This window comes from Pseudomonas sp. GM80, from assembly GCF_000282515.1.
Taxonomy (GTDB): Bacteria; Pseudomonadota; Gammaproteobacteria; order Pseudomonadales; family Pseudomonadaceae; genus Aquipseudomonas.
Window position 1 is genome coordinate 1 of sequence record NZ_AKJD01000038.1, and the last position, 57,671, is coordinate 57,671.

Below are 57,671 nucleotides of genomic sequence, written 5' to 3' on the forward strand. Positions count from 1 at the left end.
GATCTTTTGATCTTGCTGTTGAGGATCAAAAGATCGCAGCCTCGTTTCACTCGGCAGCTCCTACAGGGGAATGCATTTCAGGTGTTCCAGATTCGGGGTGGCTGGGCTTCGCGGTCCAGTAGCACCGGGCGTAGCAAGCGCCATAAATCGATGAGCCAGGCGCGTGCCAACAGCGCTTCGCCTGCCAGGCAACGAGCAACCAACAGGCCGGGCAACTGGGTCAAATCCCCGCGCACGTCATGGCCCAGTGAGCGGCAGCGCTCGAGCAATTCAGCCTCAACCTCACCGGTGACCAACAACGTCGCAAACACCGGATGGCCATCCAGCCCGATCGGCGAATCAAGCAAACCATCACCGCCGACAATGCGCTGGCGCTCATGCCAGAGCAATCGGCCGTCGCGGCGAATATCCAGATGCGCCTGAAAATGTCCGCGATCAAAGCGCTCGCCACTGGCCGGGCGACCCAACGCCACCACGTCCCAGTAAAACAGCCGCGCATCACCTTCAAGATCAATCGACGTGCTCAGCTCAGCCTGGGCGGCGCTGTAGACGATGGTTTCCTGTGGCAGCCATTCGAGCGTCGCCCCGGCAGCCACTTTCAAATCGAGCTTCTGGTAGGCCGGCCCGCCTGCGCGATACCACTTGGCCGCGCCGGGGCTGGTGATCTGTGCCCAGGCGCCTGGTTCGACGCGGGCGCTGATATCGAGACGATCACCGCCGGCAATCCCGCCCGGCGGGTGGACGATGATGTGCTGGCAGACTTCGGGGCCTTCGGCGTACAGGTGCTTTTGCACCCGCAGCGGGCCGAGGTGCCGACGCATGACCGGACGTGTGCAGTCGCCGAAACGGGCGTAGGCGAGTTCCAGCTCGGCGTGCCAGCTCGGGGTAAACAGGGCAGGTGCAACAGTCGAATTCATGGTGTGTAATTATCGTTAGGAAGCTACAGATTAGTTCGTTGTACTAGATCGTTACCAGCCCGCGCACACCCTCGGCTTCCATATTTTCACCGCGACCCTGCTGCACGATTTCTCCCCGGGACATCACCAGGTACTGATCGGCCAGCTCCGCGGCGAAATCGTAGAACTGCTCGACCAGCAGAATCGCCATGTCGCCGCGTTCCGCGAGTTTCTTGATCACCGCGCCGATCTCCTTGATCACGGAGGGTTGAATGCCTTCGGTGGGCTCATCGAGGATCAATAAACGCGGACGGCTGGCCAGTGCGCGGCCAATTGCCAGTTGCTGTTGCTGACCGCCGGAGAGGTCACCGCCGCGACGCTGCTTCATTTGTAGCAGCACCGGGAACAATTCATAAATGAAACTTGGCACTTCTTTGGCTTCACTGCCGGGAAAGCGCGACAGGCCCATCAACAGGTTTTCTTCCACGGTCAGGCGCCCGAAGATTTCCCGGCCCTGCGGTACGTAGGCAATTCCGGCGTGAACACGCTGGTGCGGCTTGAAGGTGGTGATCGGTTTGCCTTCCCAGTTCACCGCGCCTTCTTTGGCCGGCAGCAAGCCCATCAGGCATTTGAGCAGGGTGGTCTTGCCGACGCCGTTACGGCCGAGCAGGCAGGTGACTTCGCCGACTTTTACCTCGAACGAAAGACCGCGCAGGATGTGGCTACCGCCGTAATACTGGTGCAGCTTGTCGACTTGCAGCATGTCCAAAATCTCCCCCGGTGATCGTTTCCACGCTCTGCGTGGGAACGCATCCCGTGACGCTCCGCGTCACATAACGGCGGACGCAGAGCGTCCATGGCGGCATTCCCACGCAGAGCGTGGGAACGATCTATTCGCAAACCTTAGCGGCCGAGGTAGACCTCGATCACGCGCTCGTTTTCCTGCACTTGCTCAAGCGAGCCTTCGGCCAGCACGCTGCCCTGGTGCAGCACGGTCACGTGGTCGGCAATCGAGCCGACAAAACCCATGTCATGCTCCACCACCATCAGCGAATGCTTGCCCGCCAGGCTCTTGAACAACTCGGCGGTGAACTCGGTTTCTGCATCGGTCATCCCCGCCACCGGCTCATCGAGCAGCAACAGTTGCGGGTCTTGCATCAGCAACATGCCGATCTCGAGAAACTGCTTCTGCCCGTGGGACAACAACCCTGCCGGGCGATTGACCGAGGTGGTCAGGCGAATCGTCTCCAGCACTTCGCTGATGCGATCCTTCTGCTCACCACTCAACCGCGCACGCAAACTGGCCCAGACCGACTTGTCGGTTTTCTGCGCCAGCTCCAGGTTTTCAAACACGCTCAAAGCCTCGAACACAGTCGGCTTTTGAAACTTGCGACCGATGCCGGCCTGAGCAATTTGCACTTCGCTCATCTGCGTCAGGTCGAGGGTTTCACCGAACCACGCCTTGCCGTGACTCGGACGAGTCTTGCCGGTGATCACGTCCATCAGCGTGGTCTTGCCCGCACCGTTGGGGCCGATGATGCAGCGCAATTCGCCGACGCCGATGTACAGATTCAGATTGTTCAGCGCGCGGAAGCCATCGAAGCTGACGCTGATGTCTTCCAGGGTGAGGATCGTGCCGTGACGGGTATCCAGCCCCGGTCCGACCCGCTGGCCAAGGCCGATCGAGTCGCGGCTGGTGCCGGCGTCCTTGTTCGGTTCGACGGGAAAAAAGGCTGGTTCCAACATGAATTCAGCGCTCGCTGTGACTCTCATTGTTCACCTCGTTTCTTCAGCAGGCCGATCACGCCTTTGGGCAGGTACAGCGTCACAACGATGAACAGCGCGCCGAGGAAGAACAGCCAGTATTCCGGGAACGCCACGGTGAACCAGCTCTTCATGCCGTTGACCACACCGGCACCGAGCAACGGGCCGATCAACGTGCCGCGCCCGCCAAGGGCAACCCAGACCGCCGCTTCAATCGAGTTGGTCGGCGACATTTCGCTCGGGTTGATGATGCCCACTTGCGGCACATACAAGGCGCCGGCCAGACCACACAACACCGCGCTCAACACCCACACGAACAGCTTGAAACCGCGCGGATCGTAGCCGCAGAACATCAAGCGGTTTTCCGCATCGCGCAACGCGGTCAGCACGCGACCGAACTTGCTCTGCGCCAAACGCCAACCGATGAACAGGCTCGCTACCAGCAACAACACCGTCGCCAGAAACAGCACCGCACGGGTGCCCGGTTCAGTGATGCCGAAACCGAGAATCGTGCGGAAATTGGTGAAACCATTGTTGCCACCAAACCCGGTCTCGTTGCGGAAAAACAGGAGCATGCCGGCGAAGGTCAGGGCCTGGGTCATGATCGAGAAATACACGCCTTTGATCCGCGAGCGGAAGGCGAAGAAACCGAACACCAGCGCCAGCAAACCCGGGGCCAACACCACCAGACACATCGCCCAGAGGAAGCTGCTGGTGCCGGTCCAGTACCACGGCAATTCGCTCCACGACAGGAAGGTCATGAACGCCGGCAGACCATCGCCGGCAGCCTGACGCATCAGGTACATGCCCATCGCATAACCGCCGAGGGCGAAGAACAGACCGTGGCCTAGCGAGAGCAAACCGGCGTAACCCCAGACCAGATCCAGTGCCAGCGCGACGATGGCGTAACAGAGGATTTTGCCGACCAGCGTCAGCGTGTACGCCGAGATGTGCAGCGCATTGTCGGGCGACAACAACGACAGCAGCGGCAAGGCGATCAGCAGGGCGAGGATTACCGCACCGATGGCAATGGTGACTTTCGGCCCGGCCTTTTGCGTGGCCGTGACTAACAGAGGCTGGTTCATCAGTCGATCACCCGTCCTTTCAGTGCGAAGAGGCCTTGCGGACGTTTCTGGATAAACAGAATGATCAGCGCGAGGATCAGGATCTTGCCGAGCACCGCACCGATCTGCGGTTCGAGAATCTTGTTGGCGATGCCGAGGCCGAATGCTGCGAGCACGCTACCGGCCAACTGGCCGACGCCGCCGAGTACCACCACCAGGAATGAATCGATGATGTAGCTCTGGCCGAGGTCCGGGCCGACGTTGCCGATCTGGCTCAGCGCCACACCGCCGAGGCCGGCGATGCCCGAGCCGAGACCGAAGGCGAGCATGTCGACGCGACCGGTCGGCACACCGCAGCAAGCCGCCATGTTGCGGTTTTGAGTGACGGCGCGAACGTTGAGACCGAGGCGGGTTTTGTTCAGCAGCAGCCATGTCAGCACCACCACGAACAGTGCGAAAGCGATGATGACGATGCGGTTGTACGGCAGCACCAGATTCGGCAGCACTTGAATACCGCCGGACAGCCACGCCGGGTTGGCGACTTCAACGTTCTGCGCGCCGAACAACAGGCGCACCAGTTGAATCAGCATCAGGCTGATGCCCCACGTGGCGAGCAGGGTTTCCAGTGGTCGGCCATAGAGGTGACGAATCACCGTGCGCTCCAGTGCCATGCCGATTGCCGCCGTGACGAAGAACGCCACCGGCAGCGCGATCAACGGGTAGAACTCAATCGCTTGCGGTGCGTAGCGCTGGAACATCAGTTGCACCACATACGTCGAGTAGGCGCCGAGCATCAGCATCTCGCCGTGGGCCATGTTGATCACGCCGAGCAGACCGAAGGTGATGGCCAAACCGAGCGCTGCCAACAGCAGAATCGAACCGAGGGACATGCCGCTGAAGGCCTGACCGAGGATCTCGCCGATCAGCAGTTTGCGTTTGACTTGAGCAAGGCTGGTTTCGGCGGCGGTGCGCACGTTGGCATCGGCTTCGACGCCGGGTTCGAGCAAACCCTCGAGGCGAGTGCGGGCGAGTGGATCGCCGGTTTCGCCGAGCAACCTCACCGCCGCTAGGCGCACGGCGGGGTCAGTGTCGACCAGTTGCAGGTTGGCCAGCGCCAGGCTCAGGGCGGCGTGGACGCTTTCATCTCTTTCGCCCGCGAGTTGCTGGTCGAGGAATTTCAGCTGCGCGGGTTTCGCGCTTTTCTGCAATTGCTGCGCGGCAGTCAGACGGATTTTGGCGTCGGCGGCGAGCAATTGATGGCTGGCCATGGCGGTGTCGATCAGACCCCGCAGGCGATTGTTCAGGCGCAGGGTTTTCGGTTGGCCGTCGATGGTCAACTCGCCTTGTTGCAGGGCGTTGATCAACTCGATACGCGCCGGGTCGGGCTGCGCGGCCCAGGTTTCCAGCAGTTTGGCCTGTTGCACGGGATTGGCCGCGACAAAGTCTTCGGCATCGCCGGCGTGGGCGAGCATCGGCAGCAACAGCGTGATGGCACAGATAAAGCGGTAGAGAGCAGTGGGCATAGTCAGTCGCCTTGACGCGGACATTGTCGGATCGAGCTTTTGTGGCGAGGGGATTTATCCCCGATGGGTTGCGAAGCAGCCCCTAATCCAGCAGTCGCGGTGTATCAGAATGATCGCGTCGACTGATTTCGCGACTGCTTCGCAGCCGATCGGGGATAAATCCCCTCACCACAAAAACTCACTCCTACAGGGGGATTGTGTCGGGCCGATAATCCTCGTCAGCCCGACATCCAGTGACTCAGTTGCTCTTCACCGCATAATCCGGCTTCTTGTCGTTGCCCTGAATGAACGGGCTCCACGGTTGCGCACGGATCGGCCCTTCGGTCTGCCACACGACGTTGAACTGACCATCGGCCTGAATCTCGCCGATCATCACCGGTTTGTGCAGGTGGTGGTTGGTCTTGTCCATGGTCAGCGTGTAGCCCGACGGCGCCGCAAACGTCTGCCCGGCCAGCGCTTCACGCACCTTGTCGACGTCAGTGGATTTGGCTTTTTCAACTGCCTGCGCCCACATGTGGATGCCGACGTAAGTGGCTTCCATCGGGTCGTTGGTCACGGCTTTGTCCGCGCCCGGCAGGTTGTGTTTCTTCGCGTAGGCTTTCCAGTCAGCGACGAATTTCTTGTTCTGCGGGTTCTCGACGGATTCGAAGTAGTTCCATGCCGCGAGGTTGCCCACCAGCGGTTTGGTGTCGATGCCGCGCAGTTCTTCTTCGCCGACCGAGAACGCCACCACCGGTACGTCGGTGGCTTTCAGGCCTTGGTTGGCCAGTTCTTTGTAGAACGGCACGTTGGAGTCGCCGTTGACCGTCGAGATGACCGCAGTCTTGCCGCCGGCCGAGAATTTTTTGATGTTGGCGACGATGGTTTGATAGTCGCTGTGACCGAACGGCGTGTAGACCTCTTCGATGTCCTTGTCGGCGACGCCTTTGGAATGCAGGAACGAACGCAGGATTTTGTTGGTGGTGCGCGGGTAGACGTAGTCGGTGCCGAGCAGGAAGTAGCGTTTGGCGCTCCCGCCTTCTTCGCTCATCAAATATTCCACCGCCGGGATCGCTTGCTGGTTCGGCGCGGCGCCGGTGTAGAAGACGTTCGGCGACATCTCTTCGCCTTCGTATTGCACCGGGTAGAACAGCAGGCCGTTGAGCTCTTCGAACACCGGCAACACCGATTTACGCGACACCGAGGTCCAGCAGCCGAACACCACGGCAACCTTGTCCTGAGTCAGCAACTGCCGGCCCTTTTCGGCGAACAGCGGCCAGTTCGATGCCGGGTCAACCACCACCGGCTCAAGCATCTTGCCGTTGACGCCGCCCTTGGCGTTGATCTCGTCGATGGTCATCAGCGCCATATCTTTGAGCGACGTTTCGGAGATCGCCATGGTGCCGGACAACGAATGCAGAATCCCGACCTTGATGGTCTCGGCGGCCTGGACAGTCCAGGTCATGCCCATCGCGGCAATCGATGCCGTGAGTGTGAAAGCCTTGATCAAACTGCGACGCTTCATTGTGCGATCTCCATGAACGTTAAAGTTTTTTATGGTTGGCAGATGCGGACGACTGAAGGTGTGTTTTGCAAGGGCTGTGCCCGGTCGGGTTCGGGCAGGAAAATGTCGTGTTAGAGCGCTTGCGCGGTTTTGCGCTGCACCACGAAGGGACGTGCAGGGCGCGTTGGTGCATGCGGTCGCGCCACTTTGGGGCGCGAAAAATCATGTGTAGGAGCTGCCGAAGGCTGCGATCTTTTGATCTTGCTCTTAAAACAAGATCAAAAGATCGCAGCCTTCGGCAGCTCCTGCATGGGGTGGATCAGGATGGGGTCGAGGCGGACTCGGTTTGCCTGCTCAGGCGCGACAGCAGCAGGCGATCCAGCAACCACACCACCACCAGCGAAGCCCCCACCAGCGGGAAAATCACCGCCAGCGCGAGCATGATCAGCACGCCGGTTTTCCACTTCGGCAGGTCATGGCGCAGCGGCGGCACGCCGACTTTGCCCTGTGGCCGGCGCTTCCACCAGATCACCACGCCGCTGACGGCACTGAGCAGAATCATCAGGCAGATCAGCAGCACAACGATCTGATTGAAGGTGCCGAACATTTTGCCTTCGTGAAGCATCACGCCAATTTCCGTGGCACGCGCTACTGCGCCGTACTGCTCGAAACGCACATCGGCGAGGACTTTGCCGGTGTATTGATCGACGTGCAGGGTGGCGTCGTTGCGTGGGTCATCGGCGAACAGGGCGATGGTGAACACGCCGGTGGCGGTGGTCGGCAACGTGATGCTGTAGCCGGGTTCGACGTTGCGTCCGGTGGCGATGTTCTGCACGTTTTGCAGGCTGATGGTCGGTGCCGCCGGGCCTGCGTTGGCGCCACCGTGGGCCATGTGTTCGGCGTGGTCGCCGGACATCGGCATCGGCGTGTTTTCCATTGCCCAAGGCACGGTCTGACGCGTGGCGCTGTTAAGGGTTCGCGCTTCAACATCGGAGGTCGGCACGTTGTCCCACATCGCTGCCGGGAAGACGTTCCACACTTGCGCGTATTGCTTGCCCCAGAAACCGGTCCAGGTCATGCCACTGAGCAGCATCACCAGCAGCAATGTCGCGCCCCAGAAACCGGTGACCGCGTGCAGATCCCGCCACAACACACGACCGCGACTGTTCAGCCGTGGCCACAAAATGCCTGCGGCCTGACCGCGCGGCCACCACAGGAACAGCCCGGACACCACCAGCACCACGCCCCAACCGGCGGCCATTTCGATGAGCCGATCACCGACAGTGCCGATCATCAATTCACCGTGGATGGCGCGGGCGATGGCTTGCAGGTTCTGCTTGGCATCCTGTTCGCCAAGGATGTCGCCGTGGTATGGATCGACGAATACGTTGAGTTCGTGGCCAGCGTTATTCACCACAAACTGTGCGCTGCGTTCGGCGTTGACCGGCGGCAGGTATTGGGTGACCTGGCCTTGTGGATAAGCGCTCTTCACCCGTTGCAGCAGGTCATCGGCCGAGACGGTGTGATGGCCGGCCGGGACGTTGAGCAGGCTGCTGTACATCAGTGAATCGAGCTGCGGTTTGAACAGGTAGATGATGCCGGTCAGGGCCAGCATCACCATGAAGGGGGCAACGAAGAGACCGGCGTAAAAATGCCAACGCCAGGCCAGGTTGTAGAAATTCGGTTTGGGCTGTTTCATCACGTGTGCTCCGCTGGGCGAATTTTTTTAGATCAAGAGATCGCAGCCTTCGGCAGCTCCTACAGGGGGACATGCGGGCTGCGATCTTTTGACTTTTCTTGTTAGAAACTCATGTCGACCTTGGTCCAGAGCGTGCGCCCCGGCTCATTGATCGCTTGCGGGTCGTTGGCCGGGTAGCCGAAGCCGGCGTTGCCCGCCAGGTTCAGATGTTCGGCGTAAGCCTTGCCGAACAGGTTGTCGACGCCGCTGCTGACCTTCCAGTGTTTGTTGATCCGATAGGCACCGTTGAGTGAGAACACGCCGAAGCCCGAACTCTTGTCGTAATCCTTGCCGACCACGTTGCCCTTGTTCTGGTCGATGCGGTTTTGTGCGGCAACCACCCTCCACAGTGCGCCGGCGCTCCAGTTGTCTTCGGTATAGGTCAGACCGAAGCGTGCATCCAGCGGCGGCATCTGCGGCAGGGCTTTGCCATCGCTGCTGTTTTTGCCCCAGGCGTATGCCAGGGTCGCATCGGCTTTCCAGTGATCGGTGAGTTTGTACGCGGCACCGAGTTCACCGCCCATGATTCGCGCGTCGATGTTCTCGGCGCGCGAGGTGCTCATGCCCATCATCCCGGGCGTGTAGTCGAAGAGGATGTAGTCGCGGACCACACCGACGTAGCCCGACGCCCAGGCTTCGAGTTCGGCGCTCTTGTAGTTCACGCCGAAATCCAGCTGCGTGGTTTTTTCCGGATTGATCGAATCGAACGCGTTGACCGATCCCGCCGGGCCGGACTTGGGCGAAAACAGCTCCCAGTAATCCGGGAAGCGCTGCGCGTGGCCTAACCCTGCATAAAGCGTGGTCGGGCTGTCGGCGAGGTCATGCTCGTAGCGGACGAAACCGCTGGGCAGGGTGTCGGCGCGGGTATTGTCGGCGGTCGGATTCGGTCGGCTCATCATTCCCGAGCCAGAGGTCTGCCGATAATCCTTGGCCGAAGCGCGGTCGACGCGGGCGCCAGTGATCAGGCGATCACGGTCGGCGGCGTACCAGGTCATCTCGCTGAACACGCCATAGTTATGGAAGTCGGCGTCCTTGGTGTACGGCTGATTCTTGTAAGTATCGATGCCCATGCCGCTGCGTTGACGGTGTTCGTTGGTCTGCGCATCGAGGCCGGTGATCAGTTGAATATCAGCCCAGCGCCAGGTCGCCTTGATCCGCGCGCCGAGGGTGCGGCGGTCGACGTTGGAGGCCATCGGTCCGGCCATCATGCCGGTGCCGGACGGTGTGCGCAGGGTGTAGTTGTCCATCACGTGGTCGGCGTAGTTGTAGTAGACCTGCGCTTCGAGTTTCTCCAGCACGTCAGTGATGTTGGATTTCTCGAAACGCAGGCCGAGGCTTTCGCGCAGGAACTGCGAACCGTCCATGCCGCGCCCGGCGTAGCGTGCTTCACCGTCGCCCTTGCCGGCGGTGAGTTCGATCAGGGTGTCGGCGTCCGGGGTCCAGCCGACGGCGACGTCGCCGTTCCACTTGTCGTAACGCGAGGCGACGATGTCGTTGTTGCCGTCGCGGTAGTCGTCGGAATGCGCGGTGTTGCCGATTACTCGCACGTAGCCCAACGGCCCGCCGGCAGCAGCATCGACGACTTTGTCGAAGCGTCCGTGAGAACCAGCCAGTACGCTGGCGTTCACTCGAGTACCGAGTTCGCCGAAGCTTTCCGGCTCGCGATCAAACAGCACCGTGCCCGCTGATGCGCCCGGACCCCAAAGCACGGTTTGCGGGCCTTTGATCACGGTGAGTTGGTCGTAGGTCTCCGGCGAGATGTACGAGGTCGGTGCGTCCATCCGACCCGGGCAGGCACCGAGCATCATGCTGCCGTTGGTAAGGATGTTCAGACGTGAGCCGAACATGCCGCGCAGTACCGGATCGCCGTTGGTGCCGCCATTGCGCACCAGCGCGAAGCCCGGAATGGTCTTCAGATAATCACCGCCGTCACTGGCCGGCACCGGTTGGCGCGGGTCCTTGGGATTGGTGACGATGGTCAGTGGTGAGCTCGGCGCGATCGCGGTGATCACCGTCGGGCTCAGTTCTTCGTTGTGGCCGGCGTGGTCGTCGGCCAGCACCAGCGGGGACAGCAGGACGCCGCAAAGGACGGCGGTAGCGTGCCTGAAACGAATCCGCGATTCGTTCAAAGCGAAGGACGCCGGGGCAGAACCCGAGCGTGGAACAGCAGCAAACCTGGACATGACAATTTCCATCAAACAGTCGTAAACGACACGGCCGGCAGCCTGAAGCTGTCTTCTCAACCGTGTGCAATCAAAGGTGCGTGTTTACGCGGCGATGGGCGGGGCGCGGGTGCGGGCGCCGGGGAAGAAGGTCTGCCGGGCGTGGCCCAGGCGGGGGGAGGGTGGGGTGAAGGTGTTCAGCGGCGCAATATTGAAGGCAACGAAATCGCCGCCACCGGTCAGCGCCGGGCAGTTGAACAGCAGGCTGCAATAGCCGCACTTTTCCCACAGCACGTGGTGCGAGGATTGCGGCGGGCAGTGTTCGGCATTTGGTTTCGCGTCATGGCCACTGTGATCCATGCCCGGCATGGCCATCGACATGTCCATGCTCATCGGCATGGAGGTCGAGGCGTGCCGATCCATCGGCATCGACTGAGAAATCAGTGGGCCGATGAAGATCATCAACATGGCGAACAGGGCGATCCAGCTGCCGCGAGTCAGCGTTTCAGTCTGACAGCGTTGCAGTGGCGGCCTGGCGCTCAGCGGGCGCATGGGCGGAGTCTGCCGGAGGGCTTACTGAGCGTGCGCGTGAGCCTGCGTGGTTTCCGGCGGTTTCTTCTGCACCGAGACTTCGACGGTGACGTCACCGGCCTTCTCGAAGTGCAGGGTCAGCGGGAAGCGTTTGCCGTCGCTGAGCAGGCTGCGATCGGTCGGGTTGAGCAGCATCACGTGATAGGCCATCGGCGCAAACGTCACGTTGCCGCCGGCCGGGATTTCCACGCTCGGCACTTGCTGCATCTTCATCAGATCGCCCTGCATCACGTGTTCGTGCAGTTGCGCCTCTGCAGCGATGGGCGAGTCGACGCTGAGCAGGCGGTCGTTCGTCTTGCCGGCGTTGTGAATGATGAAATAGGCAGCAACGGTTGGCGCGTTCGGCGGCAACTCTTGCGACCACGGGTGGGCGATCTCAAGTTCGCCGGCCTTGTATTCGTGAGCATGGGCAAAGCACGCCGGCAGCAGCAGCGCAGCGATTACGATGAATTTGTTCAACATGGCAGTTCTCCAGAACGATTTGAAACGCAGGTCAATTGCGCGAACAAATCAAACCAGAGGGGAGGCGCGGGGATTGAGGCTCGGCCATTGCTGGCGCGGCGTGGGTGTTTGCAGCAAGGCGGGCGCGACGCTGCGATTGCTTTCGTAGCGGGCGAAATACAGCTGCGGCGAATGCCCCGGCAGCGCCACCAATGGCGCCGAGCCCGAGCAGCACCAGCAATGCTGCATGTTCGAATGCGTGTCGTTGCCCGGGGCTTTTTGCTCGGTGGTGCCGATGTTGATCGCCACCATCTTCGTCCCGCTGCCGGTGCAGAAACTGCTCCAGAGCAATTGCTCGGCCGGTGAACTGGCCGCCTGCGCCATCGCCCCGGTCATCGGCATGGCGAGCATGTTGAACAGCACTGCAAAGCAGGCGATCCAGGCAATTGCTAGCCGGTGTCGGTTCATGGGACAGATCCATTGGGTGGGCGATCAGGCGCGGGCTATTTAGCCTGATCAGGGCCGATAAGTAAAAAAGCGTCGTGCGGTTTGGTGTCGCAGCGAACTCGTCAATTACTCACTCAATTCGCGGGTACGGCATGAACTTGCATATCTACACCAAGCGTAGCGCGGATTACCGAAAATATTTTGGCCAAGTTATCCATGCTCGGATTGCCTTTGGCTGAAAGCATTCGATGCAAGCTTTTACTCGGTTTTTCGGTCTCCCTTGCGAGCTCCTCGAAGCCGACAGTCGCATTGACGAGATCGCGCAGAATTATTCTGGCCATTTCTGGCTCGCCATTCAGGAACAGAGTCGCGGCCTCATCCAGTAATGCTTGAGCAAACTCCGGATCACGTTGGGCGCGTTCTGCGATTGAATGTTTGTAGCTACGAGTGAGAACCATCAATTACCTCCGGTTCTGTTCAGCTTTTTTTCGAATTCGGAATTCGGCTATCAAGGCTTTCGCCTGTTTGATGTCTTTCTTTTGAGTCGATTTGTCGCCGCCACCAAACAAAATGATCAGACGTTTTCCTTCTTGTATGAGGTAGATCCGGTACCCTGGCCCCCAATTGATTTTGTATTCACCCAAGCCATCGAACCATTTGATATTGGAAGTATTGCCCAATTCCAACCTGACCATGGCATTTGAGACCTTCAGTGCAGCCTGCACGCTCAAAGTGGAGATCCACCGACCAAATGGGCTTGATTCGTCTTCTTGTAGATATTCTTCGAGTGTGATCACGGCTAGCCCTGAAGGTAACAAATAGGTTACTTATCATGCAAGCAGTGGATCTTGCCCTATGAGTTGAACTCCGCCAACGCAGCAACTGTTTCTTGAAGCGACAGAAACTCCCGATCAACCCCCGGCAACTCCGGCCGCTTCAACACAATCACCGGCACCCCACGTTCGCGCGCCACTTCCAGCTTCGGCTCGGTCGCGGTGCTGCCGCTGTTCTTGCTGATCAACACATCGATCTGCCGCCGCTCGAACAGCGCTCGCTCATCCTCAAGCAGAAACGGCCCACGCGCGCCGATGACTTCGCAGCGTTGGTTGCCGGGGTAGACGTCGAGGGCGCGCAGGGTCCAGAACTGGTCTGCAGGGATTTCGTCGAGGTGTTGCAGCGGTTCGCGGCCAAGGGTGAAAAGCGGCCGGCGGAAAGGTGTGAGGGCCGTGATCAGTTCGGCCCAGTCGCTGACTTCGCGCCAGTCATCACCGGGCTGCGGCTGCCAGGCCGGACGGCGCAGGGCCCAGCAAGGGATGCCAGTCAGTTGTGCGGCGCTCGCAGCGTTCTGGCTGATTTGCGCGGCATAGGGATGTGTGGCATCGAGCAGCAGGTCGATGCCTTCGTCACGAATGAACTGCGCCAGACCTTCGGCGCCACCGTAGCCACCGACGCGCACCTGACAGGTCAGATCCGTCGGTACCCGGCCAACGCCCGCCAAGCTATAGATATGTTCCGGCCCGAGCGTGCGAGCAATCGCCAGCGCTTCCGTGACGCCGCCCAGCAGCAGAATCCGCTTCATGCAAAACCTCCGGCATGCCCGACAATGCCGCCCTGACGATCAATCGCAAACACCTCGACCTGCACCTGCGCCGGCACCACGCTGCGGGCGAAATTCAACGCATGGCGACAGACCTCATCGCCGAGCGCGATCCCCGCCGCACTGGCCATCGCCAACGCTTGCTGACTGGTATTGGCTTCACGAATGCCTAGCTGCAACGCCTCATCGGCGCCAATCGCGGCGGACCACTCCGCCAGTTGTGGCAAATCGATACTCGAATGCCGCGAATGCAGATCCATGTGCCCGGCGGCCAGTTTGCTGATCTTGCCGAAGCCGCCGCACAGGCTGAGTTTATCCACAGGTACTTTGCGTAAATGCTTGAGCACCGCGCCGACGAAGTCGCCCATTTCGATCAGGGCGATTTCCGGCATATCGTAGACCCGACGCATGGTGTCTTCACTGGCGTTGCCGGTGCAGGCGGCGATGTGCAAGTAACCGTTGGTTTTCGCCACATCGATGCCCTGATGAATCGAGGCGATGTACGCCGCGCAGGAGAACGGCCGGACGATGCCGCTGGTGCCGAGGATCGACAGCCCGCCAAGAATGCCCAGACGCGGGTTCATGGTTTTCAGTGCCAGCGCTTCGCCGCCCTCGACGTTGACCGTGACGTCGAAACCGCCGGCATAACCGGTCTCGGCGGCGAGCAGTGTCAGGTGATCGCTGATCATTTTGCGTGGCACCGGATTGATCGCCGGCTCACCGACGCCGAGCACCAGTCCCGGCCGGGTCACGGTGCCCACGCCGGCACCGGCATTGAAGCGAATGCCCGGCTCGGCTATCAGCCGTACCCGCGAATAGAGCAGGGCGCCGTGGGTCACATCGGGATCGTCGCCGGCATCCTTGATCGTGCCGGCCTCGGCACCGTCCTCGGTCAATCGGCAGAACTCCAGGCGCATCTGCACCTGCTTGCCTTTGGGCAAGACAATTTGCACGGCATCGGCCGACAGCCCACCGAGCAACAGGCGTGCGGCGGCGAGGCTGGTGGCGGTGGCGCAACTGCCGGTGGTCAGGCCGCTGCGCAGAGGCGCGGGTTGTTCGGCGGTTTCGTCACGCATCGAGGGGTTTGACCAGATCGAGCAGGGTGATCGGCAACGCCTGACGCCAAGTGTCAAACTCGCCGAGCGGCTGCGCCTGGGCAACATGGATGCGCGTCAGCTCGCCACCGTAACGTTCACGCCAGCTCATCAGGGTGACTTCGCTTTGCAGGGTCACCGCGTTGGCGACCAGTCGGCCACCGGGTTTGAGGTGTTCCCAGCAAGTTTCGAAGACTCCTTCACGGGTCACGCCGCCGCCAATGAAAATCGCGTCCGGGCGCTCCAGTCCGGCCAATGCCTGCGGGGCCTTGCCGCGAATCAGCTGCAGGCCGGGCACGCCCAGCGCATCGCGGTTATGCTCGATCAATTGCTGACGGCCATCATCGGCTTCGATGGCCAAGGCGCGGCAACTGGGGTGTGCGCGCATCCACTCGATGCCGATCGAACCGCTGCCGGCGCCGACATCCCAGAGCAGTTCGCCGGGTCTCGGGGCGAGGCGGGCGAGGGTGATGGCGCGCACGTCGCGCTTGGTCAGTTGGCCGTCATGCTGGAATGCCGAGTCGGGCAGCCCGGCGAGGCGCGACAGGCCGCCAATGCCGGAATCGGCCAGGCATTCGATGGAGATCACATTGAGATCGGCAATCAACGGGTCATTCCAATCGGATGCTGTAGCGTCGACGCGACGCTCGGCGCTGCCTCCCAAATGTTCCAGCACGCTCAGGCGACTCGAACCGAAACCGCGCTCGCGGAGCAATTGCGCAACCGCCGCCGGGCTCTGACCGTCGTTGCTCAGCAACAACAGCCGCACGCCACTGAACAATTGGGCATTGAGCGCGGCCAGTGGTCGGGCCACCAGCGACAGCGTCACCACGTCCTGCAACGGCCAGCCGAGACGTGCGGCGGCCAGTGAGCAGGACGACGGTGCCGGCAGAATCAGCATCTCCTCGCTCGGCACCTGGCGGGCAAGGCTGGCACCGACGCCGTAGAACATCGGGTCACCACTGGCCAGCACGCACACCGCTTCGCCACGTTGCTCCAGCACCGGCGCGAGAGAGAACGGGCTCGGCCACAACTGCCGCTCGCCGCGAATACACACCGGCAGCAAATCCAGTTGACGCTGGCCACCGACGATCCGCGAGGCGCCCATCAGGGCACGCCGGGCGTTTTTGCCCAGGCCCTTGAAGCCGTCTTCACCGATTCCCACTACCGTCAGCCAGGGTGACATCTATATTCCTCTAAACACGCCGTTCCGACGGGCAGACTTTTCATGCCACCGGACAAAGCAGGCATAATACCGCGCCTTCGCCCGCGAAGCGCCTTTCCCACGCAGCCGGTCCGCCCCTTGAACGAACGCCCGATGTCCACCGCCTTACGCCCCTCGGCCTGCCCGGGGTTGCTGCGTATCGTCCAGGCGCTGGATGGCGGCATCTGCCGGATCAAGCTCAATGGCGGCTCGATCAGCGCCGATCAGGCTGACGCGGTGGCCGAGGCCGCCGAGCAGTTTGCTGGCGGGGCCATTGAGGCAACCAACCGGGCCAATCTGCAGATTCGCGGGATCGGTGAGCAATCCGCTGCGCTGATCGAGCGTCTGCTCGCCGCCGGGCTCGGCCCGCGCACCGCCGCCGGTGATGACGTGCGTAACCTGATGCTCAGCCCGGCCGCCGGCATCGATCGGCAGATGCGCGTCGATACCCGCGCACTGGCCGAGCAGATCCTCGACACCTTGCAAAGCCATCCACGCTTTCATGAGTTGAGCGCAAAATTCGCCGTGCAACTGGACGGCGGCGAAGCGCTGGCGATGCTCGAACATCCGCATGACCTGTGGTTGTCGGCGTTCGAGCGCGACGGTGAACGATTGTGGGCGTTTGGCCTGGCCGGATGCCCGACAGATCGCGCCATCGGTGCGGTGGCGGCGGACCACGGCCATGCGCTGGTGGTCGCTGTGCTGGAGTTGTTCCTGCAACTGGCCCGCCCCGAGCAAACACGGATGCGGCATTTGCTCGATGAACGGCCGATGCCGGCCTTTCTCGACACACTGAAAACGCGCTTGCCGATCAAGCTGATCGGCGATTGGCAGCGCTGCGCCGTTGCGCAAGATCTGCACATTGGCGTTCATCCGCAAAATACCTCGGGGCGGGTGTACATCGGCGCCGTGCCAGCGCTCGGGCGTCTTCATCCGGCGATGTTGCGCGCGGCGGCGCAACTGGCTCGCCAGTATGGTGACGGCAGCCTGCGCTTCACCCCATGGCAAAGCCTGCTGCTGCCGAATGTTGAAACGGCCGACGCGGCGACTGTGCTTGAGGCGCTTGAACAGTCGAACCTGCTGACCCGCACCAGCGAACCGCTGACCCGTCTGATCGCCTGCACCGGTGCCAGCGGATGCGGCAAAGGCCTCGCTGACACCAAACAGGACGCGCGCCATTTGGCCACGCTGTTGCCATCGGGCGTCAGTGTGCACCTGAGCGGTTGCCCGCGTTCCTGTGCTGCCGCCCATCGTGCACCGGTGACCCTGCTGGCGGTCAGCCCCGGTCATTACGACCTCTATTTTCGCGATGCAACGCAGCCGGGTTTCGGCGCGCTGCACGCACGCAACCTTACTATTGAAGCGGCCGCGATATTGCTCGACGTCCGCGCTCGGAGCCCCCTTGATGCTTGATTACATCCGCGACGGTCAGGAGATCTATCGCAACTCCTTCGCGATCATTCGCAGCGAGGCCAATCTCGCGCGAATCCCGGCCGATCTGGAAAAACTCGCGGTGCGGGTGATCCACGCCTGCGGCATGGTCGAGGCCATTGACGGTCTGCAATTTTCCGAAGGTGCCGGCAAGGCCGGGCGCGAGGCGCTCGCCGCTGGCGCGCCGATCCTCTGCGATGCGCGGATGGTTTCCGAAGGCGTGACCCGTGCGCGTCTGCCGGCCAACAACCCAGTGATCTGCACCCTGCGCGACGACAGCGTGCCGGAACTTGCGCGTGAACTGGGCAACACTCGTTCCGCCGCCGCACTGGAGCTCTGGCGTCCGCACCTGGAAGGCAGCGTTGTGGTGATCGGCAACGCGCCGACCGCGCTGTTTTACCTGCTGGAAATGCTCGATGCCGGCGCACCGAAACCGGCGCTGATCCTCGGCTTCCCGGTGGGCTTCGTCGGCGCTGCCGAATCGAAAGCGGCACTGGCCGCCGACAGCCGCGGCGTGCCGTTCGTGATCATGCAAGGCCGCCTCGGTGGCAGCGCCATGGCTGCGGCTGCCGTCAACGCCCTCGCCACGGAGATCGAATGATGCAGGCTCAAGGACGTTTGATTGGCCTGGGCGTCGGCCCCGGTGATCCGGAACTGATTACCGTCAAGGCCCTGCGTTTGCTGCGTGAGTCGCCGGTGGTCGCGTACTTCGTCGCCAAGGGCAAAAAGGGCAATGCGTTCGGCATCATCGAAGCCCATTTGCAGGAAGCGCAGAACCTGCTGCCGCTGGTCTACCCGGTGACCACCGAAGCGCTGCCGGCGCCGCTCTCCTATGAACAGGTGATCAGCGATTTCTACGATGAAGCCGCCGAAACGGTGGCTGCACACCTGGATGCCGGTCGCGACGTCGCGGTGATCTGTGAAGGCGATCCGTTCTTCTACGGTTCCTACATGTACCTGCACGATCGCCTCGCCACGCGCTATGAAGCGCAAGTGGTGCCGGGCGTCTGTTCGATGCTCGGCGGCGCTTCGGTGCTGGGCGCGCCGTTGGTGTATCGCAACCAGAGCCTGTCGGTGCTCTCCGGCGTCTTGCCTCATGAAGAACTGAAACGCCGTCTGGCCGATGCCGACGCCGCCGTGATCATGAAACTGGGGCGCAACTTCCCGAAAGTCCGTCAGGTGCTCGAAGAACTCGGTCTGGCCGAGCGTGCGCTGTATGTCGAACGCGCGACCATGGCCAATCAGAAGATTGTGCCGATGGATCAGGTCGAGCCGATGTCCTCGCCGTATTTCTCGCTGATCATCGTGCCGGGCGAACGGTGGCAAGGCTGATGACTCAATCAACGCCAGCCATTGTCATTCTCGGTCAGGGCAGCCTGGCCACGGCCCGTCGCGTTCAACAAGTCTATCCGGCGGCGCAGATCCATGGCCTCGCCGGGCGGGTCGAGGGCGCCGATTGCAGTTATCAGGAGTTCGGCGCAACCCTGCGCGCGCTGTATCAGCAGGACACGCCGATCATTGCCTTGTGCGCCGCCGGCATTGTCATCCGCACGCTGGCGCCGCTGTTGCTGGAGAAGGGCGCCGAGCCTGCCGTGCTCGCCGTGGCTGAAGACGGCAGCGCTGTGGTGCCGCTGCTCGGTGGCCTGGGCGGGGTGAACGTCATGGCGCGGGAAATCGCGGCGGCGTTGCAAGTCGCCGCCGCTATCACCACCAGCGGCGAATTGCGCTTTGGCACGTGCCTGCTCAACCCGCCCAGCGGTTATGCGCTGGCGGACCTGGAGTCGGGCAAGCGCTTTGTCTCGGATCTGTTGGCCGGGCACAGCGTGCGTATCGAAGGCGCGGCGCCGTGGCTGGATCAGGCGCAGTTGCCGGAAGATCCACAGGCGCAGCGTTCGATTCATGTGGGCAGTGCCGCGCGTCAAGCGAGCGCCAATGAATTGCTGATCTATCCGCGCAGTGTGGCGGTGGCGATCAGTGCCGACGTTGGGGATCTGCCGGAAGCTGTTCGCGCGGCGTTGCTGCACGCGAACATTGCGCTGCCATCGCTCGCCTGCCTGCTGGCCGCCGACACTGAAATGGCCTCGATGAACTTGCACGAGGCAGCGCTTGAACTCGGCGTACCGCTGCGGTTTGTCGCCGCGCAAAGTGACCTTGCCGCATTGGCAGCCGTTGCCGTATCTGACGCAAAGATCGTCACTGCCGACAACCTTGCCGTCGCGATTGCCGAGCAACCGCTGGACGTTGCAACGATCGGTCGTCGACGCGGGCGTCTCGCCGTCATTGGCCTCGGCCCTGGCGCTGCCGAACTGATGGTGCCGGCGGTCAAAGCCGAACTGGCGCGCTGCACCGACGTGCTCGGTTATGAAACCTACGTACGCATGGCCGGCCCGTTCCGCGATGACCAGGTGCAACATTGCACCGACAACCGCGAAGAAATGCAGCGCGCCCGCCACGCCTTCAGGCTGGCGGCCGAGGGCCGTTCGGTGATCGTGGTGTCGTCGGGTGATCCGGGCGTATTCGCCATGGCGGCGGCGGTGCTCGAAGCGTTGCACGAGTCGGATGATCCGGCCTGGCACAGCGTCGACCTGGAAATCCTGCCGGGTGTCTCGGCATCGCTGGCCACTGCAGCACAGGCCGGTGCGCCGCTGGGGCACGACTTCTGTGTGATGTCGCTGTCGGACAACCTCAAGCCGTGGTCGATCATCGAGAAACGTCTGGACCTGGCTGCGGAGGCGGATCTGGCCTTGGCCTTCTACAACCCGATCTCCAAGGCTCGGCCGTGGCAGTTGGGCCGCGCGCTGGAAATCGTCGGCCAGCACCGCACAGCGCAAACCCCGGTGGTACTGGGGCGCGACATCGGCCGACCAGGGCAGACACTGCGCGCCACGACGCTGGGGGCGCTGACCCCGGATCAGGTGGACATGCGCACGATGGTGCTGATCGGTTCGTCCACCACCTGCACGTTCCCGCGTGCCGACGGTAGCAGCTGGGTTTACACCCCACGCTGGTACGGTGAAAAACCCGCCTCCTGAAATCATGCGGCCCGCGCTGGGCCGCCTATCCCTTCCTGCGTCAGCCTCGCTCAGGTATTTATTCGCTTATCGCTGTAGGCATCTTCCTGAATGCCGACGTAAAGCCAGCTGGCGGGTGCAGGTTTTTTTACATTGGGTTGTCAGTCTATTTACTGCCTTGATTGAAGTTGTTTCCGACTGATTGCAGATGTAAGTAATGTTTTTGTTGTTTTACGCTGTGAGCGCTATTTGCGTGCTGGTTTGAAATTCATATTGTTTATTGTATTTCCATGCCGCTGTTTATTGATTCGATATGTAGCCGTGCTCCTGAAAACAATTGAATTCCTTGTGGCTTGATCGCGTTGGCGGGGAGGAATAGTTTTTCCTTGTTCAAAAGGTCAAAGCGGCCTTGTGTCACTTCAAGTCAATGGTTGATAAAAGGGATTTTAGTGTATGAGTGAGTCAGAAGTCTCGCCGGCGAACGGCTATGTTGAATTTGTAGAACTTTTCAAACTGCAAACGCTGGAAGATGCATTGTCGGCCTATAAAAGCAGTAAGCAGCATGACGCGATCTTGCGTTATTACGCCGGCTGCGTTGCGGCAGATACGGCCTCTGAATTACTTGAACCGTTGAGATTGTTACAGCAGGCGCTTGCCTCGTTGACTGATTCTCCTGGTGGTCGCCGTCGACGTTCAACAGAGCCCGCTGCTCCTGTAGCGGAAGAAACCAAGGCTGAGGCGGAGTTGACGGTTATCAGCAACAGAATCGATGAATACGCCACTCGCCTGGCCAACAGCGTCGAGCAACTGAATGCCTCGGCCAGGGAAGTGGTGAAGTTGCAGCACTTTGTCTGGCTTGGCGGCGGGATCGGCGATATCCAGCGTGATTACATCAATGTCTGGACGCAGGTGCTGGGCCCCGAAGGCTATGCCTTCAAGCTTTGGTACGACAGTGATGCACTGCTGGTTCATGAAACCAATCGGATTGTGGTGGAAGCGGCAAAGGCTGATGCCATGGCGGCCGGAGGCGCAAGCGTTTCCGCGGGATATGATTTGGCCGATCTCTACGAAGCGCGTCTGGAAGTTTTGAAACTACAACTGTTCGAGCATGTGCAGGCGGGAAAATCTGGCGCCGATGAAGCGCGAATAGACTTGCTGGTACGTGCTTACGGTCAGGACGAAACAAGGCTACGAGAGTTGCGGCAGAAGAACCTGGTGACACTGCAGGCCATGAACCAGGATTTTTTGCGGTTAGTTGATGTGCGTGAGAAGGACTATTCATTCCCGCTTGTGGATATCTATGAACGTGAATTGAACATGCGTGGCAATCTGGCGGCGGCGGGCGATGTTCTACGCTACCAGGTGTTATTCAATGAAGGCGGAACTTACAGCGATGTAGATTACTTGCCGCCGTTCAAGAAGAGGCTGGGCGAAGTTCACGTCGATATGATCCGGGGAGATAAGCCCGCGCTGGCGGTACTGCAATTGATCCTTGATCGTAACCCGCATTTTATGCCCGGTCGTCAGGCTTTACGCGACCGCTACAACAGTTATGCAGAGGATATTCCGGCGGAGTTATTACCTGAAATTGAGGCGTTTGCTGCCAGCGGCCCTTTGTTGAAGGACGTGTTTGCCGCCCCCGAACCTCGTGTAGCCATTCCAGACGCATTGCGGGCTGCTTACGTTGATAATTCCGCTTTGAGCAATGCTTTTTTGATCGCTCACGCAGGCGCGGCGAGTTTGGAGGCTGTTACATCGCGTGTGCGATTCATGTACGAGTTGATGGATCAGTACAGAGATGCATTGATTGAGCAGCGAGTACCTGCGCTCGACGTTGACACCCAAATTCGGATTGCTACTGATGTGATCGTTGGCGCACCGGGGTTTAATGAGCTACCTCGTGAAATTCAGCACTACCTTCAGGCTCGAATACAAGATCTCCTCGGTTACTTTGGCGAAGGGGTGACACCCAATGCCAAAGGCACCATTCATTTGACCGGGCCGGGCGTCATGCGCACGGGGATGTCAGTCTACGAAGCAGCCCATTTCACGCCCCGCGCTGCAGCGGTGTTCAGCGAGCAGGCGAAGTTGCAGGACGGGTTCAACTACTTCACTGAAGAAGAGCAGGATCACAGCTGGCACGAGAAGTTTTCTGACTTCGAACAGTGGCGTTTGAGTGAACAGAAAAAATCGCAGGAAGGCGTATTCAAGGCCCGCTATGTCGGCGATGTCGCTGAGCTGCTCAAACGCCAGAGCATCGAATTCGATGAAGGCTGGCCCGTCATCGAAGGTCGTTATGTGCTGGCAACCGATATCCTTCAGGACCTCGCCGAAGGGCTTGGCGAACCTTTCTTGCGGGCGATGCGTGAAGGCTTCACCGGCACCGTGGGCTTTGCCCGTCTGGTGCCGCTGGGTTTTGATCAGCGTCAGGCCATTGTCGCGCAGAAGGCCAACGTCTTCGCCCCTGCTTCAGGCGCTACCGCAGAGACCCGCGATCTGCCACTGGATGAATTCCTGCAGCGATACGCCAAGGGCACGTTCGGGCTAGAGCAACTCAGTCCTTGCCAGCGCCTGTTGCTCGGCTCGTTGCTGGGTGCGCCGAGCCTGGACAAACACAGCTTTGAAGCGCTTGTCGTGGAACTCGATAACATCGCCAACGGTGTTTCGGAGCTGGGCATCTCAAATCGTTATGCGGTCATCGAGCGTGAGCTGTTCAAGCGTCAGGCACCGGCGTTTCTCGCCGGGCTGAAACGCCCGCCGGCCTCGCCTCCGGCCCATGATGAAACGGCATTGGCGTTGAAGAAGTATGCGCTGGAGCAACCACTGACACTGAGTCAGTGGGGGGAACATGTCGCGCGCATCCAGCAGGTGGCGAAGCTCGAGTTTCGCGACCGTATCGTCGAGCGCCTGAGTGATGTGCTCGACAGCTTCCACGGTGCCGACACCAAACTGGTGCCTCAGGATCTGTTGCTGGAAGGAGCGGGCGACACCATCGGTGGCCGCTGCTACCCGCTGGCACTAGTGATGGCGGCTGCCCTGCATCAGGGCGCTGACGCCATGAACACCCTGCGCGAGCGTTTCTACCTGGGCGTGATCGAGCCTTCTGATCGCGACTCGATGGCGTTTTTGCAAGTACTTGAAGAATTGCGCGATGAAAGCCTGGCTGATTCCGGCAGCGCCCTTGAGCGTTCAACGCTGGAGCAGGTGGTGGGCCTGCTGGAGGACGCCGATGCTACTCGCACGATCATGCTCAACTCTGACAATCACGCCATGCTGGTCGCTAAAACGCGGACTGGCGAGGGCAGCGCCTATCACTTTTACGATCCCAACTTTGGCGTCTTCGAATTTGCCCAGGCGCAGCCGTTTCGCGAGGCGCTGGAACGCTTTTTCATTGAGCATGAAATGGCTCGTCACTACGCCACGTTCGGCGAATTGTCCGCACCGACATTTGATCTGATCGAGCTGAATGCTGAACGCGTCGGGGCGCTCGTCGTGCCGTCGGGGTTGCAGGTGAACGAACTGCTGGCGCCGGGAGCACTGCGCGAAAGGCCGCTGTTGCCCGGGCGCCAGCGCCTGACCAGTGCGCGCGGGCAGTCGCTGGTGAACAACATCAATCTGGGCAACAGCCTGCGTGATCTGGACGGTCACTGGTGGGCACAACAGATCGAGCAGGCCACCCGCCGACTGCAAATCGACAACCAACTGACAGCAAGCTTTGCGCCGGTGTTTGATTCGCTGGAAGTGACGCCGACGGGTGACTATCACCTCAGCCTGGTCAACCTCGAGGATCCGCAGCAGTGGGTGAAAGTCACCACCCGCGATCATGGGTTCTTGCGCATCAAACAGTTCTTGAGCGAGCGTTTTGCCAGTCTCGCCCGACAGCCTGTGTCCGCTGGCAGTCCGCCGGATCCGACCGAAGCCGGCAGCGTCCACACCCTCAACGCCGGGTTTACCATTCAGGCATTGATGCATGCACTGCGTTCGCGCGAGGGTGATACGCGGGAGCTGACCACGGCGGTGCGTTTGCACGCCTACATCAACTACGCGCAGTTGCTGCACGGCAACCTGGTGGATATCGCCGGTGTCATCCAATTGGTGCGTCAGGCGCTGGCGCAGGAAAAACTCATCGCCCAGACCAGTACATCGGTGATCGGCGAAGCCCTTGGGCACGTCGCCGGCGAAGGCGTTGGCGCAGTATTGGGGCTGGCCAACGTCGGGTTTGATATCTATCAGTTGAGCGAGGCGGGCAGTGATGCCGAGAAGGCGCGCTTCGGCACCCAACTGGCGTTTGACTCCGCCAGTTTGCTGGTTACCGGTTCCGGACTGATCGCGGCAGCCGCCGGCGCAGGCACGGCGGCGGCGGTGCTCGGCGGCGCCGGGGTGATTCTGGGCGGACTGGCCATCGGTGTCGGCGCATTGGTTGAAGGATTCGCCGGTATTTTTGAACGGGCCAGACAAGTCGGGTTGTTCTTTTACGAGTTCGATAAAGCCGTGCGGCAGGGCGGTTATCGACTGGATCCGCAGAGCAAGGCGTGGTCGGCCCACGCCTCGTTGGTGGTCGAGTCCGTTGACCTGCTGACCGGTCAGCTACGTCTGGGCAGCCCTCAACTGTTTCCGCTGCGTGATCATTTCGGGGTTCCGGACTACGAGGTTGATTTCACCCGTAGTGTGGATATTCGCCAAGGCCTGGAGTTGCCGCAGACGTTGGCTTTTTCGCCGCAGGCGGGCGACTTGATCGTCCTGCCCTGTACGCCGAAAACCTGGTATGGCTACGGCTACAAAGCCTTTCCGTTCGCCAATGAAAAGCACGCTGAAGGTTTTGACCTGGCGCGCCGCCTGGAGGAGCCCGGGGCTGATGGAAAACGCAGGTTTTTGTTCTCGTTCTACTCGTTTCCAAGTGAGTATCTGGTCGCAGACATGGCGCCGGTCTACAAACCCTCATCGATTGAAGTGCGGCTGGACACTGTCGAACGAACGCTGGTGGTGCCGGTGTTGCCGAAAAACTGGCACGGCTTGATCAGTTACGACATTGAGGGCTGTGGAGCGCCGTGTACTTTGTTGCTCAATCCCGGGGTCAGCCTGTCATTCGCCGGCACTCATATGGCCACCACACGCTGGACATTGCTGGCGAGCTGGGCGACGCAAGCCGATGTCAGCTTGTCCGGCGACCGGCTGGATATCGGTGAGATGAGCCTGTGCTTCGACGACGTCAATCTGCATGAGGTCAGCCTCAAACTGGCCGATCAGGTCCTGCGTATCGACTTCACGCAGCAGACGCTGCTGCTGGTTTCAGCAGATCTGCAGCCGGGCATGATGGACCCGCGCACGCTGCATGGGCACTTCAAGAAACTCGCCCATGAGCATCGCCTGGCGTTGCCCTATACGCCGGTGCATAACTATCGGGTGCCCTTCGAAGACCCTGGCCAACCGCGCGACACGACGGCGTTCTACGACGCCCGGGAGGATCGCTTCATCTACATTCGCGATGAAGACCTGCCGTCAGCCGATGAGGCCCAATTGGGTATGGTCATGGGCCAGGATGCGTTCTTTTATCAACCCGACAGTTTCCTGGTCTGGCAGGTCGATGTCGTCACCGGTCTGATCAGCCATCACTACCGTCTGCTGGCGAGCGTCACGGGCAGCCGCATCACTCGCTGCGAGCCTGTTGCCGGTGGCGCCGTACAGGTGACGCAGGAGATACCTCGCGCCGGTCAGGCTGCAGATGTGCTGAGCTACCTGATCCGCGATGGCGAGGTGTATCTGACTTCATTGGTACGCGGGCCGGACAGTGCATTGCAGGCGCTTTTCAGTGCGACACCGACGTTGTCCGACTGGTCGCTGGTGCTCGGTGAATTCTATAAATTGCGCGAGCGCGAACACACCGCAACCGCTGTCGTCGTCAATTGGCAGCCGGCGCCAATCGTCTCGGTCTGCTGGGCGATCGATTCGAACCAGCGCGATATGGCGTGGGTGCGTCATGAGGATCGTTTGATCATTCGTCCGCCGGCGCGTCGGCACCATGCTCGCGGTTGGGCCGACTCGATCAAGAATATGCAGGACCTGTTGTTGATAGTGCCGTCAGGCGGGCAGCAGGATTTGTTCGTCGTCTACGACAAACTGCACAAACGCCTGTTGCGCTTGCAGCGCAATCAGAGCGCGCAAGCGGGGGCACACTGGTCGCAGGCAAATATCTGGGTCGACGGGTTGCAAAACATTCTGGCCACAGACCACGGTTACGTGGCGCTGAGTGAGAACGGGCTGTGCTTCGACGTGACGAATGATGGTCAGCTGTCGCTCAGTGGCCTGGCCGAATCGTGGTTCAAACAGCGCCCTGAGTGGTGGACGCACTTGGCAGAGGTCGCGGCGCAACACCCCGTTACCCGTTTTGCGCTGCTGGGATTGAGCAACGCCGCCGGTGATGCAAAGTTGTGTGCCTGGTACGTCGACGATCGTTTGTTGCTCGCCGACCTGGGGCCGGGTGCTCATGTTCGTCTGCTCGGGTTTACGCCGGACCGGCAGGCCGCCTGGTTGTTCGAGGTTGATAGCGGTGTCATCTATCGCCAGGGTTTCATCGCGGCTGATCGACTGTCAGCAGCGTTCGGTCAGGGGACTCGGCTGTTACAGGCTGACAGGTTGCCGGCACCGCAACGGCGGTGGGTGGATTGGCATTTTATCGACGTGACGGCCAAGGGGGCAGAGCTTAGAGGCGTTACCGCGCAAGGTCTGATGTTGACCTTGCAACAGGACCAGCCCGCGTTGCTGACCGGCGTCGAAAGCCAATGGGTTTCGACGCATGAAGACAGGTTGCTGGCTGACCTTGCGGCACTGGCGAACTCCCATCGACACGTGGATTTCCTGTCCGTCGACACGCCGCAGAAAGTCCAATGGTACGTCGCCGCCAGCGGGCAGTTGCTCGGGGTTGATCGTGCGTTGGTGCAGCCTTCCAGTGCTTTGCTTGGGACGCGGCAGCAAGGCCATGCACTGATGCTCCATGACCCGGCGCGGGGTATGGTTCAAGCCTTTCCGGGCGAAACCCGAATCGGGCCACTGCCTTATGCTCGACGTGACACTGACGTGATGACGCTGGAAGGTCAGCAGTTGATCGGCGATGTTTTACCTTTGCTTCCCGACGATGTCAAAACCCTGGTATTGCGCCTGGGGCAGGGCGCCGTGACGTATCGACTGTCGCGGGGAGCCTGGCTGAGGCTGGATTCGCTGGTGCTCGATTGCCGACCGGCCTTGGCCGGTAAGCCAGCGATTCCCGGCAAGTTGATCTGGGAGCTGGATGATCCCGGCAAGTTGCTGCTGAGCATCGTTGGCGAACATCTGGTGCTGATCGAACCGGACAGTGGTCACGCGGTGATCATCCGGGAAGCCTGCGCAGCTGATGTCAGCTTGCGTGGCGAGGTTGTCCTGGCGTTTGCCGGCTATCGCTCGCTGCTTGTGTCTGCGCTGGTCGCGGCGATCGCTGATTTGGGGGCCGCCGCAACAGGCGTGTCGCTGGAAGAACTGGTGGGGCGTGCGACCAATTCGGTCGAGGTGGCGCCTGCCGATCTGGATGCCTTGATCGATTGAAAATGACGCCATTGTGCGTGCCCCGGTTTGGCCAGCGCCGCCAAACCGGGTTTTCCTGGCCGGTTTATGAGCGTTTCTTGCGCAAGGCAAAGCGCTGCGCAGTCAGTTTTTTGCGTAAAACTTCAAATAGACGCATTTTTTGTTCATCAAGGATATTTCGATCAAGAACAAAAAAAGCCTTGCGTTGAAGGAGGGTCGTCGAGGTCTCCTCCCACTTCCAGAATAGAAACTTGCTTTGCTTCACTTTGCTGATCAGTTCGAGTTGGAAGACCGCCAGATGAAGATTTCCTTTGGAATCATAATGAGTGGGGGCCACTTGAAAGCGCCGCCCCATGGAACTCTCTTTATCGAATGAAACCAGGGCCGTCTCGTCCGAACTCAATGCGTCCAAGGTATCAATCATCGCGTTTCCCTGAGGGCGGCCATTGAATAATTCAATATTTTGCACCAAATGATCGGCGATGGTCCCGGAGATATTGTGTTTTTGGGTCTCTGTATATCGCCCCCCGTCCAAGGCTTTCCATCCAAAATATTGCAGGTTGGAATAGTACTCTTGAGCCCACTCCAGAGAATCGCCAAAACGACTGGTACTTCTTTCGGAGAGCATTGTTACGATGCGAGTGCAATCCGTCAGATAGTCATAATCTTCTATCGGCAGGCTTCCGATGAGCGAGATCAAGTTGTGGTTTTCGAGGATGCCCGTTGGTGTTTCGTTGTTCATTGTTTTCTCTTTAGGGTTAAGTTCTGTTCGGTGTGGTGGCTGTTTGTTGTGGTTGATATTGGCAAGTATTACTATTTCTGGCTTGAAGTTGTTGTGAGAAATTATTTGTTGGTTGTGTTGGCGTTCTAGGGTGGTTAATAACATTGTGAATTAACTTGATGTTGTTGGTTTTTGTTTGATGGGTTAGTTTCGTTTTGCGCTGTCACTTCGATGCGTTATTAATCAAAAGGAGTTTGAATTTTTATGGAATGCAAGATTTCGTGTAAAGAAAGCAACGCACTGGTCAAGGCACGTATTGGCAAACGCCAGTCGCTGCCTGTGGAAGTTTTCCGTAGCGCCCGTGTGCAGGCGTTCGGCGCCGTGGATCCAAACAGCCCGACCAAGGATCTGGACGCTATCGTATTGGCCAATACCCTGGTGGGTTACGGTGACAATATCTCTCTGGAGAACATGGCGATCATCGAAAACATCATCAAGTTCTCCAAGCTTGAAGCCAACTTTGAAGTTCCTGGGAACGATCCTGAAGCGTGGTACCGCGCCTTTGTACAATGCATGGAAGATGCCGGCTGCTTCGTGGCCGACTCCGGTTATTCGGTATACAAGAAAAGCACCCAGCAACTGACCATGGATAATATTGTGGTTGATATTGTCAAGGCCGGCATCGCGGCAGCCAAAGCGGCCATTCCGGGGGCAACAGTGCTCTCGGCAATTACCGACTCGACCCTGGATGCCTTGAAGAAAGAGCCGGAAGCTATCAATCTGCTGAACCGTGAAGTGACCAAGGATAAAGGTGTTCGGCTTGCGGTAATGCCGTGCGATCAACTAAAGAATGGAATTATCCTGACGTCGCTGTCGTCGATCGACAGTGTGGGCGGCGGGAATGAAACTTCGCCGTTGTTTTTCAACTGGAAAACAACCAATCGCAGCATCTTTCGCGGCAGTGCTTACATCACTTTCAATCCGTTGCGTTATGCAGACTTGAAAGGCGATCTTGAAGAGTACCTGGGCGAGCACTTCAAGGCCGCACTGAGCAAACGCTTCCAGCGCCGTAAAACCAAGTAATCCGTAGAGACAGGCTGCCGGCACTATCGCCGGCAGTTATCGGAGCAAATAGATGAACTACTCGGTTTATGTCAATGCGGGCGTGCTTCTGGTGGTATCCAGCGCCTTGCCGTCGACGATCAAACAGGATGTGCTGGACACGTTGGCATTTGCCCGGCTGGCGGCTGACGAAGATGTGCCGCAGGGGGTGCAGGATTCACGGTGGTTCGACATCTACTCGGGGATCCTGTCGGCCTGTGGCTGGAGTTTTTTCGCCGAGCAGCAGACTGATCTAGCCCTTTTGGGGCCGGAGTCGACTGTTTCAGGCCAAGAGGAAATGCTCGAGTTGGCTGAAACCCATTTGCCTTCCGGGCAGGGGCTGTTGATCTCGGCGGCTTTGCGCAGGCTGGCGTCAGCCTCCAGCGATGCGGCGCTGATGCAAAGCCTCAAGCGTCATTGCTTGTCCGCAGAGGCCGGGAGCGTGCGGTTCAGGGCAATGGCCGGGGTGGTCGAGGCGGGTGGTTTTCTCGGCATGGTGTCCGTGTCATTCGACACGCAAGGCAAAATTGACCCGTGTTATTGGGAGAGTGGGGCTGCGCGGCACACGCCCGTCGGCAACGTCATTCGCCGTGGTTATTCGGCCCGTTTCAATCAGGCTTTATACGACGAATTCAGAGCCGACACGCGGGAGTGGCTGGCGGCTGAGTTACATCCACCCTCGGTCGAGATCGGCCCGTTGTTTAGCGAAAAGCACTGACCTGTCGCGTGACGACACACCTCGACGTTCGGGGCTTATGGCACCAGGTAGCCTTTGACCCCGGTGAAGATGATTTGCGCGGCCAGCGCACAGACAAACAGGCCCATCAAACGGCTGACGATCTGCAGACCCTGATCGCCGAGAATTCTCTCGATCCGGTTCGACAGGTACAGCACCACGCCGACGGTGAAACTGGCCAGCACAATACTCAGAATTGCCGTGAGCTTGTCGTCCCAGTGCGGCTGGCTCACGCCCATCACCAACAGCGCCCCGATGGTGCCGGGGCCGACCGTGATCGGAATGGTCAGCGGCACGATGGTCACGTCCTGCTGCACGTTATCGGCCTGCACCGCTGATTTGCCCTGCGCCATGCCCAGCGCCGAAATGAACAGCACGCTACCGGCGCCGATCCGGAACGCGTCAACGGTAATGCCGAAGACGTCGAAAATCACCCGCCCGAACAAGTACAGCAGGACACTGGAGATCAGCGTGGCGAGGGCCACTTTCCAGGCCAGGCGCCGTTGTTCCTTGCGTGAATAACCACGGGTGAGGGTAATGAAGCACGACAACACGAAGAACGGGCTGTAGAGCACCAGCATCTTCAGGTAAACACTGAACAACACGTGGAGCATGGTGCTGGCTCACTGGCGAGGGTAGTCGTGGGGGAGTCTATCAGGCGCTACGACGGTTGGGTTGTCGCTCGATTCTGCTGATCGCGCTCAGCCACCCAATGCTCGATCAACTCACGCAATTGCGACAACTCCACCGGTTTGGACATGTGCCCGTCCATCCCGGCCTGGCGTGCACGTTCCTTGTGTTCGGCGAGGATGTGCGCGGTCAGCGCGACGATCGGCGTGCGGATACGCTGATTGCTGACTTCCCAGGCGCGGAGTTGCTGGGTGGCGGAGAACCCGTCGAGGATCGGCATTTCGCAGTCCATCAGCACCAGGTCGTAACGCTGGGCTTTCATCGCTTGCAGGGCTTCTTCGCCGTTGCTGGCGGTGTCCGGCTGCAGGTTGAGCTTGCCGAGCATGCCGCGAATCACCTTGGTCGAAATCGTGTTGTCTTCGGCGACGAGGATGCGGAAGTCGCTGGGTACTTTGGCGGCCGTGGCGGCGGTCACCACCTGCGGCTGGAACACCACCTGACCTTTGTTGCGCTGGTTGAGCTCGTCCGCCAGCGTGGTCTTGAGGGTATACCCGGCCACTGGTTTGGCCAGAATGCGCTTGATCCCCGAGTTGCGCGCGATGATCTTGCTCGGCGCATTGCTGATGCCGGTGAGCATGATCAGCAGGATGTCGTGATTGAGGCTCGGGTCTTCCTTGATTTTGGCGGCCAGTTGCATGCCGGTCATGCCGGGCATGTTCTGATCGAGCAGCACCACGTCGAAGTAATCGCGCAGGTGCGCCTTGGTGCGCAACAGCGCCAGCGCTTCCTTGCCCGACGGCACGGCACTGACATTCAGGCCCCAGGCGCTGCACTGCTGGACCAGCACTTTGCGGCACGTGTCGTTGTCGTCGACCACCAACACGCGCGCGCCTTGCAGCGGGCTGTCGAGGTCAGAGGTCGGGTGTTCGAGGCGATCAGGATCGAGCGGCAGGGTCAGCCACAAGGTGCTGCCCTGAGTGGCGCCGCTCTTGATGCCGAATTCGCCATGCATCAAACGAATCAACTGGCGGGCGATGACCAGGCCGAGGTTACCGCCCAGACGGTTGGCCGAGAGGAAGTGCTTGCTGTGCAGTTCGGCGTGCATCAGCGCGTCGCGCTCTTCCTGTTCCATCGGTGCGCCGCTGTCCTGCACAGCGATACGCAGACGCGGTTTGCTGCTGCGCTCGTCGAGGGCGACGACGATCAGCACTTCACCTTCCTCGGTTTTCTTCAGGGCGTTTTCCAGCAGGCTCAACAGTGTCTGGCGCAGACGCGTCGGGTCGCCGCTGATCACGCGCGGCACTTGCGGCTGGATGAAACTGATCAGCTCGACATTCTGCTGTTCGGCCTTGGCGCGGTAGATGCTCAGGCAATCGTCAATCAGGGCGTTGAGGTCGAACTGCACGTCATCGAGTTCAATCTGCCCTGACTCGAGTTTGGAGATGTCGAGGATCTCGTTGATCAATGTCAGCAGCTCGTTGCCGGCGCTGTGAATGGTCTGCACGTAGTCGCGTTGCTTGACCGACAGCGGCGTGCCCAGCAGCAGTTCCGTCATGCCCAGCACGCCGTTCATCGGCGTGCGGATTTCGTGGCTGATCTTGGCGAGGAATTCGGCCTTGGCGTTGATTTCGGCGTTGCTCGCGGCAAGGTCGCGGCTGACGCTGAAGCGGCTTTCGGTAATGCTGCGCTGACGTTCGCCGAGGGCGATGCTCATCAGCAGGCCGCTGATGCAGATGAACGCCATCAGCGTCATGATCAGTCCCTGTGGCGACACCAGTGTCAGCCCCAGCAGCGCAGGCAGGATGATCAGCGTGCCGATGTTGAACACGACCATGGCGGCGACGAACAGGCGCGCCGGGCGGTAGCCCTTCTGCCAGTGATAAAACGCAACGAACAACATGCTCAGCCCGGCCAATGCCACCAGCGCGTAGGTGATGATGTTCAGCGGCAGCGTGTTGACGAATAACAACAGCAGGCTGCATGTCACGATAAACAGGATGTCGCCCAACAGCAGCTTGTTCAGCGGGTGCGGGCCGAGCGGGGCGAAGAAGCGGTAGGCAAACATCAACCCGGCCGGGGCCGTCAGCAGCAGGGCCAGGTAGGCGCCCGGCGTCTGGATTGCATGCCAGTTCGGCAGCCAGGGGCCGGCGAGGTTAAGCAGCAGCAGCAGACTGAGCCCCAGCAGGCCTTCGCAAACCGCCAGCCACAGACTGCTGCGCGAGCGCGAATAGGCGTAGCGCACCAGGTTGTGCAACAGCAGCATGCCAAGGCAGCCGAACAGCAGGCCGAAGATCAGCGTCTGGTTGTGATTGGCTGCGCTCATCACCGCCGATTGCAGGGTGACGTGCGGGCGCAACTGATGGTCGGAGACCATGCGCAAATAGATATCGAGGGGTTTGTCGCTTTGCGGCAGCGCCAGCAGGAAGTCGCTGCTCGGCAACGGCCGTTCGGCCTGGGGCTGGTCGGTGCCGGTGTTGCGTTGTTCGATCAGCTTGTCGCCGTCGAGCACGTACAGACTGAGCTGCGACAGGTCGGGGGCAAAGATACGCAGCACTTGTTCATGCTTGCCCGGTGCCAACCGAAAGCGCAGCCACTGTGCGCCATTGGGCTCGGACGCGGTGAGGCGATCAAGCTCAATGGGGCTGAATTGATTGGTGTAGCGGGCGGAACGGATGTCGCTAAGTTGCAAATTGCCCTGATCGTCAAGCAATACCGACCAGCCACTGCCTTGCGCGGCCTGGGCCGGAAGCATGCAGAGCAAAGTCAGCAGCGTGACGGTGAAGCTTATGGCAATCCTGAGCCAGCGCACGGCGAAATCCCTTCGTAGGTTGATGCCAGAATATAACGATGCGCGGCGGCGGAACAGCCCGGCAGGGAATAGCCTCCCTTGCCGGGCCTGATCGACAGCTTATTCCTGGGTTTCGCCACGTTCACGGGCAATGGCGCGGTAGCCAATGTCCTTGCGATAGAAGCAGCCTTCCCAGTCGATGGCCGCTGCCAGCTTGTACGCTTGCTGCTGAGCTTCACCCACGCTTGCACCCATCGCGGTGGCACAGAGTACGCGACCGCCGGCGGTGACGACGTTGCCGTCTTTCAGTGCGGTACCGGCGTGGAAGACTTTACCTTCCAGCTTCGCCGCTGCATCCAGACCGTTGATCGCCGCGCCCTTGGCGTAGTCGCCCGGGTAACCGCCGGCGGCCAGTACGATGCCGACGCTCGGGCGTGGATCCCACTGCGCTTCAACCTTGTCCAGCGCTTGCGCCAGCGCGGCTTCGACCAGCAGCACCAGGCTCGATTGCAGACGCAGCATCACCGGTTGGGTTTCCGGGTCGCCGAAGCGGCAGTTGAACTCGATGACTTTCGGGTTACCGGCCTTGTCGATCATCAGACCGGCATACAGGAAGCCGGTGTAGACGTTACCTTCTTCAGCCATGCCGCGCACGGTCGGCCAGATCACCAGATCCATCACGCGTTTGTGTACGTCGGCGGTGACCACCGGGGCAGGGGAGTAAGCACCCATGCCGCCCGTGTTCGGGCCACTGTCGCCGTCGCCAACACGTTTGTGGTCCTGGCTGGTGGCCATCGGCAAAACGTTTTTGCCGTCGACCATGACGATGAACGACGCTTCTTCGCCGTCGAGGAATTCTTCGATGACCACGCGTGAACCGGCGTCACCGAAAGCGTTGCCAGCGAGCATGTCGCGCACCGCGTCCTCGGCTTCAGCCAGAGTCATGGCGACGATCACGCCTTTACCGGCGGCCAGGCCATCGGCCTTGATCACGATCGGTGCGCCTTTTTCACGCAGGTAAGCCAGGGCCGGCTCGATCTCGGTGAAGTTCTGGTAGTCGGCAGTCGGAATCTTGTGACGGGCGAGGAAATCCTTGGTGAAGGCTTTCGAACCTTCCAGCTGTGCAGCGCCGGCAGTCGGGCCGAAGCAATCCAGACCACGGGCGCGGAACAGGTCAACAACGCCAGCCACCAGCGGCACTTCCGGGCCGACGATGGTCAGGGCAACGTTTTTCTCGGCGAAGTCGGCCAGTTGCTCAAGGGCCAGCACGTCGATGGCGACGTTCTCGCACTTGGCTTCAATGGCGGTGCCAGCGTTGCCCGGCGCGACAAAAACCTTCTGCACGCGCGGATCCTGAGCCACTTTCCAGGCCAGGGCGTGTTCACGGCCACCGCTGCCAATGATCAAAACATTCATTTCAAAAACCTCAAAATTCTGTGGACGCTACCAAACCTCAGCATTCAAACCCTGTAGGAGCTGCCGAAGGCTGCGATCTTTTGATCTTGCTTTTCAAAAACAAGATCAAAAGATCGCAGCCTCGTTTTACTCGTCAGCTCCTACATGGCTCCTGCGTGCAGAGGGAGCGGGGAATCAGTGACGGAAGTGGCGCATGCCGGTGAACACCATAGCGATGCCGGCCTCGTCAGCCGCAGCAATCACTTCGTTGTCACGCATCGAGCCGCCCGGCTGGATCACCGCAGTGATACCGACCTTGGCCGCGTTATCCAGACCGTCGCGGAACGGGAAGAACGCGTCCGAGGCCATCACCGAACCGGCCACTTGCAGACCAGCGTGCTCAGCCTTGATCGCCGCGATACGCGCCGAGTTTACGCGGCTCATCTGGCCCGCGCCGACACCGATGGTCTGACGGTTCTTGGCGTAGACGATGGCGTTGGACTTAACGTACTTGGCAACTTTCCAGGCGAAGATCAGGTCGTGGATTTCCTGCTCGGTCGGCGCACGTTTGGTCACGACTTTCAGGTCATCGGCGCTGATCATGCCGATGTCACGGCTCTGTACCAGCAGGCCGCCGTTGACGCGTTTGTAGTCCCACGCTGCAGCGCGGTCAGCCGACCACTCGCCGCAGGCCAGCAGGCGCACGTTGGCTTTGGCCGCAACGATGGCGCGGGCTTCTTCGCTGACGCTTGGGGCGATGATCACTTCCACGAACTGACGCTCGACGATCGCCTTGGCGGTCTCGGCATCCAGTTCACGGTTGAAAGCGATGATGCCGCCGAACGCCGACTCGGTGTCGGTGGCGCAAGCCAGTTCGTAGGCCTGACGGATGCCGCCTTCAGCGTCCGGGCTGACCGCCACGCCGCACGGGTTGGCGTGCTTGACGATGACGCAGGCTGGTTTGACAAAGCTCTTCACGCATTCCAGCGCAGCGTCAGTGTCGGCCACGTTGTTGTACGACAGCTCTTTGCCTTGCAGTTGGGTCGCGGTGGCGATGCCGACTTCGGCAGGCTTGGCTTCCACGTAGAACGCCGCGCTCTGGTGCGGGTTCTCGCCGTAGCGCATTTCCTGCGCCTTGATGAACTGGCTGTTGAAGGTGCGCGGAAATTCGCTGCGACCTTCAGTGCTCAGGGTTTCAGCGGCCTGGTTCACGGTGCCCATGTAGTTGGCGATCATGCCGTCGTAGGCAGCGGTGTGTTCGAAGGCCTTGAGCATCAGGTCGAAACGCTGAGCGTAGGTCAGGCCGCCGGCCTTGAGGCCTTCCAGCACGCTGGCGTAATCGCTGGCATTCACCACGATCGCGACGTCTTTGTGGTTTTTCGCTGCCGAACGGACCATGGTCGGGCCGCCGATGTCGATGTTCTCGATCGCGGTCGGCAGGTCGCAGCCTGGCTTGTTGATGGTAGCTTCGAACGGGTACAGGTTGACTGCCACCAGATCGATCGGCTTGATGCCGTGCTCGCTCATGATTGCGTCGTCGATACCGCGACGACCGAGGATGCCGCCGTGGATTTTCGGGTGCAGGGTTTTCACCCGACCGTCCATCATCTCGGCGAAACCGGTGTAATCCGCGACTTCCACTGCGGCAACGCCGTTGTCACGCAGCAGCTTGAACGTCCCGCCGGTGGAGAGGATCTCGACGCCCAGGGCTTCAAGCTCCTTGGCGAATTCGAGGATCCCGGTCTTGTCGGAAACGCTGATCAAGGCGCGGCGGATCGGCAGGCGGGTAGTCTGGTCGGTCATCTCAATTTCCATCAAAAGCAAAGGAAGTCAGCAAAAAAGGCGACCGTTTTTTACGCGGGCGCCTTTCTGGTTTGATTGAATGCTTACAGCAGATCGTACTGCTTGAGTTTCTTGCGCAGCGTGCCGCGGTTGAGACCGAGCAGCTCACTGGCCTTGGTCTGGTTGCCCTTGACGTAGTTCATCACGCTTTCGAGCAGGGGCGCCTCGACTTCGGAGAGCACCAGGTTGTACACATCCGTGACGGATGCGCCCTCAAGGTGGGCGAAATAATTGTGCAGCGCCTTCTCGACACTCCCGCGAAGGGTCTGGCCTTCTTCGCTCGGGGTATTGAGGTGCTGTTTCAAATTCACGTTGTCGCTCACGGGTGCTGTTCCACTCACTAAAGTCTCGGTCATCATCGTCATGCGGCCACCCCTTCTTCGTCCCCTGTCAGGCTCTTGTAATGCTCGGCGAAGAACTCCCGAACATTGGCGCATTGTGTTTCCGTACCATCCAAACGATTGAAGTGGGCGCGAAACTCCTTGGCGCCCGGCAAGGTTGCGAGATACCAGCCCACATGCTTCCGAGCAATTCGCACGCCCATCACGTCCCCATAGAAAGCGTGAAGTGCGGCCAGATGCTCAAGCAGTATGTGTTCCACCTCGATCAGCTTCGGCGCCGGCAATTTCTCGCCGGTACGCAGGAAGTGTTCGATCTCGCGAAAAATCCATGGCCGCCCTTGGGCGGCACGGCCTACCAACAGGCCATCGGCACCGGTCGCATCAAGCACGTAACGGGCCTTCTCCGGCGAATCGATATCGCCATTGGCAAACACCGGGATCGACACGGCCTGCTTGATCGCGGCAATCGTGTCGTACTCGGCTTCACCCTTGTACAGATCGGCGCGCGTGCGGCCATGCACGGCCAGCGCGGTGATCCCGGCCTGCTCGGCGATCTTCGCCACGGTCAGACCGTTCTTGTTGTCGCGATCCCAGCCGGTGCGGATCTTCAGGGTGACCGGCACATCAACCGCAGCCACAACGGCCTGCAGGATCTCGGTCACCAGTGCTTCATCTTTCAACAACGCGGAACCGGCGGCCTTGTTGCAGACCTTCTTTGCCGGGCAACCCATGTTGATATCAATAATCTGTGCGCCCAGTTCGACGTTGGCCCGGGCTGCATCCGCCAGCATCTGCGCGTCGCCACCGGCAATCTGTACCGAGCGTGGCTCGGGATCGCCTTCGTGGATCATGCGCATGCGCGACTTGCGGGTGTTCCACAAGCTCATGTCGCTGGTGACCATTTCCGAGACAACAAGCCCTGCGCCCAGACGCTTGCACAGCTGACGAAAGGGCTGATCGGTGACACCCGCCATCGGGGCGAGAATCAAGCCGTTCTGCAATGTGTATGGGCCGATGCGTACCGCCGACATAGGACTTCCCTGAAGTGGGGCCGGATCATGAGAGTTCGAAAAAGGGTTGGCATGATACCCGCTCTCGATGACTGGATAAAGGCTGAATTGAACAAAATCTGAACAGTTATTCTGTTATTGCCAGCGGTTTGGTTACGCGCTGCAAAGTCAGAAAACTGCCGTCAATTCAGAAACGATGAAGCGATTCACTCGGGCGAGTGGAAACTCAGGCTGTAATTCACCGCTTTGGGGCCTGGATCGAGAATATCCAGCGCGATGTGGATCGGCGTCTGCGGCGGCATTTCCGCCAGGCCTTCGAGATCACCGCTGAGGTATTCGCCGGGTTTGAAGCGACGACTGGCAATCAAGTGACCGTTGAGATCGGCAAAGCGCAGTTCCAGCAGCGGAAACGGCTGGGAGAACGTCGCACGGTTATAGATGATTGCGTCCACCACCAGGGCGCCACTGAATTCGGGATGGCTGCGCACCACCAGGTTGCTGCTCTTGATCCTGGCGATGTCTACCTTCGACGGCACGCTGCAGCCGATCTGCGGGCAAATCTGCTGGAACCACGGACGGTATTGATCCTGTCGCGCCAGTTCGTCGAAATGATAAGACACGTATTGGGCGACGAGACCGCCCGCCGCCAGCAGCACCAACAATAGCCACAGCAGGCGTCGGCCCCATGGCGAACGGCGCTTCTGCCAGTCCAGTTGCAGCGGGTCGTCGGTCAGGTCTTGCAATACTTCAGCGCGGACGCCCGGCTCGGCGCGGTCACGTTTTTTGCGCGACGGTTCGATCGTCGGCAGGTCGTCGTCATCGCTTTCGTCGCTGGCCGTGAAGCGTTCGCGACGGGCCTTCGGATCAATCGGATCGTGCAGGCGCAGTTGCGGAATGGCCGGTTCGTCGTCCAGATCCACCGGTTCCAGCGACAACGAAGGCTCGGTGCGTGCGGCTTTGACCGGCTCGATGTCGACGGTTTCTGGCTCGTCTTCTTCGTGTTCGGCAGTGTGCTCATCGGAGCGTGCGCTGAACAGGCTGTCGCGCCAGAGCGTTTCATCCGGTTCAGGGCTGTCGCGGCGTGCGCTCAGGGAATCTTCGCGTTGACGACCGAATTCGGTGGTCGGCTGGATTTCCCGTTGTTCGAGGCGAGCGAGTTCTTCGTCCAGATCGAGGCTGTCGAGATCCAGCTCCGAGGCGCTCCACTGCTTCTGGCTGATGGCGCGCGGCGCCGCTGGCTCAATGGCTGGCGGCTCGACAACAGGAAGCTTGGCCAGGCTCGGCGGCTCGGCGGCAGGCAGCTCGGCAAGCGGCGGCGCGACCGCTGTCACCGCGTCCTTGCCGGCGTGTTGTTCCAGCAGCTGCTTGGCCGCGTTGAACACTTGCAGGCAGGAGCCGCAGCGAACCACCCCGCGGGCCACGCTCAATTGAGCGTGGCTGACACGGAAGCTGGTTTGGCAATGCGGGCACTGGGTGACGAAGCTGTCGGTCATGCGGCGATCCGGATTATGCAGGCGGTCATTCTAGCGCCGACGGCCGGTGATGCGCACCCAGCCATCGCGATTGGCGATCGGATCGAGATCGAAGTCCTGCGCGTAAGCGGCGGCGACTTCATCGCCTTGCTCGGCAAGGATGCCCGACAGCGCCAGACGGCCACCGGATTTCACCAGGCTGGACAGTTGCGGCGCCAGCGAAACCAGCGGGCCGGCGAGAATATTGGCGACCAGCACGTCGGCTTGCACTTGCGGCAAATCTTCCGGCAGGTACAGCGGGAACAGCGCTTCGGCAATATTGTTGCGCCCGGCGTTGTCGCGCGACGCTTCCAGCGCCTGCACGTCGATGTCGGTGCCAACAGCTTCTTTCGCGCCGAGCAGCAGGGCAGCGATGGCCAGAATCCCCGAGCCGCAACCAAAATCGAGCACGTTGCAGTCTTTCAGGTCCTGACCGTCGAGCCATTCCAGGCACAGCGCGGTGGTCGGGTGGGTGCCGGTGCCAAAGGCCAGACCCGGATCCAGCAGCAGGTTGACTGCGTCAGGTTCCGGCGCGGCGTGCCAGCTCGGCACGATCCACAGGCGCTGACCGAAACGCATCGGCTCAAAACCGTCCATCCAGCTGCGTTCCCAATCCTGATCTTCGATGACTTCGCTGTGATGCTCGGGCAGCGGGCTGCCGGTCAGCAGTTCCAGATGGGCCAGAACCGGTGCCGGTTCAGTGCCGCCTTCGAACAGCGCCAACAGATGCGTGTGTGCCCACAGCGGGGTGGTATTGAGTTCCGGTTCGAAGATCGGCTGATCTTCGGCGTCCATGAAGGTCACCGACACGGCGCCCACTTCAAGGAAAGCGTCTTCGTAGGTTTCGGCTTGTTCCGGGCTGATGGCGAGACGTACTTGCAGCCAAGGCATGGCGGGCACCTTTGAAAAATATTGATTGCAGCCTAGCGGCCGGCGAGAAGCGCGCAAGTTTACGCGAGCGCGGCGCAGAACACGAACATGGTTGAAGATCAAAAGATCGCAGCCTTCGGCAGCTCCTACAGGGGATTTATGTCGTTTCTGGATTGTTCATTGACGTTGAGCCATTGCTGGCCTTTGGTCGTCAGGCGATAGCGTTGTAGTCGGCTGTTTGGCTGTTCGGGAACCGTCATCTCCAAGGCATCAGCAGCGAGGGCCGGCAGAATGTATGCCTTGCGGAAGTGGTCGGCATTTTTCAAATGCATGGCGTCTTGCAGTTCTCGTCTGCTCATTTCACCGGAAACCACTTTCAGTAATGCAGCGACTTCCATGGTGACTTCCATGGTGACTTCCATGGTGGAGTGTCCAGCCGCGCTTTTTGCTTTGATTGTCTGCGGGTGGGCAGGCAGTCGAACAACATAGGAAATGCGCTCGTCATCGGTTTCAAAGAGTGGAGGAGGTGAGCCGTTATTGGTCATGACCTTAAGTATTTTGGGTATTCCCGTCGACCGGCCCTCGGTCAAATCCAGCTCTTTGAGAAACTCGCCGATTCGCCGGTTACGATAACGACGACTTACCGCTCGCCCCAGCCGCAGGTCTTCCATTCGTATCGAACGGTCTGGCCCCGGAAAGCTCAGAATCACTAGCTCTGTCTGGCTGATGCGCACCTCAATAGGCTCCCGTTCCTCATATGAACGGTGGTAAACCGCATTGACCAGTGCTTCCTCAATCGCCGTGAACGGGAAATTCCATACGCGAGTGGCCTCTGCTCGGTCTGCATGCTTGATGACCGTTTCATGCAGAAAGTTGCGCTGAATATAGGCCAAGGCTTCGCGAGTGATTGAGGCGAGTGGGCCTTTGAAGACCTTTTCATCAAAGCGATCACCGTCGCTTCCTTCCGGGAACCATAGGACATCGATTTGTGTGCCGGGAAAAAAGTGATGGGGCGAGTCATTGAAAAACATCAGTCCTACGTTTTTTGGCCACGGTGATTCCGTTGGGCCGCCCACAATGTTCATTTGCCGGCCGAGTGCTTCAGTGGATAAATCATCTGCGTCCTCGGCGAGGGCGCTGCCAATTTCCTGCAGGAAGCCTTGCATCAACGGTTTGGAAAGATCAGTGACGCGAGCGCCAAGGTTGAAGCGATCATCAAACGGGACTTTGGCGGCAAGGCTCAAGAGCTCGTGTTCGATTTCACCTTTTGCTTCGACGGTGCTGCTGTAGCGACGGATGTAATAGTGCAGGCTTCGATGTTTGGCGGTTACTGCGGCGGGGGCTTTGTAAGGGCGGTTTTGTTGCGCAGAGCGTGCGAATGATCGGGTCAGGGTTCCAGCCTTTTTTGTACTCGATGCGCTCACTTTCGACCGTGCGCTGACGCAATAAATCGTTGAGATTGATGGGGAGTTTTTGAGGCATGGGCTGACTCTGTTTTCGTCAGCACGGTGCTGGCAAGGCCGCGATTATAGGCAGCCTGCACAGGCTACTGCCCGCCAGTAATGTTTCAAAATGACAGTATGAAACCTGCAGAAACAACAAAGCCGCCCGAAGGCGGCTTTGTCTGGTGCGGGCCGAAGCTTAGTGCTTCTCGCCAGCCAGCTTGTGCTCGAGGTAGTGAATGTTCACGCCACCCTTGCAGAAGCCTTCATCACGAACCAGATCACGGTGCAGCGGGATGTTGGTCTTGATCCCGTCAACCACGATTTCGTCCAGGGCATTGCGCATGCGTGCCATGGCTTCGTCGCGGGTCGCGCCGTAAGTGATCAGTTTGCCGATCAGCGAGTCGTAGTTCGGTGGAACGGCATAGCCACTGTACAGGTGCGAATCGACGCGAACGCCGTTGCCGCCTGGAGCGTGGAAATGCTTGACCGTGCCCGGGCTCGGCATGAAGGTTTTCGGGTCTTCAGCGTTGATCCGGCACTCCAGCGAATGACCGCGGATTACCACATCATTCTGAGTGAACGACAGCTTGTTGCCAGCGGCGATGCTGAGCATCTCCTTGACGATGTCGATGCCGGTGACCATTTCCGAAACCGGGTGCTCCACCTGAACACGGGTGTTCATTTCGATGAAGTAGAAACGACCGTTCTCGTACAGGAACTCGAAAGTACCCGCGCCGCGGTAACCGATGTCGATGCACGCCTTGACGCAGCGAGCCAGCACTTCTTCGCGAGCCTTCTCGTCGATGCCCGGTGCCGGCGCTTCTTCGAGAACTTTCTGGTGACGACGTTGCAGCGAGCAATCGCGGTCGCCCAGGTGGATCGCGTGGCCCTGGCCATCGGACAGCACCTGAACTTCGACGTGGCGCGGGTTGGTCAGGAATTTTTCCAGATAGACCATCGGGTTGCCGAACGCCGCGCCAGCTTCGGTGCGGGTCAGTTTGGCGAAGGCGATCAGGTCTTCTTCCTTGTGCACCACACGCATGCCGCGACCACCACCGCCGCCAGCGGCTTTGATGATCACCGGGTAGCCGACTTCACGACCAATGCGCAGCGCCGTTTCTTCGTCTTCCGGCAGTGGGCCGTCGGAGCCTGGAACGGTAGGAACGCCCGCTTCGATCATCGCGTGCTTGGCCGATACCTTGTCGCCCATCAGGCGAATGGTGTCGGCTTTCGGGCCGATGAACGCGAAGCCGGAGTTCTCGACCTGCTCGGCGAAATCAGCGTTTTCCGCGAGGAAACCGTAGCCTGGGTGAATGGCGGTAGCGCCAGTCACTTCGGCGGCCGCGATGATGGCCGGGATGTGCAGGTAGGACTGAGCGGCAGACGCCGGGCCGATGCAGACGGATTCGTCTGCCAGGCCCAGGTGCATCAGCTCTTTGTCGGCCTTGGAGTAAACGGCGACGGTCTTGATGCCCATCTCTTTGCAGGCACGCAGAATCCGCAGGGCGATCTCACCGCGGTTCGCGATCAGAACTTTTTCCAACTTCGCAGTCATCAAAGGCTCTCCGCAGTTCAAACGATGGTGAACAGCGGTTGGTCGTACTCAACCGGCTGGCCGTCTTCGACGAGGATGGACTCGATCACACCGCTGGTTTCAGCTTCGATGTGGTTCATCATCTTCATGGCTTCGACGATGCACAGAGTGTCGCCTTTCTTCACGGTCTGGCCGACTTCAACGAAGGCTGGCGAGGCTGGCGAAGATTTACGGTAGAAGGTGCCGACCATCGGCGAACGGGCAACAGTGCCGTTCAGCGCTGGCGCAGCAGCGGCAACCGGGGCTGCAGCAGCTACCGGAGCAGCAACAGGTGCGGCAGCCGGCGCTTGCATCGGGGCCGGCGCGTAGTACTGCTGAGCCGGGGTCTTGCTGTGACGGCTGATGCGTACGGACTCTTCGCCTTCCTTGATCTCGAGCTCGTCGATGCCGGACTCTTCCAGCAATTCGATCAATTTCTTAACTTTACGGATATCCATGAATCATCAACTCCCAAGGGTCGGTCAGGGGCGCTTAACGCTTGTATTTCAAGTCGTTGCCGGTGTTTCAAGCTGTTCTAGTGCAGCCTCCAGGGCCAGTCGGTAACCGCTGGCGCCAAGGCCGCAGATCACTCCCACCGCTACGTCGGAGAAGTAAGAGTGATGGCGGAAAGGTTCGCGTTTGTGCACGTTGGACAAATGCACTTCGATGAATGGGATGCTCACTCCCAGCAACGCGTCACGTAATGCGACACTTGTGTGTGTAAAAGCTGCTGGATTGATCAGAATGAAATCCACACCTTCGCCGCGCGCGGCGTGGATGCGGTCGATCAATTCGTACTCGGCATTACTTTGCAGATAGAGCAGATGATGGCCGGCTTCACGGGCGCGGCGCTCCAGATCCTGATTGATCTGCGCCAGGGTCGTAGAACCGTAAGTACCGGGTTCGCGGGTGCCGAGCAGGTTCAGGTTGGGGCCGTGCAGCACCAGAAGGGTTGCCATCTGCGTTGTCCTTGTTATGGGTGAGCAAAGTTCAGAACCCGGCGACTATGCCGCAAAGACTTTGTGACTGTCCAGTTCTATGCAATAGCCAGCACGATGGGCGATGTTTGCGCAAAATATGTGACCGAGTGATTAGATCCGGTCATTTGCGGTAATCCCTGTAGGAGCTGCCGAAGGCTGCGATCTGTTGATTTTTAGAAGCAAGATCAAAAGATCGCAGCCTTCGGCAGCTCCTACAGGGATTTTCGTCAGACGCGAAAGGCCTGCACGGCTGTATGCAGTTGGCCGCCAAGTACCAGCAAGTTCTCGCCCTGTTCGCGACCTTGGCCGATCCGCAGCAAGTTATCCCCACCCAACTGATGAATCCGCTCGCTGTGGTTGCGAATCTCGCTGACTGCGCCACTTTGTTGCGCCGTCACGTCGGCAATGCGGATTGCCGTGTCGGAAATGGTCTGGATCGCACCGACAATTTTATCCAGCGCGCCATCCGCCGCCTGCGCCTGATTGGCCGTGGCTTCGGCGTGTTCGACCTGTGCGCGCATGCCTTCGACCGATTGCCGCGCCGCCGTTTGCAGTCCGGCAATCAGCGTCTGAATTTCCGCCGTAGCCCCGGCGGTGCGCTGCGCCAGTGAGCGTACTTCCTCGGCGACTACAGCAAAACCACGACCCATTTCCCCAGCCCGCGCCGCTTCAATCGCCGCGTTTAGGGCCAGCAGATTGGTCTGGTCGGCAATCGAGCGAATCACCGTCAACACACCACCGATGGTCGCTGACTCCTCAGCCAGATGCTCGATCATCTGCGCATTGCCTTGCACTTCACCGACCAAGGCATGCAGTCCGGTCAGGCTTTGGCCGATCACTGTCTGGCCGTGCTCCACGGCCAGTCCGGCATGACGGCTGGCGTCTGCGGCCTGCTGCGCATCGCCGGCCACTTGCTGAATGGTCGCTTCCAGTTCACCGAGGGAGTCGCGGATCAGCGCGGTATCGCCGGCCTGATGTTCGGCGCCGCTGTGCAGATCGTTACTCAGTTCGGCGAGGGTGCGACTGCTGCCCGCGACTTGTTCAGCATTGCCACGAATGGTGCCGACCAGGTCCACCAGATAGGCGCGCAAGCGATTGAGCGAAGCCTCGATGTCGTGCAGTTCACGGTTGGTCTTACCCAGATGAATGTCGCGGCTGAAGTCGCCCTCGGCCCAGGTTGAAAGCGCCGGGGCGAGATTGGTCAGGGTGCGCGAGAGCCGCCGCTGCAAGGTATCGATCAGCAACGCGATCAGCAGAATCAAGCCGATCATCACACCTTGCATCAGGCGCACTTCGCCTTGAATTTGCCCGTGTTGCGCACGCACCACCGGTTCCAGGCCGGCGATGGCCTGCTGCACAGCGGTGATTTTCTGGTGGGTGGCGGTACTGAGTTCGGTGCGTTTCTGGATCTGCTCCCGGGTACGCGCCAGCTCCGCCGGATAGCGCCCGAGCAGGCTGTTGAGTTCACGTTTGAGGCCGACACCGGCATCTTCGGCGACGGTTTTTTCGCTGCTTTCGATGCCCATCATCGCGGCGAAATCGTCGCTGCCCGATTCGTTGCTGGCGACGACGCCGAGCAAGGGTAGGGCATCAATTGCTTGAGCCTGGGAGCGGATATTAGTGACTTCGCGCTCAACGTCGGCGGCCAGTTCACTGCGCCCGCTGCTGACCAGCTTGTCCCGTGCCAGCGACAGTTTGCCCAGGTGCTGCGAAGCGGCGAGCAGCGGCGTCAGATAAGCCGCATTGCCATTGGCGTAGGTGCTGAGTTGATCGAGACTGGCGCTCAGTTCACGTTCGGCCTGCAACAACAAGGCTTGCGGATCGCCGGCCAGTTTGCCGGCAGCGAGCAGGTCGGTTTTGCTGAATTCTTCCAGGCCAGTCAGGCTCGGACGCAGGGTGTCGGCCAGCGCTGGCGGTAATTCATTCAGTTCTGTCTGCAGGCCGGCGATGGCTTGGCTGGCGGCGCTCAGGCGCAAGGCGTCACCGCTGGCGAGGTAATCCTCGACGTTGCGCGCCACCTCATTCTGAAATTGCTGCGACAACCCCAGATACCGCTCCATCAACAGATACGGGCGTTCGAGGGCTTTTTGCGACCACCACAACGTGGCGCCGAGTGCGAGGCACACGGCGACCAGCAGCAGCGTATTGAGATTGGTGAGCAACTTCAGGCGCATGACGGCTACCAACGGCAGAAATGGTAAGCGCCTGAATTTATTGCGGTTCTGTTACAGGGTTATGACCGATTCGGTGGAATCCGATGAAAAAGTGGCACTTTGCTTTGATTCGCGCGCGGTCTGCACACGATTGCGCCCGGCACCCTTGGCACGGTACAGCGCCTCATCGGCCTGGCTGGCCATCATCAGGCTGTCGCAATCGTCATGCATCTCCACCACGCCGGCGCTGAAGGTGCACCACAAATCCTGCGGTTGCGCCGGGTAATGGATCTCGGCGAAGCGCTGACGGATTTCGTCGAGCACTTTGTGCGCAGCTTCCATATCGGTGTCGGGCATGACGATGGCGAACTCTTCACCGCCATAGCGGCCGATGAAGTCGGTCTTGCGCAAGCGCTGTTTAAGGAACAGTGCGAGGCTCTTGATCACGCGGTCGCCCATTGGGTGGCCGTGGCTGTCGTTGACCCGTTTGAAGTGGTCGATGTCGAGCATGGCAAAGCTCAACGGCTTGTTCTCGCGGCGGGCGCGGAACGAGCAGTCTTCGAGCAATTGCAGAATGTGCGTGTGGTTGTACAAACCGGTGAGGCTGTCGCGGACCATTCGCGCTTTCAGATTGCGCGCGCGGGCGGCGCGGTTGCGCACGGTAGTGATCAGATGGCGCGGCTTGATCGGTTTGGTCAGGAAGTCGTCGCCGCCCTCGCTCATCGCGTCGAGCTGCTTGTCCAGATCGTCCTCGGCCGACAGATAGATGATCGGCACGCTGACATAACGGTCGTTGTGGCGGATCACCTTGGCCAGTTCGGTGCCGGTGCAGGCCGGCATGTACATGTCGAGAATGATCAGGTCAGGCTGGAAATCCGCCAGTTCGGCCATCGCCTGAATCGGTTCGATCAAAGTGCGGGTGACGATGCCGGCGCTGTTGAGCAGGCGCTCGGTGTGCAGGGCCTGTGCGCGCGAATCGTCGATGATCAGCACTTTGTAAGGTTCGTACTGGGCGACGCAGGTGAGGACTTCGATCTTTTCCAGCAGGCTCGACGCTTCGAGGGTGCCGGTGAGGAACTCCTGGCCACCGGCGCGCACGGCGGCGAGACGGGTCGGGGTGTCGGTTTCATGCAGGCTGAAGAACAGCAACGGCAGCGGTTCATCCAGACCGACCTGGGCTTCGGCGGCGAGCTTCAGGCCGACACCGGTACCGCTGAAATCCACGTCCATGACGATCGCCGCGGGCAAGCGCTCGACCATCGAGGAGCGAAACGCGGAAACGCTGTCCAGCGCCTGCGCGCTCAACCCGAAGAATTCCAGTTGTTTGGCCAGACGCTCGGCACGGTCGTGATCCTGCAGCATCACGTAAATCGGTTTGCGCAGCGGCGGCAGGAACGTCTGGTCGAGTTGATCGCCATGGCGCAGGCCGGTGCGCGACAAGCGCTGCATCAAGCGATTGAGGTCGGTGATCAGGCCGCTGCTGAGGCGGCCGCGATTGGCGTCCACCGCTTCCAGCGACTGGCTGATGTGGTGCGCGAGTTGCGTGTGTTCCGGCTGTTCGAAACGCTCGGCAAAACGCAGCAGGCGCAAGTTCGCCTCGCTCAATTCGGCGAGGTCGACGGTGGACCATTCACTGCGTTGCAGGCGCTGCCATATCTCAAGAATCTGACGTGCCTGATGAATTACCCGCTGGGCAAAGTGGTGCTTGAGACGCTCACGGCTGGGGTCTTCTGGCTCGGTCATATCCTGACTACTAGTTAGGCTGCATGCTGAGATCGACTGGTGGCTCTATGCTAGCACCTCTTTTCCCTTAGACGAGTGTCGTACATCAATAATCTGCAGTACGACACAATTCAGTTTCTGACCGAAGAGTTCTGTTTTCGACCTGTTCGTCGGCGAAGTCCCCGCTAACCGGGCGTATTCCCGGTCAGGTGCTTAACTCAGGGTGATTTCTCGCGGGCGTTCGTATCCATGCGCTGAATGAGCGTTTGGCGGATTTTCCAAGGTCCGCATCAGCCCGGATACACATGGCGGCCTCAGGGATTCCCCTAGTTCTGATCGATACGTCATTCGCCCACATCATTTGCGGCTTATCTTTGCCGGCGGGTGCCCGGCCTTGGCACGTTGTTGTATGGTTGTGGTCGAACCGTTGAACCCAAGTGATTGAAAGGATATCGCCATGCTGGACTGGAAAAACCGCGCGGGCAGCGCGCCTGAACGTGCCGCTGAACCCAAGTCGGCCACCCGCAGCTACGTTGGCGGGCTGTTGTTCAGCCGCGCACTGGCCACCTTGATCGGCATTTACCTGCTGGTGACCATTGGCCTCGGCTGGTACTGGAGCCAGGAGCCCGCGCTGTTTCCGGTGGCGCAAAATGCCCAGGCGGCAGCCGAGAAAGAAGGCAAAAAAATGGTGGTCGGCTACACCACGGTGGAAACCCTGAAGACCGTCGCCGGCACCTTGCTCGACAAGCCGGGCGGTTATATTTCCAACGATCGTTTTCCGCCTGGCCTGTGGATGGACAACACGCCAAGCTGGGAATACGGCGTGCTGGTCCAGGTCCGCGACCTGACGCGCGCCCTGCGCAAAGACTTCGCCCGCTCGCAATCGCAGTCGGCTGAAGATGCCGATCTGGCCAAGGCCGAGCCGCGCTTCAACTTCGACAACAAGAGCTGGATCCTGCCGTCCAGCGAGTCGGAATATCAGGAAGGCATCAATTCCCTGAGCCGCTATCAGGCACGTCTGTCTGACCCTACCCAGAAGAACGCACTGTTTTATGCGCGCGCCGATAACCTCAACAACTGGCTGGGCGATGTCGGCACTCGTCTTGGTTCGCTGTCGCAACGGCTGTCGGCCAGCGTTGGCCGGGTCAAGCTCAACACGGCGCTGAAAACCGAGGTTCCGGCGGTCGGCGAAGTGCCGCAGGTTGACGAAGAAGTCGTCGAGACACCGTGGATGCAGATCGACAACGTGTTCTACGAAGCACGCGGTCAGGCGTGGGCGCTGTCGCATTTGCTGCGCGCGATTGAAGTCGACTTCGCCGATGTTTTGGCGAAGAAGAACGCCACGGTCAGCGTGCGTCAGATCATCCGTGAGCTGGAAGCCTCGCAGGAACCGGTCTGGAGCCCGATGATTCTTAACGGCAGCGGCTTCGGCGTCTTGGCCAACCACTCGTTGGTCATGGCCAACTATATTTCCCGTGCCAACGCCGCTGTGATCGATCTGCGTCAACTGCTCAATCAGGGATGAGTCATGTCCGATAGCGTGAAAGAAGCGGCGCACCGTGCCGCTTCGGATGCCGAACAGATCGCCTGGGTCGACGAGCAGGACAACCTGCTCGGCGCGCTGGTGCGTTCCGAGTTGCGCGAGCGCGGGCTGATCGGGCGGGGCACTTACATCATGCTGTTCAATTCCGCCGGTGAGCTTTGCGTGCATCGGCGCACCTTGAGCAAGGCGATTTATCCCGGTTACTGGGACGTCGCGGCGGGCGGGATGGTGCAGGCCGACGAAACCTACGCCGAGTCGGCGGCCCGTGAGCTGGAAGAGGAGTTGGGCGTGAGCGGCGTGGAACTCACGGCGCACGACCATTTCTTTTTCGAAGACACCGGTAACCGGCTCTGGTGTTCGGCGTTTTCCGCCGTGTGGGACGGCCCGCTGATCCTGCAACCGGAAGAAGTGCTGGAAGCGCGCTTTATTCCGGTCGGGCAGGTGATGCAGGAAATCCAGCAAAAGCCCTACTGCCCGGACTCCTTGGCCGCTTTGAAGCGCTATCTGAAGGCGCAGCAAAGCGACGTCGCAAAGAACACATAAATTGGCGCCGATTGGCACTTAGCAATCGGGATTTTTGCCGTTACACTGCGCGACCTTTTTTCAAACTGCACCGGATAGTTTGAGGTTGGCCTGCTGACACACTGTAGGAGCTGCCGAAGGCTGCGATCTTTTGATCCTGGTTTTTAAAATCAAAATCAAAAGATCGCAGCCTTCGGCAGCTCCTACATGTCAGCTGTCCAGGAATCGATATCCGGTGCAGTAGCGCTGCCCCTGCCTGAGTGGGGCTTCGCGGTCGCTGACCTTGCCCAAGGTTGCGATCAGTCTTTGTCCTCCCAAGAGGATTGCCGGTGGCCAAAAAAGCCGCATCCTTCGCCGCCCTTGGTGGCCTGGTATTTTCCACCGACGCAGGTCGTCATTGCCCGGAATGCAGTAAGCCGGTGGACGCCTGTATCTGCAAACAAACCGTGATCCCGGCAGGCGACGGCATTGCCCGCGTGCGACGCGAGAGCAAAGGCCGTGGCGGCAAGACGGTGACCACCATCACCGGCGTGCCCCTGGCCGAAGACGCGCTCAAAGAGTTGGCGACAACGTTGAAGAAACGTTGCGGCACTGGCGGGGCGTTGAAAGACGGCATCATCGAAATCCAGGGCGATCATGTCGAGCTACTCTTGGCTGAGCTGATCAAGCACGGTTTCAAAGCGAAGAAGTCCGGCGGCTAGCAGCCTCTGTGAAATCCATCTGCGGCTTGATCCGGCACTGAAATACTTCAGGTCCGGCGTCGTCTCCATGGTTTTCACAGAGCCTGTTCATGACCGGTTTCTAAACTCCACGCGGTCAGCGCGGTCTACCGCCGCGCTGACGAATCGTCATTTTCATTCTTTAGACTGCGCCGGCCTGCAATCAGGCGACGCACTATGACTTCTTTATAGGGGACTTCGATGTCCGTACGACGCACACGTAAAGACGATGGCAGCCAATGGACAGTTGCGGACAGCCGCAGTGTTTACGGGATTCGCCATTGGGGGGCCGGGTATTTCGCGATCAATGAAGCCGGTCGCGTCGAAGTTCGTCCGAACGGCCCGAAAAGTTCGCCTATCGACCTGTTCGAGCAAGTCGACCAACTGCGCAAAAGCGGTTTGTCCTTGCCGTTGCTGGTGCGTTTCCCCGACATCCTGCAAGACCGTGTCCGCCAGTTGACCGGCGCTTTCGATGCGAACATCGAGCGCCTGGAATACCAGAGCAAGTACACCGCGCTGTACCCGATCAAGGTTAACCAGCAAGAAGCGGTGATCGAGAACATCATCGCCACCCAGGACGTCTCCATCGGTCTGGAAGCCGGCTCCAAGCCTGAGTTGCTGGCCGTGCTGGCGCTGGCGCCGAAGGGCGGCACCATCGTCTGCAACGGTTACAAGGACCGCGAGTTCATTCGTCTGGCGCTGATGGGCCAGAAGCTTGGCCACAACGTGTTCATCGTCATTGAGAAAGAATCCGAAGTCGCTCTGGTGATCGAAGAAGCCGCCTCGCTGAAGGTCAAGCCACAGGTTGGCCTGCGCGTGCGCCTGTCGTCGCTGGCGTCGTCGAAGTGGGCGGACACCGGTGGCGAGAAATCCAAATTCGGTCTGTCGGCGGCACAGTTGCTGTCGGTGGTCGAGCGCTTCCGCGCGGCTGGCCTGGATCAGGGCATTCGCCTGCTGCACTTCCACATGGGCTCGCAGATTGCCAACCTGGCTGACTATCAGCACGGTTTCAAAGAAGCGATTCGTTACTACGGCGAACTGCGCAACCTCGGTCTGCCGGTCGATCACATCGACGTCGGTGGCGGTCTGGGTGTCGACTACGACGGCACGCACTCGCGTAACGCCAGTTCGATCAACTACGACATGGACGATTACGCCGGTGTCGTGGTCGGCATGCTCAAGGAATTCTGCGACGCGCAGGCCCTGCCGCATCCGCACATCTTCTCCGAGAGCGGCCGTTCGCTGACGGCGCACCACGCCATGCTGGTGGTGCAGGTGACCGACGTCGAGAAACACAACGACGAAATCCCGCAGATCGAAAACAAGGAATCGCTGCCGGAAACCGTACAGTGGCTGGTTGACCTGCTCGGCCCGACCGACATCGAAATGGTCACCGAAACCTACTGGCGCGCCACCCACTACATGAGCGACGTGGCCGCGCAGTACGCCGACGGCAAACTGACCCTGGCTGAAAAAGCCTTGGCCGAGCAGTGCTACTTCGCGGTGTGCCGTCGCCTGCACAACTCGCTGAAAGCCCGTCAGCGTTCGCACCGCCAAGTGCTCGACGAGCTCAACGACAAGCTGGCCGACAAGTACATCTGCAACTTCTCGGTGTTCCAGAGCCTGCCGGACACTTGGGCGATCGATCAGGTCCTGCCGATCATCCCGCTGCACCGTCTCGACGAAGAGCCGCTGCGCCGCGCCGTGCTGCAGGATCTGACCTGCGACTCCGACGGCAAGATCAATCAGTACGTCGACGAGCAGAGCATCGAAACCAGCCTGCCGGTACACGGTTTGAACGAAGGCGAAGACTACCTGCTGGGCGTGTTCCTGGTCGGCGCCTATCAGGAAATCCTTGGCGACATGCACAACCTGTTCGGTGACACCGACTCGGTGAACATCTATCAGAACGCCGATGGCAGCGTGTACCACGCCGGCATCGAGACCCACGACACCATCGAAGACATGCTGCGTTACGTGCACTTGTCGCCGGAAGAACTGATGACCCACTACCGCGACAAGTGCGCCAGTGCGCGCATCAGTGCCAGCGAGCGCACGCAGTTCCTCGATGCCTTGCGTCTGGGCCTGACCCGTTCCTCCTACCTGTCTTCCTGACATCGGCTGTGATCTCGCCGGGTTGTCTGAATTTTCCCCACACGCTGTGGAAAATTCGGATAACCCGGTGGGATATCTCCTAAATTCCCTGCCAAATCCTCGCTTATCCCTGCCCGCAAACTCATTTGGTCTGCTTTTCGCGTAGGTCATTTCCTAAGTTGTACTTCGGCACTCTACTCGGCCATGGCTCTCGGCGAGAATCCCCGGCCGCCCCTCCTGTAGAGATCCGCCTATGTTTGATCCAGTCAACGAGCCGACGTTTCGTCTCGATGTAGCGGGCTTGTCCGACGCCTTCGAAGTGCTGGCGTTTTCCGGTAGCGAGGCCCTCAGCGAGCCGTTCGCCTTCGACATCGATGTGTTGGTCGAGGACGCGCAACTGGATCTCGCTGGCCTGTTGCACCGTTCGGTGTTTTTGCAGTTCGGCGCCGCGTGCAACGGCGTTCACGGGCTATTGCACAGTGTTGTCCAGCACGAGCACGGCCAGGGTTCGAGGCTGTGCCGGGTGCGGCTTGGCCCGAGGCTGAACTGCCTGGACCTGCGTTTCAGTCAGCGGGTGTTCAGTGCCTGTTCGATACCGCACATTCTCGCGCAGGTGCTCAAGGAGCACGGGATCGTCGGTGCCCAGCGACGCTTTGAGTTGGCGGGTGACTATCCGGCGCTGGCTTTCTGCACTCAGTACCGGGAATCGGATCTGCAATGGCTGCAGCGCTTGTGTGCGCAAGCCGGCATCCATTATCACTTCGAGCATCGACGCGACGGTCATTGCCTGGTGTTCGGCGACGATGTCGCGCGCCTGCCGCGCGCAGGGGCGGCGCGTTTTGCTGGCGCGGCGGAGAACGAGGCGCCAGCGGTCCGCCGATGGCGCCTGCAGGATGTCTGGTCGCCCGATGCCCACGGCGCGCCAGTTGCACAAATGGCCGAGGGCGAAACCGATGTGCCGAGCCTGCGCAGTGGACGCTGGCTGCCGCTGGCGGGGCATCCGTTTGCCGAATGCAATCGCCAGTGGCTGTTGTCGCGGGTTGAACACCATGCTGATCTTTCGCAGGATCCGCCGTATGGCAACCGGGTTTTCGCCACCCTTAATAACCCATCGCGTGTCCCCGACCTCCAACCCGTCAAGCCGCGGATGCACAGCCTGCAACGCGCCTGGGTGGTGGAAGTGGATGAGCCTCGCCCCGACTGCTCGCGGCCGGTGGCGGTGCAATTCGACTGGCTGTATCAGGGCGAAGGCGCCGCCGCCAGCCACTGTTGGCTGCCGTTGGCGCCGGCACTGGCCGACAAGGCATTGCCGTGGTTGCGTGAAGGGGTCGAGGTGGTGGTGAGTTTTCTTGAGGGTGATCCGGATCAACCGGTGATCAGTGGCGTGCTGCAGGCGCCGCTTGCCGATGAAGAAAAATCGCAGGAACCGGCCCCGCTGCCGGAGCATTTGCACAGTGAAGGCTTGCCGCAACTGTTGAAGAGCGCGCAACCGCTGGTGCTGTTGTGCCTGATGCCTGGCGGTGGCAGCTACAACCATTGTCGGCAGTCGGTTTGCAGCTGTCGGCTGGTCAGTGCGCTTGATCAGAGCGGTCGCGGATGAGCGCCGTAGCGCTCGACCCGATGTCGTCATGGTTGTTGCTGGATGTCCAGGAGTCGCCACAGGCGCTGAAGGTGTTGCGGCAGGCATTCGTCGGGCTCAAGTATTTCTGGCTGTTCGACAGCACCGAGTTTCAGACCGTGCGTGAGCAAGGGCCGTTGCTGATCGAATTGCAGGACAGCGAAGCGCTGCAAGCGTTATGCCTGCGCGACCCACAGCTATGGCGCGGTCTGTTGCTGGAGAGCGCCGCATCGACACCAGCGCTGCTCGCGCATTTGCGGCGCATGCTCACCGTGTCCTTCGGCCTGCACCATCGCGCCATGCTCGGCTATTACAACCGGCAGACTGCCAGTTACTTCTTCGATGCCTGTGATGCCCGTGAGTTGAGCCGCTGGCTCGGGCCGATCGACCAGTTGCGCTGGTTCGGCGGCACATGGGCAGACCGGGCGATCGGCAGTCAGGGCTGGCAGCAACTGCGTAACCCAGGCCTGGCGGTGGCGCCGCTGGCCGTTGAGGAAAGCCTCTCCGCGCGGCAACGCGAGCGTCTGCAAAGCTGTCTGCTTGAGCAGCACATCTGGCGCTGGTGCCAATCAATGGGAACCGATTACGCAACGCTGTCCTCCCATGTTCAGCAGGGGCTGGCGCTGGGTTTCAGCGATCGTGACGTGCTCGATGGCTGGCTGTGGCTACGCTTGCTGCATCCGCGGGCTGTGCTGGTGCCGCCGCCAGCGGGGCTGACCCAGCAGGCAGGGCTCGATCATGTGCGCCGCCAATGGCAGAACGATCAACCGTGAAACAGAGGTTCGGCGCTTATGGCAGGTACGTTTGGGCAACGGTTCGGCGCACTGATCGGCGGGCTTATGCTCCTGGTGCTCGGCGCTTGCTCGCCGGTGAAAGTGCTCAATGTCCTGACGCCGGACGACACCTTCGACAAAACGGTGGGCATTGCCTACGGCGATGATCCACGGCAGAAGCTCGATGTCTACGTGCCGCGCCATCCGCTCAAGGGCGCGCCGGTGGTGGTGTTCTTCTATGGCGGCAGCTGGAACAGCGGCAATCGTGGGGATTACACCTTTGTCGGCGAGGCGCTGGCGTCGCGCGGGATTGTCGCGGTGCTGGCCGACTATCGGTTGTATCCACAGGTGCGTTATCCGCTGTTTCTGGAAGATGGCGCGCGCGCCGTGGCGTGGACCAAGGCGCACATCAGCGAGTATTCCGGTAACCCGCAGCGCTTGTATTTGATGGGCCACAGTTCCGGTGCCTACAACGCATCGATGCTGGCGCTGGATACGAATTTGCTCGGGGCGGTCGGGATGTCACCCAAGGACCTCAGCGGCTGGATCGGGTTGGCCGGGCCGTATGATTTTCTGCCGATCGAAAACCCCGACGTGCGTCCGGTGTTTTTCTGGCCGGATTCTCCGCCGCAATCGCAGCCGATCAACCACGTCAGCCGGGGCGCGCCGCCGGCCTTGTTGATTGCGGCGAGCAAGGACAACCTGGTCAACCCGACGCGCAACACCGGCGGCCTCGCCAGCAAGCTGCGCGAAGCCTCGGTGCCGGTGCAGGATTTGTACTACTCGCGGCCCAGTCACATCACCCTGGTGGCCACTCTTTCACGACCGCTGCGGCGGCTGGCGCCGGTGCTTGATCAAGTGGTCGGCTTCATCGAACACACGCCGACTCAGTGAGCCGCACCGCTAAACCAGCCATCGTTGCGCTTGAGCCACCAGGCTTGCGCGCCGAGGGTGAGGCTGCGCAACACCATGAACAACAGGAAAGATATCCACAGGCCATGGTTGCCCAGGCCTTGCAGCGCCCAGGCGAACGGCAGCAGGAGAACCACCGTCATCAGCATGCCGTTGCGCATTTCGCGGGCGCGAGTGGCGCCGATGAACAAGCCGTCGAGCAAATAACTCCACACCGCAATCAATGGCAGCACAGCGAGGTAGGGCAAGTAGATGAACGCGGTGTCGCGCACGCTCTGGATGTTGGTTTGCATCTCGATGAACAGATGCCCGCCGAGCAGAAACAACGCGGCAAAACCGAGGCTGGCGATCAGTGACCAACCGCCGGCCACCACCAGCGAACGGCGCAGCGCGAGGCGATCTCGAGCGCCAATGGCGTGCCCGCACAAGGCTTCGACGGCGTGGGCGAGGCCGTCCAGCGCATGCGCAGTCAGCAGCAGGCCGTTGAGCAGCAGGGCATTGGCGGCGACGGTTGCATCGCCAAGACGCGCGCCTTGCACGGTGATCATGAAGAACACCGATTGCAGGGCGAGGCTGCGGATGAAGATGTCGCGGTTGACCGCCAGCAGCGGGCGCCAACTCTGCCAGACTTTCAGCGCGGCCCAGACGATGTGGCCCGGATAGGCGCGCAAG

At 60.3% G+C, this 57,671-nt stretch carries 46 protein-coding genes (1 of these 46 running past the window's edge); 14 read left to right on the top strand and 32 right to left on the bottom strand.

What is annotated here, in order from left to right; genetic code table 11:
• Positions 1-77: 77 nt before the first annotated feature.
• From PMI37_RS03445 to PMI37_RS03520, 16 genes are all read right to left on the bottom strand, one after another.
• A complete protein-coding gene (locus PMI37_RS03445) occupies positions 78-917 on the bottom strand; it encodes an urease accessory protein UreD (RefSeq protein WP_008078122.1) in 840 nt (279 codons plus the stop codon).
• A gap of 43 nt (positions 918-960) precedes the next feature.
• Positions 961-1,659 carry an urea ABC transporter ATP-binding subunit UrtE gene (urtE, locus tag PMI37_RS03450; RefSeq protein ID WP_008078128.1) on the bottom strand — a complete coding sequence of 233 codons (699 nt, stop codon included), beginning with the start codon at positions 1,657-1,659 and terminating at the stop codon, positions 961-963.
• Between the two features lie 140 nt (positions 1,660-1,799).
• Positions 1,800-2,669, bottom strand: a complete 870-nt coding sequence (urtD, locus tag PMI37_RS03455) for an urea ABC transporter ATP-binding protein UrtD (RefSeq protein ID WP_008078129.1) — start codon at positions 2,667-2,669, stop codon at positions 1,800-1,802.
• A complete protein-coding gene (gene urtC, locus PMI37_RS03460; RefSeq protein WP_008078130.1) occupies positions 2,666-3,745 on the bottom strand; it encodes an urea ABC transporter permease subunit UrtC in 1,080 nt (359 codons plus the stop codon). Before urtC ends, urtD begins: the two co-directional genes overlap by 4 nt.
• On the bottom strand, positions 3,745-5,247 hold the full coding sequence (urtB, locus tag PMI37_RS03465) for an urea ABC transporter permease subunit UrtB (RefSeq protein WP_008078131.1): 1,503 nt from the start codon (positions 5,245-5,247) through the stop codon (positions 3,745-3,747). Before urtB ends, urtC begins: the two co-directional genes overlap by 1 nt.
• Before the next feature lie 238 nt (positions 5,248-5,485).
• Positions 5,486-6,751, bottom strand: a complete 1,266-nt coding sequence (urtA, locus tag PMI37_RS03470) for an urea ABC transporter substrate-binding protein (RefSeq protein WP_007914554.1) — start codon at positions 6,749-6,751, stop codon at positions 5,486-5,488.
• A gap of 298 nt (positions 6,752-7,049) precedes the next feature.
• A complete protein-coding gene (locus PMI37_RS03475) occupies positions 7,050-8,429 on the bottom strand; it encodes a PepSY-associated TM helix domain-containing protein (protein ID WP_008078132.1) in 1,380 nt (459 codons plus the stop codon).
• Positions 8,430-8,530: 101 nt separating this feature from the next.
• Complete coding sequence (locus tag PMI37_RS03480) at positions 8,531-10,651, bottom strand: TonB-dependent copper receptor (RefSeq protein ID WP_008078133.1); 2,121 nt, start codon at positions 10,649-10,651, stop codon at positions 8,531-8,533.
• A gap of 84 nt (positions 10,652-10,735) precedes the next feature.
• Entirely contained in the window at positions 10,736-11,182 is a 447-nt protein-coding gene (locus PMI37_RS03485) for a DUF2946 domain-containing protein (RefSeq protein ID WP_008078135.1), read from the bottom strand.
• 21 nt (positions 11,183-11,203) lie between these two features.
• Complete coding sequence (locus PMI37_RS03490) at positions 11,204-11,683, bottom strand: copper chaperone PCu(A)C (protein WP_008078136.1); 480 nt, start codon at positions 11,681-11,683, stop codon at positions 11,204-11,206.
• A gap of 48 nt (positions 11,684-11,731) precedes the next feature.
• The gene (locus PMI37_RS03495) at positions 11,732-12,130 is read right to left on the bottom strand and encodes a DUF2946 domain-containing protein (protein ID WP_008078138.1); all 399 of its coding nucleotides are present in this window, start codon (positions 12,128-12,130) and stop codon (positions 11,732-11,734) included.
• A 113-nt stretch (positions 12,131-12,243) separates the two neighbouring features.
• Positions 12,244-12,567, bottom strand: coding sequence for a helix-turn-helix domain-containing transcriptional regulator (locus tag PMI37_RS03500; RefSeq protein WP_008078139.1), 324 nt, complete (start codon positions 12,565-12,567; stop codon positions 12,244-12,246).
• A 3-nt stretch (positions 12,568-12,570) separates the two neighbouring features.
• Positions 12,571-12,906, bottom strand: a complete 336-nt coding sequence (locus PMI37_RS03505; protein WP_008078140.1) for a type II toxin-antitoxin system RelE/ParE family toxin — start codon at positions 12,904-12,906, stop codon at positions 12,571-12,573.
• A 56-nt stretch (positions 12,907-12,962) separates the two neighbouring features.
• Positions 12,963-13,688, bottom strand: coding sequence for a cobalt-precorrin-6A reductase (locus tag PMI37_RS03510; RefSeq protein ID WP_008078142.1), 726 nt, complete (start codon positions 13,686-13,688; stop codon positions 12,963-12,965).
• Positions 13,685-14,782, bottom strand: coding sequence for a cobalt-precorrin-5B (C(1))-methyltransferase (locus PMI37_RS03515; RefSeq protein ID WP_008078143.1), 1,098 nt, complete (start codon positions 14,780-14,782; stop codon positions 13,685-13,687). Before PMI37_RS03515 ends, PMI37_RS03510 begins: the two co-directional genes overlap by 4 nt.
• The gene (locus PMI37_RS03520) at positions 14,775-15,986 is read right to left on the bottom strand and encodes a bifunctional cobalt-precorrin-7 (C(5))-methyltransferase/cobalt-precorrin-6B (C(15))-methyltransferase (protein ID WP_008078145.1); all 1,212 of its coding nucleotides are present in this window, start codon (positions 15,984-15,986) and stop codon (positions 14,775-14,777) included. The genes PMI37_RS03515 and PMI37_RS03520 overlap by 8 nt, the downstream gene beginning before the upstream one ends.
• A 132-nt stretch (positions 15,987-16,118) precedes the next feature.
• Between PMI37_RS03520 and cobG the strand changes: the two genes are divergently transcribed.
• The 5 genes from cobG (at position 16,119) to PMI37_RS03545 (ending at position 28,021) form a co-directional block, all read left to right on the top strand.
• Positions 16,119-17,417, top strand: a complete 1,299-nt coding sequence (gene cobG / locus PMI37_RS03525) for a precorrin-3B synthase (RefSeq protein WP_045122953.1) — start codon at positions 16,119-16,121, stop codon at positions 17,415-17,417.
• Positions 17,410-18,036: a precorrin-8X methylmutase gene (locus PMI37_RS03530; protein WP_008078150.1), complete on the top strand. Its 627-nt coding sequence runs from the start codon at positions 17,410-17,412 to the stop codon at positions 18,034-18,036. Before cobG ends, PMI37_RS03530 begins: the two co-directional genes overlap by 8 nt.
• Positions 18,033-18,767, top strand: coding sequence for a precorrin-2 C(20)-methyltransferase (locus tag PMI37_RS03535; RefSeq protein WP_008078151.1), 735 nt, complete (start codon positions 18,033-18,035; stop codon positions 18,765-18,767). Before PMI37_RS03530 ends, PMI37_RS03535 begins: the two co-directional genes overlap by 4 nt.
• Positions 18,767-20,467, top strand: coding sequence for a precorrin-3B C(17)-methyltransferase (gene cobJ / locus PMI37_RS03540; RefSeq protein WP_008078152.1), 1,701 nt, complete (start codon positions 18,767-18,769; stop codon positions 20,465-20,467). The genes PMI37_RS03535 and cobJ overlap by 1 nt, the downstream gene beginning before the upstream one ends.
• Positions 20,468-20,899: 432 nt before the next feature.
• The gene (locus tag PMI37_RS03545) at positions 20,900-28,021 is read left to right on the top strand and encodes a TcdA/TcdB pore-forming domain-containing protein (protein WP_008078153.1); all 7,122 of its coding nucleotides are present in this window, start codon (positions 20,900-20,902) and stop codon (positions 28,019-28,021) included.
• A 64-nt stretch (positions 28,022-28,085) separates the two neighbouring features.
• Here the strand turns inward: PMI37_RS03545 and PMI37_RS03550 are convergent, their stop codons facing one another.
• Complete coding sequence (locus tag PMI37_RS03550) at positions 28,086-28,742, bottom strand: hypothetical protein (protein WP_008078154.1); 657 nt, start codon at positions 28,740-28,742, stop codon at positions 28,086-28,088.
• A 243-nt stretch (positions 28,743-28,985) separates the two neighbouring features.
• Here PMI37_RS03550 and PMI37_RS03555 point away from each other — a divergent pair, with 243 nt between their 5' ends.
• Both PMI37_RS03555 and PMI37_RS30880 read left to right on the top strand, forming a co-directional pair.
• Positions 28,986-29,804, top strand: a complete 819-nt coding sequence (locus PMI37_RS03555; protein WP_008078157.1) for a hypothetical protein — start codon at positions 28,986-28,988, stop codon at positions 29,802-29,804.
• A gap of 52 nt (positions 29,805-29,856) precedes the next feature.
• Positions 29,857-30,540, top strand: a complete 684-nt coding sequence (locus PMI37_RS30880) for a hypothetical protein (RefSeq protein WP_008078158.1) — start codon at positions 29,857-29,859, stop codon at positions 30,538-30,540.
• A gap of 35 nt (positions 30,541-30,575) precedes the next feature.
• On the opposite strand, the gene PMI37_RS03565 is transcribed toward PMI37_RS30880, so the two are convergent.
• The 14 genes from PMI37_RS03565 to gcbA form a co-directional block, all read right to left on the bottom strand.
• Positions 30,576-31,172 (bottom strand): MarC family protein, encoded by a 597-nt coding sequence (locus tag PMI37_RS03565; protein ID WP_008078162.1) that lies wholly within the window; start codon positions 31,170-31,172, stop codon positions 30,576-30,578.
• Positions 31,173-31,219: 47 nt separating this feature from the next.
• Positions 31,220-33,997 (bottom strand): hybrid sensor histidine kinase/response regulator, encoded by a 2,778-nt coding sequence (locus PMI37_RS03570; RefSeq protein WP_008078166.1) that lies wholly within the window; start codon positions 33,995-33,997, stop codon positions 31,220-31,222.
• Between the two features lie 99 nt (positions 33,998-34,096).
• On the bottom strand, positions 34,097-35,392 hold the full coding sequence (gene purD / locus PMI37_RS03575) for a phosphoribosylamine--glycine ligase (protein WP_008078169.1): 1,296 nt from the start codon (positions 35,390-35,392) through the stop codon (positions 34,097-34,099).
• A 174-nt stretch (positions 35,393-35,566) separates the two neighbouring features.
• Entirely contained in the window at positions 35,567-37,174 is a 1,608-nt protein-coding gene (gene purH, locus PMI37_RS03580; protein ID WP_008078178.1) for a bifunctional phosphoribosylaminoimidazolecarboxamide formyltransferase/IMP cyclohydrolase, read from the bottom strand.
• An 83-nt stretch (positions 37,175-37,257) separates the two neighbouring features.
• Complete coding sequence (gene fis, locus PMI37_RS03585) at positions 37,258-37,578, bottom strand: DNA-binding transcriptional regulator Fis (RefSeq protein WP_003221275.1); 321 nt, start codon at positions 37,576-37,578, stop codon at positions 37,258-37,260.
• Positions 37,575-38,585 carry a tRNA dihydrouridine synthase DusB gene (gene dusB, locus PMI37_RS03590; RefSeq protein WP_008078180.1) on the bottom strand — a complete coding sequence of 337 codons (1,011 nt, stop codon included), beginning with the start codon at positions 38,583-38,585 and terminating at the stop codon, positions 37,575-37,577. Before dusB ends, fis begins: the two co-directional genes overlap by 4 nt.
• A 185-nt stretch (positions 38,586-38,770) precedes the next feature.
• Positions 38,771-40,057 carry a DUF3426 domain-containing protein gene (locus PMI37_RS03595; RefSeq protein WP_008078182.1) on the bottom strand — a complete coding sequence of 429 codons (1,287 nt, stop codon included), beginning with the start codon at positions 40,055-40,057 and terminating at the stop codon, positions 38,771-38,773.
• 30 nt (positions 40,058-40,087) lie between these two features.
• The gene (gene prmA, locus PMI37_RS03600) at positions 40,088-40,966 is read right to left on the bottom strand and encodes a 50S ribosomal protein L11 methyltransferase (RefSeq protein ID WP_008078183.1); all 879 of its coding nucleotides are present in this window, start codon (positions 40,964-40,966) and stop codon (positions 40,088-40,090) included.
• A 125-nt stretch (positions 40,967-41,091) separates the two neighbouring features.
• On the bottom strand, positions 41,092-42,369 hold the full coding sequence (locus PMI37_RS03605; RefSeq protein WP_008078184.1) for a Fic family protein: 1,278 nt from the start codon (positions 42,367-42,369) through the stop codon (positions 41,092-41,094).
• 217 nt (positions 42,370-42,586) lie between these two features.
• Positions 42,587-43,945 (bottom strand): acetyl-CoA carboxylase biotin carboxylase subunit, encoded by a 1,359-nt coding sequence (accC, locus tag PMI37_RS03610; RefSeq protein ID WP_008078185.1) that lies wholly within the window; start codon positions 43,943-43,945, stop codon positions 42,587-42,589.
• A 17-nt stretch (positions 43,946-43,962) separates the two neighbouring features.
• Positions 43,963-44,421, bottom strand: coding sequence for an acetyl-CoA carboxylase biotin carboxyl carrier protein (gene accB / locus PMI37_RS03615; RefSeq protein ID WP_008078186.1), 459 nt, complete (start codon positions 44,419-44,421; stop codon positions 43,963-43,965).
• A gap of 48 nt (positions 44,422-44,469) precedes the next feature.
• Positions 44,470-44,922 (bottom strand): type II 3-dehydroquinate dehydratase, encoded by a 453-nt coding sequence (aroQ, locus tag PMI37_RS03620; RefSeq protein WP_008078187.1) that lies wholly within the window; start codon positions 44,920-44,922, stop codon positions 44,470-44,472.
• A 248-nt stretch (positions 44,923-45,170) separates the two neighbouring features.
• Positions 45,171-47,117, bottom strand: a complete 1,947-nt coding sequence (locus PMI37_RS03625; protein WP_008078189.1) for a methyl-accepting chemotaxis protein — start codon at positions 47,115-47,117, stop codon at positions 45,171-45,173.
• Between the two features lie 51 nt (positions 47,118-47,168).
• The gene (gcbA, locus tag PMI37_RS03630) at positions 47,169-48,839 is read right to left on the bottom strand and encodes a diguanylate cyclase GcbA (protein WP_008078192.1); all 1,671 of its coding nucleotides are present in this window, start codon (positions 48,837-48,839) and stop codon (positions 47,169-47,171) included.
• A gap of 436 nt (positions 48,840-49,275) precedes the next feature.
• On the opposite strand from gcbA, the gene PMI37_RS03635 reads away from it, so the two are divergent.
• The 7 genes from PMI37_RS03635 to PMI37_RS03665 all read left to right on the top strand — a co-directional run bounded on the left by PMI37_RS03635 (position 49,276) and on the right by PMI37_RS03665 (position 56,981).
• On the top strand, positions 49,276-50,343 hold the full coding sequence (locus PMI37_RS03635; RefSeq protein ID WP_008078193.1) for a DUF2333 family protein: 1,068 nt from the start codon (positions 49,276-49,278) through the stop codon (positions 50,341-50,343).
• 3 nt (positions 50,344-50,346) lie between these two features.
• Positions 50,347-50,904, top strand: coding sequence for an NUDIX hydrolase (locus PMI37_RS03640; protein WP_008078197.1), 558 nt, complete (start codon positions 50,347-50,349; stop codon positions 50,902-50,904).
• A 308-nt stretch (positions 50,905-51,212) separates the two neighbouring features.
• Positions 51,213-51,584 (top strand): translation initiation factor Sui1, encoded by a 372-nt coding sequence (locus tag PMI37_RS03645; RefSeq protein WP_007914613.1) that lies wholly within the window; start codon positions 51,213-51,215, stop codon positions 51,582-51,584.
• 219 nt (positions 51,585-51,803) lie between these two features.
• Positions 51,804-53,717, top strand: a complete 1,914-nt coding sequence (gene speA / locus PMI37_RS03650) for an arginine decarboxylase (RefSeq protein WP_008078205.1) — start codon at positions 51,804-51,806, stop codon at positions 53,715-53,717.
• Between the two features lie 232 nt (positions 53,718-53,949).
• Complete coding sequence (locus PMI37_RS03655) at positions 53,950-55,296, top strand: contractile injection system protein, VgrG/Pvc8 family (RefSeq protein ID WP_008078208.1); 1,347 nt, start codon at positions 53,950-53,952, stop codon at positions 55,294-55,296.
• Positions 55,293-56,087 (top strand): DUF4123 domain-containing protein, encoded by a 795-nt coding sequence (locus PMI37_RS03660; RefSeq protein ID WP_008078210.1) that lies wholly within the window; start codon positions 55,293-55,295, stop codon positions 56,085-56,087. The genes PMI37_RS03655 and PMI37_RS03660 overlap by 4 nt, the downstream gene beginning before the upstream one ends.
• A gap of 18 nt (positions 56,088-56,105) precedes the next feature.
• Complete coding sequence (locus PMI37_RS03665; RefSeq protein WP_008078211.1) at positions 56,106-56,981, top strand: alpha/beta hydrolase; 876 nt, start codon at positions 56,106-56,108, stop codon at positions 56,979-56,981.
• Here the strand turns inward: PMI37_RS03665 and PMI37_RS03670 are convergent.
• On the bottom strand, positions 56,975-57,671 hold the 3' portion of the coding sequence (locus PMI37_RS03670; protein ID WP_008078221.1) for an MATE family efflux transporter. Its footprint extends 653 nt past the window's final position; only the last 697 of its 1,350 coding nucleotides appear in the window; its start codon lies off the right edge, out of view; its stop codon occupies positions 56,975-56,977. The two genes, PMI37_RS03665 and PMI37_RS03670, sit on opposite strands and share 7 nt — an antisense overlap.

Bases quoted from the DNA above. Each gene is read 5' to 3' on its own strand.
- PMI37_RS03480 (WP_008078133.1), bottom strand. From the start codon at position 10,651: ATGTCCAGGTTTGCTGCTGTTCCACGCTCGGGTTCTGCCCCGGCGTCC.
- PMI37_RS03495 (WP_008078138.1), bottom strand. From the start codon at position 12,130: ATGAACCGACACCGGCTAGCAATTGCCTGGATCGCCTGCTTTGCAGTG.
- cobJ (WP_008078152.1), top strand. From the start codon at position 18,767: ATGACTCAATCAACGCCAGCCATTGTCATTCTCGGTCAGGGCAGCCTG.
- PMI37_RS03635 (WP_008078193.1), top strand. From the start codon at position 49,276: ATGCTGGACTGGAAAAACCGCGCGGGCAGCGCGCCTGAACGTGCCGCT.
- accB (WP_008078186.1), bottom strand. From the start codon at position 44,421: ATGGATATCCGTAAAGTTAAGAAATTGATCGAATTGCTGGAAGAGTCC.
- urtE (WP_008078128.1), bottom strand. From the start codon at position 1,659: ATGCTGCAAGTCGACAAGCTGCACCAGTATTACGGCGGTAGCCACATC.
- fis (WP_003221275.1), bottom strand. From the start codon at position 37,578: ATGACGATGATGACCGAGACTTTAGTGAGTGGAACAGCACCCGTGAGC.
- PMI37_RS03510 (WP_008078142.1), bottom strand. From the start codon at position 13,688: ATGAAGCGGATTCTGCTGCTGGGCGGCGTCACGGAAGCGCTGGCGATT.
- purD (WP_008078169.1), bottom strand. From the start codon at position 35,392: ATGAATGTTTTGATCATTGGCAGCGGTGGCCGTGAACACGCCCTGGCC.
- PMI37_RS03490 (WP_008078136.1), bottom strand. From the start codon at position 11,683: ATGTTGAACAAATTCATCGTAATCGCTGCGCTGCTGCTGCCGGCGTGC.
- gcbA (WP_008078192.1), bottom strand. From the start codon at position 48,839: ATGACCGAGCCAGAAGACCCCAGCCGTGAGCGTCTCAAGCACCACTTT.
- PMI37_RS03545 (WP_008078153.1), top strand. From the start codon at position 20,900: ATGAGTGAGTCAGAAGTCTCGCCGGCGAACGGCTATGTTGAATTTGTA.
- PMI37_RS03595 (WP_008078182.1), bottom strand. From the start codon at position 40,057: ATGACCGACAGCTTCGTCACCCAGTGCCCGCATTGCCAAACCAGCTTC.
- urtA (WP_007914554.1), bottom strand. From the start codon at position 6,751: ATGAAGCGTCGCAGTTTGATCAAGGCTTTCACACTCACGGCATCGATT.
- PMI37_RS03655 (WP_008078208.1), top strand. From the start codon at position 53,950: ATGTTTGATCCAGTCAACGAGCCGACGTTTCGTCTCGATGTAGCGGGC.
- urtB (WP_008078131.1), bottom strand. From the start codon at position 5,247: ATGCCCACTGCTCTCTACCGCTTTATCTGTGCCATCACGCTGTTGCTG.
- PMI37_RS03625 (WP_008078189.1), bottom strand. From the start codon at position 47,117: ATGCGCCTGAAGTTGCTCACCAATCTCAATACGCTGCTGCTGGTCGCC.
- PMI37_RS03550 (WP_008078154.1), bottom strand. From the start codon at position 28,742: ATGAACAACGAAACACCAACGGGCATCCTCGAAAACCACAACTTGATC.
- PMI37_RS03565 (WP_008078162.1), bottom strand. From the start codon at position 31,172: ATGCTCCACGTGTTGTTCAGTGTTTACCTGAAGATGCTGGTGCTCTAC.
- PMI37_RS03555 (WP_008078157.1), top strand. From the start codon at position 28,986: ATGGAATGCAAGATTTCGTGTAAAGAAAGCAACGCACTGGTCAAGGCA.
- PMI37_RS03535 (WP_008078151.1), top strand. From the start codon at position 18,033: ATGATGCAGGCTCAAGGACGTTTGATTGGCCTGGGCGTCGGCCCCGGT.
- PMI37_RS03640 (WP_008078197.1), top strand. From the start codon at position 50,347: ATGTCCGATAGCGTGAAAGAAGCGGCGCACCGTGCCGCTTCGGATGCC.
- PMI37_RS03515 (WP_008078143.1), bottom strand. From the start codon at position 14,782: ATGCGTGACGAAACCGCCGAACAACCCGCGCCTCTGCGCAGCGGCCTG.
- dusB (WP_008078180.1), bottom strand. From the start codon at position 38,585: ATGTCGGCGGTACGCATCGGCCCATACACATTGCAGAACGGCTTGATT.
- PMI37_RS03520 (WP_008078145.1), bottom strand. From the start codon at position 15,986: ATGTCACCCTGGCTGACGGTAGTGGGAATCGGTGAAGACGGCTTCAAG.
- PMI37_RS03445 (WP_008078122.1), bottom strand. From the start codon at position 917: ATGAATTCGACTGTTGCACCTGCCCTGTTTACCCCGAGCTGGCACGCC.
- speA (WP_008078205.1), top strand. From the start codon at position 51,804: ATGTCCGTACGACGCACACGTAAAGACGATGGCAGCCAATGGACAGTT.
- cobG (WP_045122953.1), top strand. From the start codon at position 16,119: ATGTCCACCGCCTTACGCCCCTCGGCCTGCCCGGGGTTGCTGCGTATC.
- purH (WP_008078178.1), bottom strand. From the start codon at position 37,174: ATGACCGACCAGACTACCCGCCTGCCGATCCGCCGCGCCTTGATCAGC.
- aroQ (WP_008078187.1), bottom strand. From the start codon at position 44,922: ATGGCAACCCTTCTGGTGCTGCACGGCCCCAACCTGAACCTGCTCGGC.
- PMI37_RS03665 (WP_008078211.1), top strand. From the start codon at position 56,106: ATGGCAGGTACGTTTGGGCAACGGTTCGGCGCACTGATCGGCGGGCTT.
- PMI37_RS03530 (WP_008078150.1), top strand. From the start codon at position 17,410: ATGCTTGATTACATCCGCGACGGTCAGGAGATCTATCGCAACTCCTTC.
- PMI37_RS30880 (WP_008078158.1), top strand. From the start codon at position 29,857: ATGAACTACTCGGTTTATGTCAATGCGGGCGTGCTTCTGGTGGTATCC.
- prmA (WP_008078183.1), bottom strand. From the start codon at position 40,966: ATGCCTTGGCTGCAAGTACGTCTCGCCATCAGCCCGGAACAAGCCGAA.
- PMI37_RS03500 (WP_008078139.1), bottom strand. From the start codon at position 12,567: ATGGTTCTCACTCGTAGCTACAAACATTCAATCGCAGAACGCGCCCAA.
- urtD (WP_008078129.1), bottom strand. From the start codon at position 2,669: ATGAGAGTCACAGCGAGCGCTGAATTCATGTTGGAACCAGCCTTTTTT.
- PMI37_RS03475 (WP_008078132.1), bottom strand. From the start codon at position 8,429: ATGAAACAGCCCAAACCGAATTTCTACAACCTGGCCTGGCGTTGGCAT.
- accC (WP_008078185.1), bottom strand. From the start codon at position 43,945: ATGACTGCGAAGTTGGAAAAAGTTCTGATCGCGAACCGCGGTGAGATC.
- urtC (WP_008078130.1), bottom strand. From the start codon at position 3,745: ATGAACCAGCCTCTGTTAGTCACGGCCACGCAAAAGGCCGGGCCGAAA.
- PMI37_RS03660 (WP_008078210.1), top strand. From the start codon at position 55,293: ATGAGCGCCGTAGCGCTCGACCCGATGTCGTCATGGTTGTTGCTGGAT.
- PMI37_RS03485 (WP_008078135.1), bottom strand. From the start codon at position 11,182: ATGCGCCCGCTGAGCGCCAGGCCGCCACTGCAACGCTGTCAGACTGAA.